This window comes from Marinobacterium nitratireducens (assembly GCF_014645375.1).
Taxonomy (GTDB): Bacteria; Pseudomonadota; Gammaproteobacteria; order Pseudomonadales; family Balneatricaceae; genus Marinobacterium_A; species Marinobacterium_A nitratireducens.
In genome coordinates, this window is the sequence record NZ_BMLT01000003.1 from 400,669 (window position 1) to 457,789 (window position 57,121).

The following is a 57,121-nucleotide window of genomic DNA, read 5'->3' on the forward strand; positions in this document are numbered from 1 at the left end:
GGCCGCAGCTCCGTTTTCCCTGATCTGATCGCCAACGCACTCCAGGATGCCGGCCAGCTTTTCGTTCAGTGCCAAAGTTTTCATTGGGTTAGCCTCACAATATTGTTGTTATCAACTTGCAGAAATCGGCGCTTGGGCGGCGCCCCCGACAACAGCCGTCGACACCAGTGCACCGCGGGAAAAAACCAGAGGAGAGCAGCCGCCTGCTGCAAAGTCCTGCACCTCACCGACCAGCATCAGGTGATCACCAAGGGGAATGCACCGGTACAGCCGACAGCGGATCCAGGCGATGGCACCGGGGATTCTTGGAACCGACCCGGCGGCACCCTTCTCCTCGATCTCCTCGATGTCCGCGAACTTGTCGGCACCGCGAGTCGCGAAGCGGCGGGCCAGATCGGCCTGGTCGTGACCGAGAACCGAAATTAAAAAGTCGCTGCAGCGGGAAAAGACATCGAAGCTTGCCGAGCGGCGATCGATGCACCAGCCGAGCAACGGTGGGTCCAGCGAAATCGACACTAGGCTGTTAATGGTCATGCCAACCGGACTGCCATCTGCCCCCCGGGTGGAGGCAACGGCGACGCCGGTCGTCCACACGCCGAGCGTTTTACGCAATTCGGCGATATCGATGGTTGTTTTGATTGACTGACACATTCCGAACCTCCCGAAAAAATCACCCTGACCACGAGATTCAGGTTACGCCTGGAGGCCGTTGCCTTTTACTTCACAAACTGGAGAAACCCACTACAGTTTTTGTAGTAACGCACTACTGGAAAAGTAGTTTCCTACCCCCGAAGGCGGAGCCCTGTCATGAGCTACCAACAGTTCTGCCCGATCGCCAAGGCCATGGAGGTGCTGGGCGAACGCTGGACCCTATTGCTGGTAAGGGAATTGTTGATGGGCGCTACCCGCTTCAGCGAGTTTCAGCGCGGCCTCGGTCAGATGTCGCCGAGCCTGCTGACCAAGCGCCTGACAAGCCTGGAGCAGGACGGTCTGCTGGTGCGCAAACGGATTCCGGGACAGCGCGGCTACGAGTACTTTCCGACCGATGCCTGCCGCGACCTCATGCCGGTGGTCGAGCAGATGGGGCACTGGGGCATGCGCTGGGCCAGGGATCGTCTGACCGAGGACGACTATGACCTGGAGCTGCTGATGCTCTACCTCGAGCGCAGCATCTGCCCCGACAAGCTCATCGGCCAGGAAACCGTCATCCGCTTCAACTTCAACGATATCGGCGAATACCCGAACTGGTGGATCGTGGTCAGCGGGGGTGATGTCGATGTCTGCGTCCACGACCCCGGAAAGGAGGTCGACGTCTACTTCACCGTCTGCCTCAAGGTCATGTGCCAGCTGTGGATGGGCGATATCAGCTACCGCAAGGCCATCGCCGACGGCACGCTCAAGCTGATCGGACCGCCGGACCTGACCCGGCATGTGGAGCGCTGGCTCAAACCCAGCATCTTCGCCGGCATTCCGCCGGCGCGCGCTATCGTGGAGCCGGCGTGATAGAGGATGGAACCCCCGGCCTGGCAGACTGTTGAAAATCTATCTGCGTTGCCGAATGCTGTGTTAAAAGGCAGGGGATCACGCCCAGGGTAAATCCTAGGATGGGTGAAACGACGCTTGGTACGGGGCATCCGTTGCCGACTCGGCCCAGGCGTCGTGGAACCCATCAGGGTGGCGGACCTGCAGGAGCGCGCACAGGGCGCGAGCCCCAGGGCTGCAGTTTCGCAGGGGATTGGACCTCTGAAATTGATCGAAAATGACAGCGCACCATGGCACGCCGGACACCGTCATAGCCGCGGCGTGGCGCGCTGAACGATAGCCTCGACATCGACGCCGCGAGGCAGATTGCCGTAGACCAGGCCGCTGACCTCGGGGTTGAGGCGCGAAGCGCAGAACGCATCGGCCACGGCGCTGTCACCGAAACGCACCAGCAGCGAACCCTGCATTGCCAACGCCATTTTCTCCACCAGGCTGCGGGCCCGCAGTTCGAAATCGTCCCGGTCGGCGAGCTCGGCCTGAAGCTTTGCCATGAACAGGTCCAGATGGCGATTGCCGCCCGCGGCGTGCCGGATCTCCGCGGCAAAGGCCTCAAGGATGCCGGGGTCGCGCCCCATGGCCCGCAGTACGTCCAGACACTGAACGTTGCCACTGCCCTCCCAGATCGAGTTCACCGGAGACTCGCGCAGCAGCCGCGGCATGATGCAGTCCTCCATCAGCCCCATGCCGCCGATACACTCCATCGCCTCGTAGGCGTGGCCCGGCGTGCGCTTGCAGATCCAGTACTTGCCAACGGCGGTGCCAAGACGGACCAGCTGCTTCTCGTGCTCGTCCGCGGCCTGGCCGTCGAGCGCGCGGGCGATGCGCATGGTCATCATCAGCGCCGCCTCGTGCTCGATCGCCAGATCCGCCAGCACGTTGCGCATCAGCGGCTGATCCGCAAGGCGCTTGCCGAAAGCCGACCGGTGGGCCGCATGGTGCGTCGCCTGAGCAACCGCCTGACGCATGCCGGCGGAGGATCCGATCATGCAGTCGAAACGGGTCATCGCCACCATCTCGATGATGGTCGGTACGCCGCGCCCTTCCTCGCCGATCATCAGCGCCCAGGCGCCGCGCAGTTCGGTTTCGCTGGAGGCGTTGGCAACGTTGCCCATCTTGTTCTTGAGACGCTGGATCTGCAGCGGATTCTTGCTGCCATCGGGCCGCCAGCGCGGCAGCAGGAAGCAGGACAGACCGCCCGGCGCCTGGGCCAGTACCAGGTAGGCATCGCTCATCGGCGCGGATACGAAATACTTGTGCCCCACCAGCTCGTAGGCCTGCCCCGGACCGCCAGTGTCCAGCGGATAGGCCCGGGTGGTATTGGCGCGCACATCCGAACCGCCCTGCTTCTCCGTCATCGCCATGCCGATGGTGAGCCCGGGCTTCTGCGCATCCGGGACGTTGCGGGAATCATACTCCCGCGCCATGATTTTCGGTGCCCACTGCTCGAAAACCTCCGGCTGCCTGCGCAGCGCCGGAATCGCCGCCGAGGTCATGCTGATCGGGCACAGGTGCCCGGCCTCGACCTGGGTCATCAGGTAGAACTTCGCCGCACGCTCGACCTGGGCGCCGGGCCCCGGGTGACGCCAGTGGGAAGCATGCAGGCCGTGCTCGATCGACGCCTTCATCAACTGATGATAGGCCGGGTGAAAGCGCACCTCGTCGCGGCGATTGCCGCGAATATCGTGGGTATGCAGCACCGGCTTGTTTTCATTGGCCTGGAAGCCCCACTCGATCCACTGCGACGAGCCGGCGAGAGCGCCGAAAGCGCTCAGGGCGTCGGACGCCCGGCCCGCGCCCTCACGCGCCACGGCCTCGACCAGCGCCCGGTCCTGCCGGTAGAGGTTATAATCGGTCAGAATCGGCGCCTGATTGAGCACTTCATGGGTTTCGGCGAGGTAGCGGCTATCGGTCATCAGCACTGATCTCCGGACGTGTCCAGGATACCGCACCAAACTGTGGACCGGCACCCCAAAAAAAGTGAATAGCAGTTCACTCCTTTACGAGTGAACCACCATTCACCTTATTAATCAACCTGCCAGAGCTCCGCCGCCAGGGCAATCGCACTATCACGAGTCGATGACAAGATCGGCAGGGTCGATGTGGTCGGGCCTGTCTGACACGCCGTGAACTCGTCCCTGAGGGCTCGGCTGCCGCCGTCCTGGCGGCAGACGGTCAGCCAGACCCGACCACATCAGCCTCGGAGAGCCCGGTGCCGGTACGAAAACTGCTTAATTTCGGCATTTGTAGAAACTGGACGGCAAAACTATCCGCCGCTCCCACCGTCGTTCAGCAGCTCGTGCACTGCGCCAGCTTCATGCCTGGTACTGTGAGGCTCGCCTGCCGGCTTGCCAGGCCACTGTCGGGTAGCGAACCGGGTTCGGTGCGTCTGTCGGTTGGCACCGCATTGTCGAGGGGTGGGGGTACCGCTTCAGGGCGACCGTCTGCCGCCATGGACGGCGGCAGTCGAGCGGTCAGGGACGACGTAAAGCGTGTCGCCCGGAAACGGTACCGCCGGCCCGGACTGGCACTCACAGTCGTCAGGTAGTGGATTGCCCTGGTTCCGCCGCCAGGCCTCGGTGTCGATCCGGTCCCGGGCATTCAGCCAGGGTGTCGAAGAACGCCACGACCGCAAATCATCAACACGCCATCAAACCCGTCCGGCATAGGCCTTGGCCTTGTCGGCAACCGAGGCCTTCGGGCCCGGCACACTGGCACCGGTCTGCGGCGTGACCGGGAAAATGGCGTTGATCTGACCGGTACCCGAGCTGCCGAAATAGGGAGTGACGATCTCGGCGCCTCGGTCGTACTCGGACCAGCCCAGTGCGCCCAGCAGCATGGCGGTATCGTGCATGAAGCCCTCGCCGTGCCCCTTGACCGCGTACTCGGGCAGCATTTGGCAGAAGGCGTCCCATTCACCGCGCTTCCACATCTCGACGACTTCGTGATCGAGCATCTCGAGGAAGGGGCTCCAGATCCGGTTGAGGTAATCCGGCGCCTGGCCGTTCTGGGCGAAGCGGTGCGACAGCGAGCCGCTGGCGAGGATTGCCACCGTGCCGTCGTAGTGCTGCTCGATTGCCTCGCGCATGGCCCAGCCAAGGCGCGCGCTGTCGTCCAGGTAGTGCGCCATGCACATGGCCGAAACCGAGATCACCTTGAAGTGCCGGTCTTGGTTCATGTAGCGCATCGGTACCAGGGTGCCGTATTCCGGGTCCAGCGAGGTGGCATCGTGTGCCAGCGTCTCGACGCCGTGCCCGTTGCAGGCCTTGGCCAGAATGCGTCCGAGTTCGGGGTTGCCGTCGAAGCCGAACTCCATATTGGAGATGAAGTGCGGCAGCTCGTTGCTGGTATAGGTGCCCGCAAAATGCGGTGCGCAGTTGATGTGGTAGGCGGCATTGACCAGCCAGTGGGTATCGAACACCACTATGGTATCCACGCCCAGCTCCCGGCAGCGACGACCGATTTCAAGATGGCCGTCGATGGCGGACTGGCGGCAGCCCTTCTGCGGCCCGTCCAGTTCCGACAGATACATCGACGGCACATGCGTGATCTTGGCGGCTAACGCGAGTTTGCCCATGCTATTACCCTTTTGTTGTTGGCTACGGGTGCTGCCCTGCAGCGACCCGGCAATTTCAGTTTGGCGTAAAAGTCGTGACGGTGACTGCGATCTGGTATCAGTTCGGGTCGCGCACCACCAGCAACCGCAGTTCGGTCATATCCTCGATGGCGTAGCGCACGCCTTCGCGGCCCAGACCACTGTCCTTCACGCCACCGTAGGGCATGTGGTCGACGCGCCAGGACGGCACATCGCCGATCACCACCCCGCCGACTTCCAGCTCATCCCAGGCTTTCTGAATCTTGTAGATATCGCGGGTGAAGATGCCGGCCTGCAGGCCAAAATCGGAGTTGTTCACCTCGGCCAGCGCCGCGTCGAAATCGCTGAAACGCGACAGGATAGCTACCGGGCCGAACGCCTCCTGGGTGTTGACGTCGAGCTCCGCAGAGACGTTCTCCAGCAGCGTCGCCTGCAGCATGGCGCCGTCGCGCTCGCCGCCGGCCAGCAGGGTGGCGCCCTGCTCCAGCGCATCGGTAACCCAGCCGTGCAGACGCGCGGCTTCCTTCTCGGAAATCATCGGCCCGATGAAAGTGGACTCGTCGTGCGGGTCGCCGGATTTCAGTGACCTGACCGCGTCGGTCAGACGCTCGCGCACGGCGTCATAGAGCGACTCGTGCACCAGTATCCGCTGCACGCTGATGCAGCTCTGGCCCGACTGATAGTAAGCGCCGAAGACGATTCGCTCGACGGCGTCTTCGATATCTGTGCCCTCGTCCACAACGCAGGCGGCGTTGCCGCCAAGCTCCAGCACCACCGGCTTTTTCCCGGCCCTGGCCTTGAGCTGCCAGCCCACTTCCGGGGAACCCGTGAAGCTCAGCAGCTTGAGGCGCTCATCGGTGGTGAAGAGATCGGCACCGTCACGGTGACAGGGCAGAATCGAGAAAGCGCCTTTGGGCAGATCGGTCTCCGCCAGTATCTCACCGATGATCAGCGCACCGATCGGCGTGAGGCTCGCGGGTTTGAGCACGAAGGGACAGCCCGCGGCCAGTGCCGGCGCGACCTTGTGCGCCGCCAGGTTGAGCGGAAAGTTGAACGGCGAAATAAAGGAGCAGGGTCCGATCGGTACCCGTTTCCACATCCCAGTGTAACCTTCCGCGCGGGGGCTGATGTCCATCGGCACCACCTCACCGCCGATGCGCACCGACTCTTCGGCAGCGATACGGAAGGTATCGATCAGCCGGGTCACCTCGCCGCGGGCGTCCTTGATCGGCTTGCCCGCCTCGACACAGAGCGCTTCGGCCAGCTCGTCGAAGCGCTCCTCGAAACGCTTCACGCAATGGTTCAGAATCGCCTGGCGCCTGTAAGCCGGAAGCTTGCGCATCGGTTCCGTCGCCTCGACCGCTGCCGCGATGGCGCGATCGATCGCCTCGACGTTGGCCAGGGCGACGCGGGTCGCGACCTCACCGCTGTACTTGTCGACAACCGCCAGGTCCTGGTTGGGCGCCTCGGCAACGTTGGCTAGGAAGTAGGGATAGCTGGATTTCAGCATTGAAGTCGGTCTCCGTCTGTGGGTCCGGGATGCACCAGGCGTCCGCTGCACCCGATACCGATCACGAATTAATTAATATATTAATTATATACCTGTAACGACACCGCCGGGATGACCTGTCCCCCGCCGGAGCGCTTCAGCGCCTCAATTTCAGGGCTTGATCTTGCAGAGCTTGCTCAGCAACCCTTTGAGCAGCTCCATCTCCTGCGGCGAGAACTGCCTGGCAAGCTCGCGGTAGCGGGCTTCCATGCCGGGACTGACGCGCTCGAACATCTCGCGGGCCTGATCGGTCAGACTGAGCAGCGTACGGCGCTGATCCTCCTCGGACTTGCGTCGCCGTATGTAGCCCTGCTGCTCGAGCCGGTTGATGATCCCGGTCAGGCTGGGGCTCAGAATACAGCACAGATCGGCGAGCTGCTTCGACTCCAGCTCCTGGTGCTCGTTGAGCGCCCGGATGACCCGCCATTGCTGCTCGGTCATCGGGATCTCCTGCAGCAACGGCCGGAAGAACCCCATGGTCGCTTCGCGGGCTTTCAGCAGCTGCAGCGGTATGGAGTCGTCAAATTTTCGCATGGGTACGGAAGTTCCTGTCTCACTACAAGCGGGTGTCGCCTGAATTATCGGACAACTGCCGCCGTCGACAAAGCCATTCCTGTCATTCATCGCTCACCGCCGGCAAAGAGCGGATGAATGTTGTTCTTGTTGAACTTGAGTACCGGATCGAGCTCCGTCATCTCGAAGGAAATCTGGCAGTAGCCGTTATCGGTAACCGGCTTCATCCAGTCGCAGAGAATCTCGAATACCCTGCCGGCGACCCGTTGCTTGAGTTCCATATCGCGCCCGTGACCGATTTTCAGGTTGAGATTCAGGAACGCGAATCCCTCGCGCCCGTCCGCAACCCGGAAGTCGTCACAGCGGATAGCGCGGCTGCGCACCCCCCCAATCGGGAAGGCGCCGGTAGACACCACGTACTCGTGCAGCGCCTTGAACAGTGACTGGAACTCCAGCTTCTGGTGCAGGTTACCCGAGTACTCAACAATAAAGTGCGGCATACCACTGCCCTCTCTTTCGTACAGGAACGCTGCTCGTCGCGATGCCTGCGTTAAATTTCACTAACAGCCAATTTAGTTAATATATTAAGTTGTGTCAAGCGGCAGCGTCGCTCGGCCTGGTCTCATCTACCTGATGCCCCCCAGTCAGCGATCGCTTCAGTATGCAGCTGTGATAGGGACAGAGCCCGCACGCAGGGGCCTTCAGGCCAGAAACCACCGCCAGTCCATCGTACGGACGCCGATATCGAAGCGGCCTTGACGCTCTACGTCGACAGAAAAGCTTTGACAAACTTAACATATTAACTATTATGATTGTTATCACGATCAAGCAGACAGCGCTTCGCAGAATTTTAGTTAATATATTAACATTAAAGGCGGCGCCGGAACTGCAGGATCCTGCCCCAAGGCTCCTGCGAACAGGCTACCGAGCCCCGGGCAGCCGGTCGCAACTCAACAACGACGGACAAGATCATGCTAAATAAAGAACAAATCGCCATCGCGGCCGACCGTCTGTACGCGGCCGAAACCGGCCGCCAGCAGATCCCGGCCCTTACGCTCGACTACCCGCAGATGGACATGGCCGACGCCTACGCCATCCAGAAACAGTGGGTCGACCGCAAGGTCGACGAGGGCCGTGTCGTCAAAGGCTACAAGATCGGTCTCACCTCCCGTGCAATGCAGATGGCCGTGAATATCGACGAGCCCGATTACGGTGTACTGCTCGACGACATGTTCTTCGAGGACGGCGCCACCCTGAACGCCGCAGACTTTCTCGATCCGCGAATCGAGGTCGAACTGGCCTTCGTGCTGAAAAAGCCGCTGTTCGGCGAAAACGTCTCGGTCATCGACGTCCTCAACGCCACCGACTATGTGATGCCCGCACTCGAGCTGATCGCCGCGCGCTGCCAGCGCACCCATCCGGAAACCGGCTACACCCGCAAGGTGTTCGACACCATCGCCGATAACGCCGCCAACGCCGGCGTCATCCTGGGCGGACGCCCAATACGGCCGACCGATATCGACCTGCGCTGGGCCGGCGCCCTGCTATACCTAAACGGCCAGATCGAGGAGACGGGCATCGCCGCCGGCGTGCTCGGCCATCCGGCCAAGGGTATCAGCTGGGTCTGCAAGCGCTTTGCACCGCACGGCATTGGTCTGGAGCCGGGCCAGGTCATCCTGGCGGGATCCTTCACCCGTCCCGTTCCGGTCAAGGCCGGCGATACCGTGCACGCCGATTACGGTCCGCTCGGCGGCATCGCGATCAACTTCGCCTGAGTCAGACAGCGAATACAGGAGAAACCTTGATGGAACTGCCCAAGAACCGCTTCAAGCAGGGCCAGGCCAGCGGCCGTCCCCAGTACGGTCTCTGGCTCGGTCTGCCCGACAACAGCGCCGCCGAGATCGCTGCCGTCGCCGGCTTCGACTGGCTGCTGATCGATTCCGAGCACGCGCCTTTCGATCTGCGCAGCATCATGGCTCATCTGCAGGCAATGGCGCCGTACGACGTGGCGCCCATCGTTCGGCCGGTCGAGGGCGACACCGCGCTGATCAAGCAGCTGCTCGATATTGGCGCCCAGACGCTGCTGGTACCGATGGTCGATACCGCCGAACAGGCCCGCCAGCTGGTGCAGGCGGTGCGCTATCCGCCGCAGGGCATCCGCGGCCTCGGCACCTCGCTGGCCCGTGCCGCACGCTGGAACCAGGTGCCGGGATACCTGCACAAAGCCAACGATGAAATCTGCCTGCTGGTACAGGTCGAGACCGCCACCGCACTGGAGAACCTCGACGAGATTCTCGCGGTCGAGGGGGTCGATGGCGTCTTTATCGGCCCGTCCGATCTGTCCGCCTCCATGGGCTACGTCGGCGATGCCGGCAACCCCACGGTGGTCGCGGCGATCGAAGCAGGAATCGGCAAGATCCGCGCCGCCGGCAAGTATGCCGGGCTCCTGTGCCTCGATCCGGCGCTGGTTACGCAATACGTGCAGCAGGGCGCAAGCTTCGTCGGCGTCGGCGTCGACACCCTGATCCTGGCCCAGGGCACCCGCAAACTGGCGCAGCAGTTCAAGAGCGACGTGCCGGTTGCGGACGACAAGCCCCAGGCCGGCTACTGAATCGAGGAGCCCGTAAGGCCCCAATGACTTACTTCAAGAGTGAATGACATGACTGCAGAAACTCTGGTCAACAGCAAACTGGTCTGCGTCGCACTGAACGACAAGGAGCAACTGGCCACGCTGGAGGCGACCTTCAACGAAGCGCCGTACAAGAAGCCGCCGACCCAGCCGGTGCTCTACTACAAGCCGCGCAACACCTGGAACCGCAACGGCGCCGAGATCGAGTGGGCGAAGGACTTCGACGGTAGCGACGTGCCGGCCATGGCGGTCGGTACCAGCCTCGGCGTGGTAATCGGCAAGGAAACCTGCCGTGTCAGTGCTGAAGAAGCACTCGACTATGTCGGCGGCTACACCATCGTCAGCGACTTCTCGCTGCCGGAGCAGAACTACTACCGCCCCGACATCAAGGGCAAGTGCCTCGACACCACAGCACCTGTAGGTCCTGAGATCGTTACGGCGGACAAGATCACCAACCCGGAAACCCTGAGCGTCAGTATTAGCGTCAATGGCGAACAGAAAAGCGTCGTTGAACTGGCCAACATGGAGCGCAGCGTTGCCGAGCTGATCAGCATCATCTCGCGCATCATGACGCTGCAGGCGGGCGAGATCATCGCCGTCGGCTTCGCCGGCAACCGTGTGCCGGTCGCCAAGGGCGACAAGGTCGAATCAAGCATCGAGGGTATCGGTACCCTGAGCAACACTCTGGGAGGCGCCTGAGCCATGAGACACGCACGCATCATCCTCGACGGCCGCGAACTCGATATCCAGATCGACGCCAACGACCGCCTCACCACCACTGACGGCGAGGCACTCATCGTAGATCTGGATTCCGACCAGATTACCTGGCTGCCGCCGGTCAAAGAGCCGGGCACCATTTTCGCGCTGGGCATCAACTATGCCGATCACGCCTCTGAGCTGGCGTTCGAGCCACCGAAAGAGCCGCTGGTCTTTATCAAGCACGCGAACACGCTGACCGGTCACAAGCAGGTGAGCTACCGTCCTGACAACATCGACTATCAGCACTACGAGTGCGAACTGGTTGCTGTGATCGGCAAAACCGGTAAGAACATCAAGCGTGAAGATGCTCTGGATTACGTAGCCGGCTACACCGTCTGCAATGACTTCGCGATCCGCGACTACCTGGAAAACTACTACCGCCCCAACCTGCGGGTCAAAAGCCGCGATTCGCTGCTGCCAATGGGCCCCTGGATCGTCGATACGGCGGACATCCCCGATGCCAACGCGCTGAAACTGACCACTACGGTGAACGGCAAGGTGACTCAGGACGGTACCACCAGGGACATGATCTTTGACGTACCTTTCGTGATCGAATACCTCAGCAAGATCATGACCCTGAACCCGGGCGACATGATCTGCACCGGCACCCCCCACGGTATCGTTGACTGCCAGCCCGGCGACACCGTCGTCTGCACCATTGAAGATATCTGCTCACTCGAGACACGCATGGTCAGCGAGCAGGAATACTACGGCGACAAATACTGAGAACAAGACCCGTCCCGGGCGCCAGGCCAAGGCCTTGCCGGGATCAGACAGAACGGGAGACACACAATGAGCGATACACTGGATACCAACCTGACACGCGCCCAGCAGTACCTGGAGCGCTTCAAGAGCAACACCACCGGTCACTACATCAACGGTGAATTCACCTTAGGTGCCGGCGGCAGCGAATACGACAACGTCACCCCGACCGATAACAGCTCCATCGGCAAGGTGATGGCGGGCTCCGTTGCCGACATGGATGCCGCCTGCCAGGCTGCCGAAGATGCCTTCGTCGAGTGGTCTGCGATGCCGGGTGCCGAGCGCAAGCGTCTGCTGAACAAGTTCGCCGACCGCCTGGTCGAGCGTGCCGACGAAATCGCCCTGGTCGAGTCCATGGACTGCGGTCAGGCGATCCGCTTCATGAAACAGGCCGCGGTGCGCGGCGCCGCCAACTTCCGCTTCTTCGCCGACAAGGCGCCGGAAGCGCAGAACGGTCTTGCACTGCACCAGGACGAGCACACCAACTACACCGTACGCAAGGCGATCGGTCCGGTGGGCATCATCACGCCCTGGAACACGCCGTTCATGCTGTCCACCTGGAAAATCGCACCGGCACTGGCTGCCGGCTGCACCGTGGTGCACAAACCGGCCGAACTGACCCCGCTGAGCGCCTACATCCTCGCTGAAATCGCCGATGAAGTGCTGCCCAAGGGCGTCTGGAACATGGTGAACGGTTTCGGCGAAACCGCTGGCAAGCGCATGACCGAGCACCCGGCGATCAAAGCCGTTGCCCTGGTCGGTGAATCCGCCACCGGTTCCCACATCATGCGCCAGGGCGCCGATACCCTCAAGCGCATGCACTTCGAGCTGGGCGGCAAGAACCCGGTTATCGTCTTCGACGACGCCGACTTCGAACGCGCGCTGGATGCCGTCGTGTTCATGATCTACAGCCTCAACGGCCAGCGCTGCACCTCGTCGAGCCGTCTGCTGATCCAGAGCGGTATCCGCGACCGCTTTCTGGCCGCTCTGGAGCAGCGTGTACGTAACCTGAAGGTCGGTCACTCTCTGGATCCGAACACCGAAGTGGGCCCACTGGTTGCGACCGAGCACTACAACAAGGTACTCAGCTACTTCGATATCGCCAAGGAGGACGGCGCCACTATTGCAGTGGGTGGCAAGCGTATCGAAGAAGCCCGTGGCAACATCGACCCGGCCGGCAACTACCTGGAGCCGACCCTGTTCACCGGCGCCAACAACCGCATGCGCATCGCCCAGGAAGAGATCTTCGGCCCGGTGCTGACCGCTATCTCCTTCGACACCGAAGAAGAGGCAGTCGCCATCGCCAACGATACCCAGTACGGCCTCTCCGGTTACATCTGGACCGAAAACACCGGCCGCGCCATGCGCATGGCCAAGCACGTCGAGGCCGGCATGCTGTGGGTGAACTCCGAGAACAACCGCAACCTGCCGTCGCCGTTCGGCGGTATCAAGATGTCCGGCATCGGCCGCGACGGCGGCGACTGGAGCTTCGACTTCTACATGGAAACCAAGAACGTCTGCATCGCTCACGGCACCCACAAGGTGCCGCAGCTCGGCAAAGGCTGAGGCGCAAGGACGCTCCGAAGAACCGATAACGCCTCCCGATCAAGGCCATTCGCTTGCGAATGGCCTACGCTTTTTCTGGCGACAACAACAAAAAGGTAACAGCATGCGCAAACTCGCCTCCCTGCCCGCCTTCGCGCTCTCGGCCACACTGCTGGCCGGCGGCGCCCAGGCAGCCGAATACAACCTGCGTTTCGCCCACTTCTGGCCCGCGACCTCCGGCATGCACCAGGCCTTCGAGAGCTGGGCGCAGGCGCTGGAAGAAGACTCCGACGGCCGAATCGAAGTGGAGTTTTACCCGTCCCAGACGCTGGCCAAGGCGCCGCAGAGCTACGATGCGGTGAAAAACCGCATTGCCGACCTCACCGCCACCGTCCTGGGTTACAGCGCCAACCGTTTCCCGCTGACCCAGGTGGTCGAGCTGCCGGGCCTGGTCAAGACCGCCACCCAGGGCTCCTGCATGGTGCAGTCGCTGTATGACGAGGGACTGATCAGCGCCGAGTTCGAGGACACCCATCCCATTTACCTGTTCACCCACGGCCCCGGTCACCTGCATACCAAGGAAAAGGCTATCCACGAACCCGAAGACCTGGCCGGTCTGAAGATCCGTCGCCCCACCACCGTGGTGGCCGAGCTGCTGGAGGGTCTCGCTGCCCAGCCGGTCGGCATGCCCGCGCCGGAAGCCTATCCGTCGCTGCAGCGCGGCGTGATCGACGGCGTTTCGTTTCCCTGGGAGGGCATGAAGAGCTTCCGGCTCAACGAGGAGGCCAGTCACCATACCGAAATCGGCCTCTACACCGTCTCCTTTATCATCACGATGAACAAGGGCATCTACGACGGCATGCCGGATGACCTCAAGCAGATCGTCGACGCGCACTCCGGCCAGGCATGGGCGGCCAAGGCCGGCGCGGCCTTCGATGAGCTCGACAACCTCGGGCGCCAGGAGGCCGTCGACGCAGGGCACGAAATCATCACGCTGGAAGGCGGCGCCGAGAACCCGGCCTGGAAACCGGTGCTCGATGCGGCCACCGAGAAGTACCTCGGCGGACTCGAGGACAAGGGACTCCCGGCTCGAAAGGTTTACGCCAGGGCGAAAGAGCTGAGCGAGAGCTGCGGCTGATCAAATACCACGAGGTCAGGGACGTCGCGAAACCGCCAACCGAATGCAGTCGAGCTGCAAGACGATTGATTTGACGGGTTTCGCGATGCCCGAAAAGAGGTGTAAAACCTGCAGGCTAAAAGGGATGCATCACTCTACCCATCCTACCCGGCCGGCGCTCCGGTCGTGGCCCCAACCTATAAAAAACGGGTCGCCCGAGGTATCAGCGCTGAATTGATGTATAGAAAGGAGATAATTGGAGCGGTAAGAAAATTCGAGTGCAACGGCGCTATCACTGAGCCCCGCCACCATCACTGTGCCAACCGACACCAATCGATCTGCAATACGATCGATTCGACGGGTTTCGTGATGCCCGAATGGCGTGGAAAACCTGCAGGCTCAAAGGATGCATCACTCAAGCCGTCCTACCCGGCCGGCGCTCCGGTCGTGACACCGACATGTAAAAAGAGGGGTCGCCCTGAAGATAGGTACTGAGTGGAGGTATCTTGAGGGGATGTATTGGAGCGGGAAACGAGACGCAACCGGCCGGCGTCCCGGTCGTGGCCCCGACGTATAAATAGCGGGGTCGCCTTTCAGACGGGCAGGGATTTTAAGTAACAAAATAAGGAAAATTTGGAGCGGGAAACGAGACGCAACCGGCCGGCGTCCCGGTCGTGACACCGACATGTAAAAAGCGGGGTCGCCCTAGAGATTGGCGCGGACGTTATTACTTGGAACCAAGAATGATTGGAGCGGGAAACGAGACTCGAACTCGCGACCCCGACCTTGGCAAGGTCGTGCTCTACCAACTGAGCTATTCCCGCAATGGCATCCCGTAGGGGGTTCGAACCCCTGTTACCGCCGTGAAAGGGCGGTGTCCTAGACCACTAGACGAACGGGACACTGTGACCTCCTCATCAGAGGAGGCGCGTATTTTATGTACCTTTCCGAACGCTGTAAAGAGCCCGGACCCACTTTTTCAGTGATCGATTGCGGGCCGGTTCCGTCAGGGTTGCCTGACCGCCGGTTTTGCCACCCTACCCCCGCCATTCAGCACCCGATAGCAACCAAACCCGATCACAACACCCCAGAATGCGGATGACAGCCCGAACAGCGAGAGCCCGGATGCCGTTGCGATAAAGGTGATCAGCGAGGCTTCGCGATGGCTGGCATCCTCCAGCGCCGCGGACAGGTTGCCGGCGATGGCACCGAGCAGGGCAAGGCCCGCCAGTACTGCGACGAAAGCCGCCGGAAGCGATGTGAAAAGACCGACGATCGTACCGGCAAAGAGCCCGCCAACCAGATAGAAAACACCGTTGAAGACACCGGCCACGTAACGGCGGGACGGATCTTCATGGGCATCCCTGCCGGTACAGATGGCGGCGGTGATCGCGGCCACGACCGTGGTGATGCCGCCACAGAACGCCATGGGCAGCGACACCAGGCTGGTCACGGCTATGATCGGTTTCGCTTTCACCCTGTAGCCCGCACTGTGCAGTATCGCCATGCCTGGCAGGAACTGTCCGGTCAGACTGACGAGCACCAGCGGTATGGCAAGGCTGAGGGTGGAGCCGAACGTCCACTGCGGCGCGATAAAGTCAGGGATTGCGACCTCCCAGGTCACGCCCGAGAGGGAGGCGCCCTCCAGCAACACGGCAAGTGCGACACCCGCAACCAGCAGCAGCACCAGCGTGTATTTGGGAACGAAGCGTCTGAAGATCAGGTAGGAGACCAGCATTCCGATCGCCAGCGCAGGTGTATCTTCTATCGCGCCGAAGGCGCCAACACCGAACTGGAACAGTATGCCGGCCATCATGCCGGCAGCAATGCCCTTCGGAATCAGCCTGACAATGGCATCGAAAGTGCCGGTGACACCGATAACGAAGATGATCAGGGCCGCGGTGATATAGGCCCCCACCGCCTCGTGCAGCGAAAGCTGTGGAAACAGCGATACCAGCAGGGCGGTACCCGGCGCCGACCAGGCCGTGACAATCGGCGCCCTGAGCCAGAGCGACAGCAGGATGCCGGATACCGCGGCGCCGATGGAGATGGCCCAGACCCAGGAGGTCATCATCTCTTCGGAGATACCGGCTTTGGCACCGGCCTGAAAGAAAATGGCCAGAGGACCCGAGTAGGAAATCAGCACCGCGAGGAAGCCCGCCACCATGGCAGGGACGGACAGATCTTGCAGCAATCGCCTCATGGGTTGTTCCTTGTCGTTTTCGGTTATCGAGCGCCGGGGCGCTTCGTTTCACTCAGCGGCACCCTACATGATCTTCCCACCAAAGCGCGGTCAAGCATAAGAAAGGTTCATCGCGCCTAAGCTGGAAAAACGTAAATCGTAGGATGGGTGGAGCGACGCATCGGTACGGCGTTTCCGTCACTGATGCGGCCCGGGCGTCGTGCAACCCATCTTGGGCGTCGGTTCGGCACCATGCATGTAGCCGACTACTTGATGGGTTCCCTGATATTTGCTCCTGCAATATCAGGATTCCCACAGTCCCTAGTAGTTGCGCCGCGTCAACCTCGCTTTAAGCGTCAAGCAGGGAGCCATTGCGGCTCCATCCATCCTACTTTTGGCCCCTGGTTTCACGCTAATCAACCATAACTAAGCCCCGCACAATGAAGTGCGGGGCGGGCAGAGGGACCGAAGGACGGTCCCTCGAAACGGTTTCGACGCGCCGCAGCCTATCCGTTGTTCGCTTCCAGCCCGACAGCGCTTTCCACCGGCACCGCTTTCATGCCGAGGCGGCGCCCCACCAGCGCGACCGCGACGGTTGCGATGGCGCCGGGAATGGCCAGTGCCAGGAAGTTCAGATGATGAGGCAGTGCCAGCGCCAGCAGAGTACCGCCGAGCATGGGGCCGACGATAGCGCCGTTACGGCCGATTCCGGAGGCCCAGCCCAGCCCCGTCGAGCGGATGTTGGTGGGGTAATACTGCGCCACGTAGGCATATAGCAGGATCTGGGAGCCAATAGTCGTGGCGCCGGCGATGCCCATCAGGGTGTACAGCAGCCACATCGGATTCTCGTAACCCAGCATGGTCAGCGATGCCGATCCCAGGATAAAGAAGACCACCAATACCGAGCGCAGAGAGAACCGGTCGGCCAGCCAGCCGCCGCCGACCGCGCCGATGATCGCGCCGATATTCAGCACCATCAGGAACATCAGGCTGGAGCTCAGGGCGTATCCGGCCATCGACATCAGCTTCGGCAGCCAGGAGCCCAGCGCGTATACCATCAGCAGGCAGCAGAAGAAGGCGACCCAGAACATCGCGGTGCTGAAGGCGCGCCCGCCACGGAAAAGCTCCAGTACCGAAGCCTTGCTCTCGGTCGTTACCGGCACCACCAGGCGATCCTGCGCATCGATTCCGCGATCCGGGGCAACCTTCTGCAGGATGCTACGGGCTTCCTGTTCGCGCTTCTGGGCCATCAGGAAGGCTACGGACTCGGGCAGGAACTTCAGCATCAGCGGCAGCAGCAGCATCGGCACGATCGCCAGATAGAACATGATCTCCCAGCCGTAGTTCGGCACGATCCAGATACCAAGACCCGCGGACATCATGCCGCCCACCGCATAACCGGAAAACATCAGCGCGACCAGGGTGCTGCGGCTTCTCTTCGGCGAGTACTCGCTCATCAGCGAGACGACGTTGGGCATGACCCCGCCGATCCCGAGCCCGGCGATAAAGCGCAGTATTCCGAACTGCCAGGGCGTGGTGGCGAAGCCATTGATCACGGTGGTGACGCTGAACAGCACCACGCACATCAGAATGGTTTTCTTGCGCCCGAGCTTGTCGGAGAGCATGCCAAACCCCATGGCGCCGAACATCATGCCAAAGAGGGCGCTGCTGCCCAGCAAGCCGGCCACATAGGGATTCAGCTCCCACTGATCCATCAGCAGCGGCAGCACCACGCCGTAAATCACCAGGTCATAGCCATCGAAGACAATGATCAGGGTGCACCAGAAGAGCACCTTCCAGTGGAAGGCAGTGAACCTCGAATTATCGATTACGTCGTTAACGTCAATGTTACGCATGTTGTGTTACCCCTGTTGTTGTATTTCTCGGAGGTTTCGCTGGCAGAGAGGTTTTCGGCCTCTGTTTACCCCGTATCGCCGCCGGCGACGGGCAGAACGGTTCCGGTCAGGTAGCTGGCGGCATCCGAGGCCAGGAACAGAATCGGTTCGGCCTGCTCGTCCAGCGTGCCGTAGCGATGCATGAAGGAGGTGGCGCGGGTCTGGTCGATCAGGGACTGGTACCAGGCCTTCTCGCGTTCGCCCTGTTCTTCGGTGTTGCGCGGGGTCAGCCGCGCGGGCGCTTCGGTGCCACCCGGTGCGGTGGCATTGACGCGGATGCCGTGCTCGGCGTACTCGAACGCCAGATTCACGGTCAGGGCGTTGACCCCGCCTTTGGCCGCGCCGTAGGGCACCCGCATCAGCCCCCGGGTCGCGACGGAGGAAACGTTGACGATAACCCCGCCCTTCTGCTCGATCATGTAAGGCAGCACCGCACGGCAACACCAGAGCGTCGGGAACAGCGAACGCTGGATTTCCTTCTGGATCTGCTCAGGTCCGTAGTGCTCGAAGGGCTGCGCCCAGATGGTGCCGCCGACGTTGTTGATCAGGATATCGATGCGACCGTACCGCTCCTGCGCCCTGGCCATCACCGTTTCCGCGCCTTCCCAGGTCTCCAGGTCCGCCTGCACCGCCAGGGCTTCCACGCCCCGGTCGCGCAGCTCGGCCGCCAGCCCCAGCACGTAGTCGGCGATATCCACCAGCACCAGGCGGGCGCCTTCGCCAGCGGCGAGTTCGGCGACCCGCTTGCCGATGCCCTGGGCGGCTCCGGTCACGACCATCACCCTGTCGGTGAAGCGGGCCTTCATGCCACCTTCTCCACTTTGACGCTGGGCGTGAACTTCTCGTAGTGGAAGGACTTCGGTTCGATGCCCTGCTCGCGGAAGTAACCCAGCACCGCGTCCACCATCGGCGGCGGCCCGCACAGGTAGACGTCGACGTCGCCATCGTTGATCGGCGCGTCTTCCATGTGGTTGGTCACGTAGCCCTTGTGCGGATGCTGGCTGGCGTCGCTGGCGACGACGGTCTTGAAGCTGAAGTTCTCGATCTGCTGCGCGAAAGCCTCCAGCGCCGCCACGCACACCAGGTCATCGTCGTTGGTGACGCCGTAGATCAGGTGCGTCGGCTGATCGCAGCCCTTCTCTTTCAGGGCTTCCAGCATGGCCAGGAACGGCGCCAGCCCGGTGCCGCCGGCCAGCATCAGAACCGGACGCTCGACTGCACGCTGATAAAACACCCCCATGGGACCGGTCATCGAGACCTTGTCGCCGCTGCGGGCCTTGCCCACCAGCCAGGAGCTCATCAGGCCACCCGGCACGTTGCGGATCAGGAAGCTCAGCTGGCGGCTGCCGGGGCGGGAGCTGAACGAGTAGGCGCGGGTTTCGTCGGTGCCCGGCACCTGGATGTTGACGTACTGACCGGGCAGAAAGCCGATGTCGGCATCCGCGATGATCTTCAGCTCGATGGCGGTCGGCGACACCAGGTTGACCTCGTCCACGGTGCCGTCCACGGCCGCGTTCCCGGCCTTGCTGCAGACCGAAAATGCCGCCGGAATCTCTACCACACAGTCGCTGGAGGGCACCATCTGACAGGTCAGGACCATGCCCTGCTCGGCTTCCTCGTCGGACAGCGCCTCATCGATGTATTCCTCTCCGAGGTCGAACCGGCCCTGGCTGCAGGTTCCCTTGCAGGTGCCGCAGACACCGTCGGAACAGTCCATCGGCAGGTTGAGCTGCGAGCGGTAGGCGGCGTCGAGTACGGTTTCACCCTCGTTGCAGGTGATCATCCGGGTGACGCCATCTTCAAAATTCAGCGCGATGTTATAAGTCATGATGCTGCTCTCCCCATCAATTACAGGTGATAGATGTCGATCACCTGGTTGATGTAATCGTTTTTCAGAATCACTTTCTTGTTGGTGATCAGCGGCTGCTCGCCACTGCAATCCAGGGTGTAGAACGACGTACCGAAGAAGCTCTGCGTCTTGTGATAGCGGTAGCTGTTGGTCTGCCAGTTGAAGCGCAGTTTCAGGCTGTCACCGTCCCGCTCCAGGATTTCCACGTTGCTGGTCAGGTGCACGGTACGCGGCTCCGGCAGGGAGCTGGCACCGGAGCGCTCCGTCTTGAGCCGGTGGACGCGGTCCTCGAGACCGTCCCGGTTCGGGTAGTAGATCAGCGAGATCTCGGTCTGCGGATCCTCGGTCAGCTCATCGTCGTCGGCCCAGGCCGGCATCCAGTAGGTGACCTCCGGGTGGTAGCACTTGAGCCACTCGTCCCATTCGCGGTCGTCCAAAAGCCTTGCCTCACGGAAAACGAAGGCCTGAACCTGTTCGAAGCTGATGCTCATTTGGACGTCTCCTCTGACAGGGAAATCAGGCGTGCGCGCTCGGTCTCGACCGCTTTGGTCATTTCGGATACCCAGTGCTGGTGGTGCGTCACGTAAAGCCCCTCATCCTCCGGGCGGGCGCCGCTGAGGATCGGCTTCATGTCGATGCGTTTGGCCCAGTCGTCGGCGCCTTCGATCCAGTGCTGGGCGCCCCGGCTCATGTCGTTCCACTTCAGGCCGCTGGCGAGGTAACCCTCCTGACAGCTGCGGAACTCCTCGAGGTCGTCCGGTGTACCCATGCCCGAGACATTGAAGAAATCCTCGTACTGACGCAGGCGTTTGGCCCGGTTTTCGGCCGATTCGCCCTTGGGCGCCCAGCAGTAGATGGTGATTTCGGTCTTGTCGACGTCGATCGGGCGCAACACGCGGATCTGGGTGGAGAACTGGTCCATCAGATAGACGTTCGGGTACAGGCACAGATTTTTGGTGGTGCGCACGATGAAGTCGGCACGGGGCTCCCCGAGTTCCTTTTCCAGACGCTCGAGGTGGCTGTATACCGGACGCACTTCCGGGTTGGTCAGGCGGGTCCAGAGCATCATGTGGCCGTTTTCGAAGGAGTAGAAACCGCCTTCGTTGGACCAGCTCTTGGCGTCGACCGCCTCGGTGCCGCCCTTCTCGTAGTTGCGCTGTCCCATGGTGGACAGGTAGTTCCAGTGCACGGTGCTGACGTGGTAACCGTCGGCGCCGTTCTCGGCGGTCAGCTTCCAGTTGCCCTCGTAGGTGTAAGTGGAAGCGCCACGCAGGATCTCGATCCCGTCCTCGGCCTGGTCGACGATGGCGTCGATCACCTTGGTGGTCTCGCCCAGGTACTCCTCCAGCGGCAGCACATCGCTGTTCAGGCTGCCGAACAGGAAACCGCGGTAGTTGCCGAAGCGCGGCAGCTGCTTGAGATCGTGGGAGCCGTCGGTATTGAAGCTGTCCGGGTAGGCCCCCTTCTTCTGGTCCTTGGCCTTCAGCAGCCGGCCATCGTTCTTGAAGGTCCAGCCGTGGAACGGGCAGGTGAAGGAGCTTTTGTTGCCGCGCTTCTTGCGGCACAGGGTCGCGCCACGGTGCGAGCAGGTGTTCAGCACCGCCTTGAGTTCACCCTCTTGGGTACGGGTGATCATCACCGGCTGGCGACCGGCATAGGTGGTGTAGTAGTCGCCCGGGTTTTCGACCTGGCTCTCGTGCGCCAGGAACACCCAGTTGCCTTCGAAGATATGCTTCATCTCCAGCTCGAACAGTTCCCTGTCGGTGAAGATGCCGCGGTCACAGCGGTAGTGGCCGCTCTGCTCGTCGGCTTCGACGGCGTTGCGGATTTTCTTTTCAAGTTGGTCGAGTTGGCGACTCATGATCGTCACTCCAGTTTGTTGTTGTGCGTCGTCGCGATCGAAAACCGGGCGCAGAGGCGCCCGACCGGCCTGCCCTTCCAGGCCGGTTGGATCACACGAATGACGGGATTAAGCGTTTGGCCCGGGCGGGTTCTAGGCCGGTTCGCCTTCCAGCGCCCGCTTGCGCTCGTGGCGGGACTGCAGCTCGGACTTGTCGGTACGCACCAGCTGGATGTTGAACTCGACCTTGGTGAACGGCTTGTTCAGACCGTAGGCTTCGGCCTCGGCGTGATCCTCGATGCGGTTGGCGTCGACCACCAGCTCATCGCGGGTGGCGAAGGCGAAGTCGTCGTAGGTGTAGGCATCACCCGCCAGGTTGATCTGGGTGGTCAGGTGCTTGAAGCCCGGCTTGGAAATGAAGAAGTGGATATGCGCAGGACGATTGCCGTGACGTCCGAGCAGGTTCAGCAGCTGCTGGGTGGAGCCTTCCGGCGGACAGCCGTAGCCGGACGGGATGATCGAACGGGCGGTGTAGCGACCGTTTTCGTCGGTGACGATGCGGCGGCGCAGGTTGTACTCGCTCTGGGACTGATCGAAGTAGGAGTAGGCGCCCTTGCGGTCGGCGTGCCACACATCCACCACGGCATTGGCCAGCGGCTGACCGTTTTCGTCGGTGACCTGACCGGTGAGAATCATGATCTCGGCGGTTTCATCGCTGCCGTCGTCCATGCGGGCAAAGGCTTCGCTCTGCGGCGCGCCGGCTACATACAGCGGGCCTTCGATGGTACGCGGCGTACCGCCACTAAGGCCGGCCTGCTCGTCTTCCGCGTCGAGACGGATGTCCAGGTACTTGTCCATTCCCAGCCCCGGTGCCAGCAGCGCGGCTTCACCGTTCTGACCCAGCTCGTTGACGTAGTAGACGGCCTGCCAGAACTCGTCGGGCGTGACGTCGAGGTCTTCGATGATCTGGAAAACATCGTGCATCAGGCGGTGAACGATGGTCTTCACACGCTCGTTGCCGCCTTCCTTGTTGAAGCCGGCCACTTTCTCCAGCAGATCCTGTACTTCCGCGGTTTGCATCGTCTTGACTGTCATGTCGGTCTCCTTGGTGCTCTTGTTGTTATCGCCCTGAACCAGTTGTCAGTTGGCAATGGTGTTGTTATCGACTAACGGTCGTCCTCGTGAATCGAGGACGGGTGCCGGCACAGCGGCGCGACACTGATATCCATGTAGGGGAACAGCGGCAGGTTGCTGATCAGCTCCTGCAGTTCGGCGTTGTCTTCCACGTCGAAGATGCTGACGTTTGCGTAGCTGCCGGCCACCCGCCAAAGATGGCGCCACTTGCCCTGCTCCTGCAGTGCCTGGGCGTAGGCTTTCTCCCGCGCCTTGATGTCCGCGGCAACCTCTGCCGGCATGTCGTGCGGAATATTGACCTTCATCTCGACCTTGAACAGCATCTGCTTTCCTCCGTTTGAAATGGTTGGGTGCCTCAGCCTTTGCGGCGGTAAACGGCAAGCTTGTCTTCGTCGATCTCGATACCCAGACCCGGGCCCTGCGGCAGGTCCACGCCGTTGTCATGGAAGTTGAGCGGTTTGACGACGATGTCGTCCTTCATCAGCAGCGGGCCGAACATCTCCGTTCCCCAGTGCAGCGTTTCCCGGGTTGACCAGGCGTGCAGGGAGGCTGCGGTGCCGATGGTGCCTTCCAGCATGGTGCCGCCATACAGGCCGATACCGGCGGCGGAGGCCACCGCCGCCTGTTCCAGCACCTGCGCCGGGCCGCCCGCCTTGGCGATCTTCATGGCGACGGCGCCGGAGAAGCCCGCGGCCGCGAGGTTGTACAGATCCTTGGCATCGGCCACGGCTTCGTCGGCGAGAATCGGCAGGTGAAATTTCTCGGACAGTCGCACCAGGCTGGCGAAGTCCTTCATCGGCGTGGGCTGCTCGACCAGGTCGATACCGGCGGCCTGCAGCTCGGCCATACCTTTGGCGGCGGTGGACTCATCCCAGGCCTGGTTCACGTCGACGCGAACACTGGCGCTTTCACCCACCGCTTCCTTGATCGCCGCCACGTGGCGCACGTCGTCCATCAGGGCGCGGGAGCCGATCTTGAGCTTGAAGTCGCAGTGGCGGCGGGTTTCGATCAGCCCCAGCGCCTCGTGAATATCCTTTTCGGTATCGCCGCTGGCCAGGGTCCAGAGCACCGGCAGGTGCCGATGGACGGCGCCGCCGAGCAGCTCGCTGACCGGACGGCCCAGGCGCTTGCCCTGCAGGTCCAGCAGTGCGGTTTCGATGGCGGACTTGGCCAGGTTGTTGCCGCGGGTCGAGCGGCCTAGCATTACCTTAAGGGTATTGATATTGTCCGCTGCCTGGCCGATCAGCTGCGGGCTGAAGTAGGTATCGACGGTAAGCTTGATGCTTTCCGGGCTTTCCGGACCGTAAGACAGACCGCCGATGGTGGTGGCCTCGCCCAGCCCTTCGAGCCCGTCAGAGTCCTTGATCCGCACGATCACCATGCTCTGGACGCCCATGGTTGTCATGGAAAGCTTGTGAGGGCGAATGGTCGGGATGTCGACCAGAATCGCTTCGATGGAGTGAATGGTTGCGGACATGGGCTCTCCGAATCGCAATGTGTAAAACCTGTGATTCGAAAAGTACGGGGTTTCGCTGGCCGGAACCAATATTGATTAAGTAGCAACCAATACCCAGGAGGTATGGATGGAGCTGAGGCACCTGCGATACTTCATCGCGGCGGCGGAAGAGCGCAACCTGACCCGGGCCGCGGAAAAGCTGTTCATCGCCCAGCCGCCTCTGACAAGGCAGATCAAGCAGCTGGAGGAGGAACTGGGCGTGGAGCTGTTTGTGCGCAAGCCGCGGGGACTCGAGCTCACGCCCGGCGGAGAGTATTTCCTCGGTCAGGCCCGCCAGCTTCTGGACAAGCTTTCGGCAACGATCGATGAAACCCGGCGCATTGCCCAGCACCGCAAAACGGTTTTTTCCATCGGCTTCGTGCCGTCGGTCTTCTACGGCCAGCTACCGAAAATGATTCGACGCCTGCGCCAGAACAAGAACCTGGAGATCCTGCTGTACGAGCTGAAAACACAGGAACAGGTGGAAGCGCTGAAAACCGGCAAGATCGATATCGGCTTTGGACGGGTCAACATCGAGGATCCGGACGTGGAACAGGAGCTACTGTTCGCCGAGCCCATCATTGCCGCGGTGCCGGCCGGTCATGAGCTCGGCCGGCACCCTCCGACGATGCAGGAATTGTCGGAATGGCCACTGGTGGCCTTCCCGTCGGGCCCGGGGCCGAACTTTGCCGATATCACCCAGGCGCTGTTTCACAGCCGGGGTCTGAAGATACGTGTCAGCCAGCAGGTCAACGACCTTCAGACCGCGCTGTCTCTGGTGGCGTCCGATATGGGTTTCACCCTGGTGCCGGAGCAGGTCTGCAAGCTCAATCGCGAAGGCGTCGAGTTCGTCTCCCTGGGCGAGCCCGGTATCACCATCCCGGTGATCGCCTCGCGCAGACGGGGCGAGAATCCGAACGCCGTGATGCGACTGGTCAACAGCATTCTCCACGAGCTGGTCGAAAACCGGCTAAGCGGACGATACCCCTAACACGCGCTCCGCCTCACCAGCTTCGACGTGATGTATTCGAGGTACTGTGAATCACGGCCCGGTACTGTTCCGACTAGTGAGCATCCGCCAATTGAAGCGCTCGCGGTATGAGTTCGAAACTCCTCTCCTTCCATCTCCTCGCCGCGCTTCATTGAAATTCCAACATGCGGAACAGCCCAGAGCAAAAATTGACTGACAAGCAGAATAAATTCAAATGTATCCGTACAAACTAATGCAAAAAGCACATCAGTAAGAATACGTCCTATTCTCCCTGAAAGAGGCTGGAATCTAGCATGATAATAAAAAAACATATTTTGCAGTATGGAAAGACGACCTTATTTCTACGCCAAGGACTTTTTATATTTGTCGCCTCACTGCTGGTCGCGGGAACCCTCTATACTGCCCGCTTCGGTATATATGACGACACCTTGGTACGTGTCGGTGGACTTGCGCTGGGCGTCCTGCTCCTGCTGATTCGCCCCTCCTCCACCGCCAGCTCGTCGCGACTGCTCCTGGACCTCGGACTCTGTGGCCTGTTAATCGCCGCCCTGGTGCGTTACGCCATAATCGCCGACCAACTGGAAACCGGTTTGTACTTTCTTGAACCCATCGACGTCGTCCTTGGTGTAGGGGCTCTGATCGTACTGCTGGAAATGGCACGGCGCATGGTCGGACTGCCCTTGGTGCTGGTATGCCTCGCCGGCATAATCTACGGACTTCTCGGCGACCGGCTCGGCGGCATGCTAAGCCATGCCGGAATGACCCTTCCCGATATGATTTTTACCCTGTGGTACAGCTTCGATGGTGTGTTTGGCCGCCCGCTCGCCGTCGTGGTGAGCACCATCGTCATTTTCATCATCTTCGGCGCCCTGTTGGAGGTACTGGGAGCCGGCGAAGTATTGTTAAAACTGGCAATGCGCAGCCTTGGCTGGCTGCGTGGCGGCGCGGCCCATGCCGCGGTACTGGCAAGCGCTCTCTTCGGTTCAGTGTCGGGCAGCGCCGTCGCAAACGTCGTCGGAACCGGAGTCGTCACCATTCCCATGATAAAGCGAAGCGGCTTCTCTGCACGCTTCGCCGGCGCCGTCGAAACCGCAGCCTCAAGCGGTGGTCAGATCATGCCGCCGATCATGGGTGCCGTAGCCTTCATCATGGCAGACCTAACGGGCATTCCCTACCTCTACATCTGTCTCGCAGCGCTCGTTCCGGCTCTGCTTTACTATGGCAGCCTGCTTGCCTGCATTTCCGCCGAGGCACGCCGTATCGGCATAGAACGCCCAGATCCGGCCACCCTTCCCCGCCTCAATGGCCGTGACTGGCTGATGCTGTCGGTATTTGCCGTTCCGCTGGGACTAATCATACTGCTATTGGTAGGAGGCAAGTCGCCCGCACTGGCCGGTTTCTGGGCCACAGTTACCGCTTTGATACTGGGCCTGTTGTTCAACCCCGAGACCCGCTCACTTACCAAACTGAAAGAGCTGGTAACAACCGCCGCTTCCGCCAGCGCGACAATACTGGTAGCCGTCGGCGCCGTCGGCATTATCGTTGGCATCATGAACCTTACCGGCCTTGGATTGCGCTTCGCTACAGCGGCTCAGATGCTCTCCGACGGCTCACTTCTGATGTCACTGGTATTGATGGCGCTTGCTTGCCTGGTGCTCGGCATGGGGATGCCGACGGTACCCGCCTACCTGATCATCATCCTGATAATGGGCCCTGCAGTGGAAGCGCTCGGCCTACCCACCGTCGCCGCACATCTGTTCGTGGTCTATTTTGCAGTGATGTCGGCAGTTACGCCCCCAGTCGCACTTGCGGCGTTCGCGGCGGCATCCATCGCCCAGGCCAACCCCATTGGCATAAGTGTGACGGCGGTACGCCTCGCCCTGATAGGCTTCCTGGTACCTTTCGCTTTCGCCTTTAACCCATCCTTGTTGCTGATCACCGACTTCTCAATCACCGAATTCTGCTGGGTTTTGTTGCGGCTAGCAGTGGCTATCTGGTGTCTCGCGGTATTCCCCGCGCGCGGAATGGTCTGGACACTGGCATCCGTCGCCGCGGCCGTCTGTCTGGTTCTACCATCAATCCCCCTGCAATTGGCAGCGATGGTGCTGACATCTGCTGCCGAGCTGACCTCCCGAAGATTCGGCACTGTCACCTACCGAAGCGACTCACCGAAAAGCAGTTGCTGACTAAAAATTCATTGAACAGAGCCAGGCCCAAGTACTGCTCTAACGTTGCCAAATATCGTCCTAAAACAAAAAATGGAGAGTATCATGATCCGCCAACTTCATAGGAAAGCCCTCGGCCTGATAGCGGCAGCCGCTCTATCGGCAATGACAGTGGTACCGGCTTCCGCGACAGAAAACTTTCGCCTGTCTACATTGGGGCCCGGTACTTCTCCTTATGTCGTAATGAACACTTTCGCCAATATCGTCAACGAAAAGCTTCCCGAATACAGCATCGAGGTGAATGCAACGGGAGCGGCGACCCGGCACGCAATCGAAACAGCCATGGGGCGTTCACAGTTTTTTATGTCCTCACCGAACCTGTATCACTTGATGGAGACAGAGTCCGGTCCTTTCGCCAAGTCAAAAGGGGCTGCAAAACAGGCAGAAAAGTTAAGAGCACTGTTCAATTTTCCATTGGGGTACTATCACATTGCCACCTTCGCCGACTCTGGCATTGAGACTTTCGAAGACTTCAGGGGCAAACGGCTGTTTCTGGGCCCTCCGGGGGGAGCGGCCAATGAAGCGATGCGAATACTGATTGAGGCAGTTACCGGCTATAAGGCGAAAGAAGACTACGATGTTGTCAGCCTGGGCTGGGATGCCGCTGCGCAGGGCTTTCAGGACGGCCATATCGATGTGTACTTTAACCCGACCTTACCGCCAAGCCCTATCATGACCCAGGTTGCTATGACCAACAAAATCAGATTGCTTGGCATACCAAATGAGAAGCTGCAACGCCCGGAAGTTCAAAAACTACTGGAGCGACCGGGTTTCTTCCTGGGTTCTATTCCGGCCGGAATATATGGTGACAATCAAGTCACTAAAGGTGACGTTCTGACAATCGGTGCTACCGTTGGAATCATTACCAACCAGTCAGTGCCTGAAGAAACTATTTACAAAATAACCAAAATATTCTGGGAAAACATCGACGGCCGCGCGAGGCAAACAGAACTTCTTAAGAATGTTCAGTTTCAAAGAGCATTTGATCAACTCAACATTGTACTTCACCCTGGCGCCGCTAGATATTATCGAGAGAAGGGCCTTGAGATTCCAGAAAATCTAACCGGACTGTAACGCTAAGCAGCAGTAGAGATTGGGAGAATGCGGTTTGAATAAGCCTCTAATAGTGGAATACCTTTCTGCATCTTCCATCTTTAACCCCACTTGTGATTAGGATTAAAATCTGTTTAGAAAAACGGGCTTCAGATCATATAAAAATATCGACTTCAGACTCTCGCCTCCCTGTTACTCCGCCTCCATCCCAGGCTCGGCTATGACCCGGGCCAATCAGCCGTAATGAAACTTCAAACGTGACTAGCCTTCACGACAGCCATTCCAGTCCGTGTTGCGAAACGGCGTATCTATGATCCTAAAAAGCAGATGTTAACTTATTGTTTTTATTGTATTTTTTATTTAAACAGCTATAGATAAATAAATAGCCTGACCAGACATCAATACACGACGACCAAGACCGTTTCGCATCGCGGAACGCCATGATGACGCTTTTGACACTTCCACTGCCTCCGTAAAAAATGGGCACATATCAATAAATATAACCGGAGCCCATTATGCGCATTACGATAAAAAAACTGCTTTCTGCAACCGCTCTTAGCCTTTGTTTCTCCGCAGCGGCCTCAGCAGATGAAAGCACGACCATCATTTTCAACTCCTTTTTCCCACCGCAGAACTTTATCAATACTAAAGTTCTCCCCAAGTGGATTCGTGAAATAGATAAAGCCACCGACGGACGTGTGAAAATTATCGTACCGCCAAAAACGGTTTCACCGCCGCAACAACTGTGGGAAGCCATTTCAACAGGCCTTGCCGACGCCGGCTATCTCTATAATGGTTTTCTACCGTCCAACGTCAGCCTACCACTAATCGCTCATCTACCGGGCCTGACTTCTGAATCGTCAGAAGCCATGTCCGTATCCTTATGGAAAACGTATCAGCAGTATTTTAAGGATGCGAACGAATTCAGCAGCGATTTCGAACTACTTTCTCTATTCGTCGCTTCGCCTGCTGAATTTTACTCGATATCGGATACTAATTTCTCTAGTTCAGAGCAGTTGAAGAAGGCAAAAATTTGGGCATTACCAGGCACAACTGCAAGCATCATGAAAAATACCGATATTTCGGTAGTAAGCGGACCCGCCGCACAAATCCATGAGTTCGTATCCCATGGCGTCGTGGATGCTTTTGTCGGGATTCCATACATTGATGCAGAGGCATTTAAAGCCTCAAACTACATCAAGTCAGTCACAAACTTTAAGCGAAATATATTTGCACCAAGCTTTTCTGTCTTAATTTCCAATAAAAAATGGCTGGAAATTTCAGAAACAGACAGAGAAGCAATCAAAAACATTTCCGGTGAATACTTTTCTCATCTTATCGGAAAAGAATTTGACAAGAACAATATAAAAGCCAAGAAAAAGATCGAAAAGAAAGGCATATCCTATGTCGATGCCGGCGATGATCTTGAAGCCGTTATAAAAGCCGCATCTGATCCTTTGTATTTTCAGTGGAAAGAAACCGCCAAAGCAAAAGGTGTAGATGGAGAAGCTGCAATTAATTACTACAACTCAAACTTTAGTAATTAGGATCACAACTTACACATAACAATAGGTCTTTTTATGAACAGGGCAGAAAGAGCAGCATGTACGTTCAGTGAGTATAGTGCCGCATTATTACTAGCGACAATTTCTATATTTACATTTTCAGACGTATTGCTTAGATATTTATTTTCATCATCGATTATTGGCTCGAATGAAATCGTTCAATTATTAATGACGGGCTTCATAGCGTCTGGAATTGTCATTACAACAAACAGCAACAAACATATCTGCGTGTCCATCTTTGAAGACGCATTCAGTAAAAGCATCAAGACTCTGTTCAATACTTTTTCGAAAATAACATGCGGAGTGGTTTTCACGTTTATGACTTTCGCCGTAATCAGGACGTTCACAAGTGAATTTAAACTGGGGCGAAGCAGCGAACTAGTCAATATCCCTTACTGGGCCTACTCTGCAGTCGTTGCGGCATTTTTATTGATCATCACACTGCTAACCATAATCAAAATAGTCCAGCCAGGTAAAACAAAATGACTATTGCACTTGTGGGGTTCGCACTACTACTTTTATTAGCGTTTACAGGAATACCTCTCGGAGTCGTTTCAATTGTCGTAGGTGTTTTGGGTTTTGCCTATTACCGCGGTTGGGATGCTGCGATGACTATGGCGTCACAACAATTTCTGGAAACAGCTGGTAATCAAAGTCTGGTTGTCATACCTCTGTTTATTTTAATGGGGATTTTTATCTGGCGAGCCAATATATCTGACGACATCTATGCAGCAGGCTACAGCTGGTTTGGGCGCCGCAAAGGTGGTGTAGCGATGTCCACCGTTGCAGCATCGGGCCTTTTCTCCGCGGTCTGCGGAAGTTCTCTCGCCACAGCGGCAACGATGTCCAAGGTCGCGATGCCCGCACTCAGAAAGTATCGATACAGCGATAGCATTTCTTCTGGAACCATAGCCGCTGGTGGAACGTTAGGGATTATGATCCCCCCCAGCGTACCGATGGTTATTTATGCCATAGTCGCGCAGGAAGATGTTGGCCTTCTTTTTATATCGGGCATAGTGCCTGGAATATTGTTGATTCTCTCCTTTATACTCGCGATCTACATCGTTGCAACGGTTTATCCGACCCTCGCTCCACGTGGAGAGAAAACAGGCTGGGTGGAAAAATTCAAAAGCTTAAACAAAGTTTCACCTATCATTGGTATATTCGCCACCATTCTTGGAGGAATTTATACAGGAGTATTCACACCAACGGAAGCGGCTACCATAGGCGTCATCTTATCCTTACTCTATTCAGTTATTAGCGGAAGGATCAGATCGAAAAGAGTGATCTTCGATTGCCTCTCAGAAGCGACGATCGCAAGCGCCAGTATATTTATGATCATAATTGGATCAATGATCTTTGCCAGCTTCATCAATATGACAGGATTACCCTACGATATACTCGATTTTGTAGAGTCTCTTGAGCTAGGACCCACTGCTTTTGTAATTGCTGTCTGTCTCGTCTTTACGGTCCTGGGAATGTTTTTTGAAACTATCGGCATTTTGGTACTAGCACTTCCTGTATTTTTGCCGACCTTGTACGCCATGGATATAAATCTAATTTGGTTTGGAATACTTACAATTATCGTCATTGAACTAGGGCTAATAACCCCACCTATTGGGATGAATGTATTTGTTGTCAAGTCATCCATACCAGACATAAATATAAACAAAATTTTTGCCGGCGTTATTCCTTTCCTAATTGCCGACCTTATGGTGTTGGTGGCGGTGTTTTATTTTCCATCGATCGCCACATTATTTACATCATAATCGATAACTTAAGGTACTATCATGAAAAAGCAAAAGAACATACTTTTCGTTATGTGCGATCAATTGCGGCAGGACTACCTGTCCTGCTATGGTCATGAAACTCTGAAAACACCGAATATAGACGCTCTTGCAAACATGGGCGTAACTTTCGACAATGCCTTTATCCAGTCACCATTATGTGGTCCGTCCCGAGCATCGTTCTATACCGGACGCTATATGTTCAGCCACGGCTCAAACTGGAATAATTTTCCGCTACGCGTCGATGAAAAAACCATTGGCGACTACCTGTCTAATTTCAATGTACGCACGGCATTGGTTGGCAAGACGCATATGCTAGTGGACCCCAAAGAGATCCAACGGCTTAAAATATTTTCTGATGCTGAATTGGGCATTCATTTAAGAGAATGCGGTTTTGAGCCCTATACCAGGGATGATGGCCTGCATCCAGACCCGATTGTCGACCCTGACCTTGAATATAACAAGTACCTCAGCTCCAAGGGTTATAATGACAGCCATAATCCGTGGAATTATGCAGCGAATGCCATAGAAGTCGAAGGAAAGATAAGTAGCGGTTGGCTTATGCGTCATTGCAGCAAGCCCGCTCGGGTTGCAGATGAGCACTCTGAAACAGCCTATATGACAGACAAAGCCATAGAATTCATCAACGACGCAGGTAAAAATTCTTGGTGCCTGCATCTAAGTTATATAAAACCGCACTGGCCTTATATCGTATCCTCACCCTATCACGATATGTACTCAAAGGAGGACATCAAGCCAGTCGTTCGGTCAAGCGCTGAGCTGACGGATGCACACCCTGTCCACAAAGGGTTCATGGACGTTTCCTATTCCAAGGTATTCTCCGATGATAAAGTCAGAGATACGGTCATACCGGCCTACATGGGCCTCATAAAACAAGTCGACGACCACTTTGGGCGCCTGATGCGCTTTCTGAGTGAAAACGAATATTTGGAAAATACTCTGATCGTATTTACTAGTGACCATGGTGACTACCTTGGGGACCACTGGCTCGGCGAGAAGGACCTTTATCACAACCCAAGTATAAAGATTCCATTGATTATATATGATCCGTGCCGAGAAGCAGATGGAACAAGAGGATCAAGAAACGCCTCACTCGTGGAGTCAATAGACCTTCTTCCAACATTCATTAGATTCCATTCACAGGAGTCAATGCCCTATCGGCTGGAAGGTACCTCACTCCTGGATACACTCAGGACTGGCAAAGAGCTCTCACGAAAAGGGGCAATAACCGAGTTAGATTACTCTTGCAGAGAAGAAGCACGTCGAGCCCTGGAGATAGAACCCGAGCAATGCCGGGGCTTTGTGTACACAACGAAATGCTGGAAGTACGTGATGCTTGAAGGCTATGATGCGGTTTTGTTCAACCTGATCGACGATCCGGATGAACTCATCAACGTTGTCGATGATCCAAACAATCGTGACATCGTGCAGGAGTGTCGTGAAGGTATTTTTGAATGGCTTAGAAAGCGGCGAACACGCAACCAAAGCGAAGAAGAAATCAAGTCCTTACCTAGGGACTTCGAAAAACGCGCCGGTATTATGATAGGTGTATGGTAACCCATGTTGATAAACGCATAAATGCATGTTAAAAGTAATCATAATGCTTGTATTTTAAGATACCGCCAGGCATCCTAAAATTACGAAACCAGCATAAGTCAAAAGGCATCTACAAGATGCCTTTTTATATGCTCAAACATTTAAAACAAAGCAGAACCAAAACCATTATCAGCCACCTTAAATAATAATATTACCGCAGGTGCATCATGCAGAACAAAGATATTATCAAGTCACTTGTGAAGTCTATTCGGGTTCTTGAAATTATCAACAGTAACGATGGTTGTACATTAAGTAAGATTCATAATCTGACGTCTATTCCAAAACCGACACTGATAAGGATTCTCAACACCCTTGAGTATTGTCATGTCATTAGAAAAAATCTTATTGATAATCAGTACAGATCAAACTTTATATTTAGTGGAGACCGCTTTAGAGAGCGCATCATTGGCGTTCTTACAGCAGTGTCCGGGAAGGTGCTAGATCGCCTATGTAGCGATATTATTTGGCCCTCCGACCTGCTTATCCGCAATGGAATTTATATGGAAGTTGTTGAAACCACACGAAAGCACACTCCCCTTAGTGTCAACCGAAATAAAATCGGTGACAAGGTAGATATGCTTTCTTCCGCTGTTGGAAGCGCTTATATCTCCTTCTGTTCTGAGAGCGAACGGAACGATCTAGTCAATGACTTAAAGAAATCCAGTGACTACAATCTTTTGTGGACTAAAAGCGATACCTGGCTGAGATCGATAATCGAAAGTACCCTAGCGGCGGGTTACGGCAGCAGAGATATTGATTTTCACGGCGCCCACAAGGGCGAAAAGCCAAAAAATGATGGTCTTTCCGCCATTGCTGTCCCCGTGTACGTAAAGGGCGATATCGTGGGCTGTATTAATTTACTCTGGCCATCTAGGCTCTTTACGCCACAGGAATTTGCAAAAGGCCATCTTCAACAACTTAAGCAAGCCTCAATGGAAATCACGAGGCAAGTCGATAAAATTCTTGTCGAGCCACAGTATAACGAAAGCTAAATGGCGAACAAAAGTCGGCTGATAACTCGACTTCGAAGTGCAATACTGGCATACGCCGACATTTTATAAAACGGCCTTCTAGCAATATAAGCGAATAAGCTTCAGCAGGAAGACTTGGGTCTTATGGAGTTAAAACGTAAGCGTCCGGCGATCACACCTTTTCGGCGGCCGCCGGTTTCCAGTTGTGCGGTAGCAACTCATCGATGGCGCTGGCCTTTTGCGTCGGTAGCCGTGCCAGCACATCTTTTAGATAGGCATAGGGCTCATGCTTGTTCAACTTGGCGGACTGGATCAGGCTCATGATCGCGGTGGCACGCCGGCCACTGCGCAGGAAGCCGGCGAACAGCCAGTTTTTCCGGCCGAGCGCCCAATCTCCACCCGGTTGTTGTCGATCGGGGTTGCGCCGTCATCCAGATAACGCGTTAACGCCGCCTAGCGTTTGAGGCTGTAGTCCAGGGCGTTGGCGATGGCCGTGCCGTCCGGCACTTTTAGCCGCTGCGCTTGCATCCACGCATGTAGCGCCTCCGTGATCGGCTTAGAGTGATCTTGCCGAAGCCGTTGTCGCTCATCGGGTGCTAGGTCTCGGGCGTCATGTTCAACCTTGTAGAGCTGTTTGATGTACTCGACCGCCTGGCCGGCGATCTGGCTCTTGCCCGTCACATGCAGTTCGACGAACTTCCGTCGAGCATGCGCCATGCAACCGATCTCGGTGATCCCGTTTGCGAAGCTGGCCCGGTAACCGGCGTAATCATCGCAGACCAGTTGTCCCTGCCAGTCGCCGAGGAAGTCGCTGTCATGCCGGCCGCCGCGACGGGTGTGAAGTCATAGACGACAGCCTTCAGGCCGGAGAACGGCGTGCTGGCATAGGCCCAGATATAGGCCTTTTGAGTTTTCTTCTTGCCTGGCGCCAGCATCGGCACTGGCGTCTCGTCCGAGTGCAGCACCGCTTCGCTCAGCAGCCGGTCACGCAGCGCGTGGACTAGGGGCTGCACCTGTACACCGCAGACGCCGATCCACTCGGCCAGCGTCGAACGCGAGATCGCGGCGCCGGCGCGGGCAAAGATCTGTTCCTGCCGGTACAGCGGCAGGTGGTCGGCGTACTTGGTAATCAGCAGATGGGCCAGCAAGCCGGTGGTCGGGATACCCTTGTCGAGGATATGGGGTGGCATCGGTGCCTGTGTCAGCGACTCGCATGTGTCGCAGACCCACTTGCCACGGATATGTCGCTCGACGGTGAACACACCGGGCGTATAGTCGAGTTTCTCGCTGATGTCCTCGCCGATGCGCTTCAACCGGCAGCCGCAGGTACAGTGCTCGGACGCCGGCTCATGATGGATCTCGGTCCGAGGCAGCTGCGGCGGCAGCGGTGCGCGCTTGGGCTGGCGCTTATCCGATGCCGCAGGTGTGGTTTTCAGCTGCTCGAGCTCCACCTCGATGGCGGCGATATCGGTATCGATCACTTCCTCGAGCAAGCTGATCTGAAGCACGTTGAGCTGCTCGCTGCGCTGGCCGTACTTGTGGCGCTTGAGCAGCGCCAGCTCATGGGTCAGCTGTTGGTTGCGTTGCTCACTATGCCGGAGGGCCTGATCGCGCTGCTGTATCACCTGATCTTGCTGCTCGACACGCGTCATCAGCTCGGCCGCCAACTGTCGCAGCTGTTCGGGTGAGAGTTGGGAGAGATCAGGCAACGTGGTCATGTTCGGCAGTGTGCCAGAGCCGACAGGATCTGGCGATGCCCATAACCGCTTATAGTCTTGCGCCGGCGGTTGTGTTGCGGAGCTAAAGCACGCTGATCACGCCGGCGGGGCCGAAGCGCTGCCAGGGGAGTCCCTGTACCAGGGCCTGGAGCTGTTCCGGGTGCAGCTCCACCCGGTCACCACGCCAAGCCTCGGGCCATTTGAACTTGCCCTGATGCAGGCGACGCGCCGCCAGCCAGACGCCCAGGCCGTCATGCACCAGCACCTTCATGCGAGTGGCGCGGCGGTTGGCGAACAGATAAGCGCAGTGCGGCTTCGCCGCACCGAACACCGCCACCACCCGCGCCAGCGCCGTATCGGGCCCGGCGCGCATATCCAGCGGTTCGGTCGCCAGCCAGATCTCGTCGATGCGGATCATCGCAGCAGATCCTGCAACCAGCGCAGACAACGGTCGCCGTCAGCCAGGGGCCAGTTCACGACCAGACTGCCGTCGGCACGTGGGATCTCGATCCGGATACTCTCGCCAGAACCCGCCGCCTGCGGTTGGGCTGATGGGGTTGGCAATGAGATAGTCAGAAAAGGTGGTGACGTCGACATGACATCCTGCTGCCGGGCGGCACGGATCCATTTATGGACCAGGTTGGCGTTGAGCCCATGATCCAGGGCAATCCGGGCGACCGACGCCCCTGGTTGCTGGCAGTCGGCCACGATCCTGACCTTGAACTCGGCAGTGAAGCGGCGACGCTTAATGGGGGCTTCCGATACGCTTAGCAGGGTCATAACAGGTGTCCACTTATAAATAGGTGGACACTATCGCCAGTATACAGCCGAGCGCTCAAGACGGTTTCGCCGGACGCTTACGTTAAAACCGAATGGAAACCCGGCTGGTTAATACATGAAGAAGGGATGCTTCATCATTGGCCGCAGGCCAATACGCGCACCACAGAAACCAGCATATCCACGCATCTGAGCCCGTTTCTGTGATAGGACTTACAAATACAATTTATAAGCCAGGTTAATAAAATATTCTGGATAGGCCCGCCTATATATAAACGTAATTCATTCCATCCTTGCAATGTAAACCTGACCATCATGAGTCTCGACAGGAATCGCTTCCAGCCTGAGCCCTTCACAAGGGCCTTCCGTACAGGCTCCGTCCGCAAACTCGAACTTCGCATAGTGAATCGTACACATGAATTGCCGTTTGTCCGTCGTGAACAGGTTCGAAGCCTCCAGGCCCAAGGGTACCTGGAAATGAGGACAGACATTCCGATAGGCCCTATAGACTCCCTGATCATTATAAAGAATCATACGAAATTTAAATTTCGCTTCTTCGCCAAAGGAGAATAGCCTGGCCTTGCCCACACTAACGTCGTTGGTATCGCACAATACAGCCCCTGCCTCAGGTGCATAACGCTCGTCATACCACTTTTTCATCTTGTTGCACCTCTATTCTGCCCAGGCTCCAGTCCCAGGGACAGATCTCTAGACAACCGAACAGGCCGGCCTTATGATAGGGATCGTCTGCCACAAAGCGTTGTACCTCCAGCAAGGTCTCGGCTTCGATCACAAGCAGCGTCCCGTTCATACTCTCCGCCGTTGCATCCAGCGTTGGCCCCCCAAGCACGACGTTTAGATCATAAATGTGTTCTCGCAGGTATTTTCGGTGTTCGGGACGCACTTGAGCCCGGATGGCCCCCATACCGGGCTTGTCTCTGGCAAAAACTGCAAAATACATAATCAACCCGCATCGTTCAGAACGAAATCGTATTCGAGAAACCAGGCACCTAGACTGACACCAAAGTCCCTGGCCAGGCCAGCATCCTCTATACGGTGGAAATCCTTTACCAACGACTCCTTGACTCCGAATACAGCATCCGAGTCGATGTAAGGATCCTGACGGTCATAAATCTGGGTCACGACCGGCTCGAATCCTTCGGCACTGACGATGAAGTGAATATGCGCCGGGCGATAATTGTGCCGTCCAACCGCGCTTAGCATTTCGCCGACAGGACCGTCGCCCGGAATCGGGTAGTATTTGGGTTTCACGGTCCTGAAGCTGTAGAAACCGTCTTCGTCGCTGAGAAAACAACCACGCAGGTTCATTTCTGGCTGAGATTCGTCCTGCTGCTCATACAACCCGTTGTCGGCAGCCTGCCAGACGTCGATCAGGGCGCCGGCAACCGGTTTCCCAGCAGCAGTCATGACCCGGCCCCGAACGAGACACTCCTCGCCATCGGCCGTTCCCCGGGAAATATTGCTCCCCAGAGGCAACAACTGCGCACCGTCTCGATAAAAGGGCCCCAGCACCGCAACTTCGGTCACACCCTCTGGTTTGCGGTTGGCGATACAGTCTTTCAATGCGGTTACACCGAGCGTATCGGATAGCAGGATATACTCTTGTCGCACGGTATCGCACTTCTGTCCCACGCGGGTCAGAAACTCTATGCCACTGATCCACTCTTCATCTGTAGGCTCGACTTCCCGGATAAAGGCGTGCAAGTGCCTGACCAGGCATGACATAACGTCGTTGAGTCTGGCATTTTCCGAATTAAGTGTACCGATAACGACATCGGTAATGTTTTCTTCGCTGATCCCCATGCTCTTTTCCTTTATTATTTCGATGGATTCAGGCACTCCGTTCGGACTTGATACCGGTCGCACCCATGGCGGAGCCGCACACAGATGTACTGGTCGTTACCAAGCCCGACATCATGAGCGGTCGTCAAATTGCGGCTGCGCTCGGCCGAATGCCGTCGTAAGCTTGGTGCAGCAGCGCCAGAACATCATCGCGGATTACCGGCCGGGGATTGTAATAGGGGTTGGTTGTGGCGATACCGGCGGCCTTTTCCAAATCCGATTCCTTCATGCCAATGTCTTTCAATGCCACCGGAGCGCCCAGCGAGAGCGCCAAGTCGAAGAGGGCCGGGGCGGCATCTTCGGCTTTGACACCCAGTGCGCGCCCTATTGCAGCCATGGCCTTGGGGGCATGGGCCTGGTTGAACGCGGTCGCCTGCGGTATGACAACCGTATGCACCTCGGCATGAGGCAGGTTAAAACTGCCGCCCAGCGTATGGCAGAGCTTGTGATGAATGGCCATACCAACAGTGCCAAGCACCGTGCCAGCCAGCCAGGCTCCATACAATGCCTGCGCCCGCGCCTCGATGTCACCCGGCGTTCTGACAACCACCGGCAGACTTTGCGCCAGCGCCCGGATACCCTCTTCTGCCATCAGCGATGTAACAGGGTTCTGGCTTTGCGAGTAAAGCCCCTCCACGCAGTGGGCGATTGCGTTCATACCGCTTGGGCCGGAAATGAAGTCGGGCAGCTCCAGCGTCAGTTCCGGATCATAGATAACAGTCTTTGGCAGCACCCGCGTGTCGCGCCCCGTTGTCTTGAGACCATCACGCGTCAACCCCCAGACTGGAGTCATCTCGGAACCGGCATAGGTGGTCGGTATCGCGAGAATCGGCAAGTCTGTTTCGAGAGCGATCGCCTTGGCGAGACCGATGGTGGAACCACCGCCAATGGCCGCGCAACCATCAACCTCGAACTTTCGAGCCACCCCCATCACATCGGCGACGGTTTCGACCGGCACGTGCATGACGGCTTGATCGTAGATACCAACCGCAATATCGCCGAGCCGGGCGGCCAGATCCTCTGCTAAAGGTCGCTGCTGCGGCGTGCTCAACACCAACACGCGACGCATGCCCAGCGCTTCGGCCTCGGCTTTTGCCTGGGCCAGCTTGCCCGCACCGAATATGATGCGACCGGGGTTTATCTGGTAGTGGAAGTCGATCATCTTTCTGCTCCTGTGTGCGCACGTCCGGCGTTGAGGTCGCACAGGACATCAAGCTTCTCGGCCGAAGGTACCCGGATGGTTGACCGCATCGCTGCTACTCTCCTCTTACCGTTTGTAGAAGGGCGGAATCTGCGCGTCGACGTTAACCCAGACGGATTTCACCTGGGTGTATTCACGCATTACCTCGAATCCCATCTCACGGCCGTAGCCCGATTTGCCGACGCCGCCGAACGGGCTAGCCGGATTGACTCGCTTGTAGCTGTTGATCCAGACCATTCCGGCATGCAACTCGCGGGCGAACAGGTGCGCTCGCTCTAGATCCCGGGTCCAGAGACCAGCGCCCAAGCCGTAGTCCGTGCCGTTGGCTATGGCCAAGGCTTCGGCATCATCTTTAAAGGTCATGACGGTAACAAAGGGCCCGAAAACTTCCTCCTGCGCTATTCGATCGCCCGGCTTGGCGCGAACAATGGTTGGCTGTACGTAGCAACCACCGGCCAGTTCCGGCGATTCGGGCGCTGTGCCGCCGAGCAGGATTTCCCCGCCCTCCTGCTTTGCGATCTGGCAATAGCTGAGGACGCGGTCCTGATGGAGTTTCGACGTCAAAGGCCCCATCTCGGTGTCCGGATCCCGAGGCTCCCCCAATCGGATCGAACGGGCCAACCCGACAAACCGGTCCAGAAACTCATCGGCGATGCGCTCGTGCAGCAGGATGCGTGAACCGGCGATACAGGCTTGCCCCTGGTTATGGAAGATAGCAAAAGCAGCTCCGCCAACGGCCTTCTTCAAATCGGCGTCCTCGAAGACGATGTTCGCACCCTTGCCGCCCAACTCAAGCTGAACCTTCTTCAGGTTACCGGCAGAGGCCTTTACGATGCGCTGCCCAGTCTCTGTCGAGCCGGTAAAAGCGATCTTGCCGACATCTTCGTGCTCCGCCAGGCGCGCACCAGCGCTGTGGCCATAACCTACGACGACATTGACCACCCCCGGGGGAAAGCCGACTTCCTGCATCAGCTCCGCAATACGCAGGGTTGTCAGCGGCGTCAGTTCTGCCGGTTTCAACACAACCGTATTGCCCGCAGCCAGTGCCGGTGCCATCTTCCAGCTGGTGAACATTAGCGGAAAGTTCCAGGGCACGATCTGGCCGACAACGCCGATCGGCTCCCGCTGGGTATAGTTGAGAAAACCGCTTTCTACCGGGATGACACTGCCTTCGACCTTATCCGCCATGCCGCCGAAGTAACGGAAGGTATAGGCGGTACGCGGCACGTCCAGGTTGCGCGTATCACGAATCGGGTGACCGGTGTCGAGGGACTCCAGCTGAGCCAACTCCTCGGCGCAGTCTTCAATCCTGTCGGCCAGCTTCAGCAGCAGGCGCCCGCGTTCCGATGCCTGCATTGCCGACCAGGCCGGGAAGGCGGCCTTGGCTGCCGCCACCGCACGATCGACATCCTCCGCTTTTGCCTCGGCAACCCGGGTAATCACGGAGCCGTCGTGAGGATTGAGCACGTCGATGGTGCCGCCGTCCCTGGCCTCGCACCATTCCCCTCCGATCAGCATATTGTTCTGGATATTCATCGGCCTTTGTCCCCCTCGACTAAAAGGTCACCGGTACCATCGGTACGGTACCGTTCTTGATCATTTCCTGGATTTCCGGCGAGCCGTTTTCCCACACCAGCAGCAACGAGCGTTTCGGGGACAGACCCTTGTGGCGGATATCACCCGGCATCGCGGCCACATCGCCGGCCCGCATGGTCACGGTCGCTGTCGGCGCACTGGTATGCTTGTCCTCGATATTCCAGATAATATGGTCCGAGAGCTGCACGAACCATTCGACCCGATCGTTGCCGTGGGCAATCGGCAGTACAAACTCTTCGGTCGTGGGGCAGAACAAGCTCTGTCGAACGACAGAAGCGACGGACGGGTTCCAGGTAACGTCGGAGCGGGACAGGTATCCAAACAGATTGAACGCATACAGCTGGTCTTCGAAGCCGGGTTCAGCTTCGATCACAGGCTGCTCCTGATCAACGTCAAGGAAGGCCCGGTTGACCGGATAGCCATTTTCATCAGTTCGCAGCGGAGCATCCCCCGGAATGCCAACCATACGCTTGGCGACTTCGCGCTTACGTTCAATCAAAGCATCTTCGTTACCCTGCTTGCGCCCCCAGGCATTGCCCGTTTCCTGCGGCGCGGCGAACGGATCGAAACCTTCATTGGTCCAGTCAGAGATCATCGCCTTGAATACAGCCATCAATTCATCGGAGCGAAAATTCTCCGAGTAGGTCCTTTCGGCTTTCACCCACTCTTCGTTGAAAGTCCCCAGAAACATATCAACGTTACCGTAATGGTTGGTGGTGCCAAAGACATCATCGAATGCCACTGTGCCGTAGAAAAAGCCCCAGGCAATATCACGCATGAGAGCCTTGAGAAAAGCATCGATCGGCATAACATGTTCGCCGACCGGTGAGTCGATATAGGCAAAGTATTCACAGCGGCTGAACGCGAAGCTCCCAGCACGAAAAGTCTCGTAACCTGTGACGCTGTTATCGGGGATACATTTCAAGCTGACATTCATAGCAGATACCTCAGTGGTTAAGTTTTTTCTTATGAAGATTGAATCCAACAGGAGGGCGTATTTACTTGATGCAGATATCACCCCACTTTTCGACGGACTCCTGACCAATGAGCGTCTGAAGCATCAGTGTCGCAGGGGCTGAAGCTTGAAAACGGTAAGCGACTTTTTCCGGCAGCAGCGCCTGATGACCTCGCTTCATCAGAATCCGGCCCATTTTTCTCCCATCAGGATGCCCCTGGAGCTTTACCGCTCCATCCTGGTTCTCATCGACGACCTTCTCATCGTCCAGCTTGACGAAATGTACTTCGACGTCGTAATCCATCGCGACGACAAATTCGTCGTGAGAGCAGACATACCAGTCCGAGGTATTCTCTGCACGCGACACCTCGATGGTGTAATCAAGATTCTTGGCTACCACGACACGCTCGTAAGGTGCACTGGTCGCCGCAACTTCATAAAGATTAGAAAATACAAAACGCTTGGGATCTTCATTAAGGATCTGGATCCCGCCCTTGGTATAGTCATCAATAGACGCAAACTTGGTTTTATACTCTGCCATCATGACTGATTCCTCTCAGGATTGACCTATACTATTCAATCAAAAAGGACAAACGTAATTTCGTCGTAAACAGCCACCTCAGCATATTCCGATATTAATACGCAATCGAGGCATCGACGCTGCTTGTCCATACCAGTTATTAGTATCATCCAACCGGGAAACTGGAAAAATCTGAGCGGATGCGTTTCGCAATGCGAAATTATTTATTGGCTTCCTAAAAAACCAGACACTAGCTCCAGTAGAGTCAGTACCGGAAAGAGGGATCAGGGCTTATTGAAACTGTTCAAAGGTCAGCGATTGTTGGTGTGTGCCGCTTACGGCAGGAAGCCTGCAGCAGCGCAACCGCCAGGGTCGGAGAACACCCCTGTAATGCAGGAGCCAATCTCGGGGAACACTTCAACTGAGCCTGATACCAGCGTGGTGCCTGAAAGCACGAGGTGGGTTACACGACGCCCAGAGCAAAGTCAGCAGCGAATACCTCGCACCAAGCGTCGTTTCAGCCATCCAGTTACTCTGCTTTGCAGGCTCCTCAGCGCGTGGTCTGCCGCACCTGCTCCGCCACGGCCTGCAGGCGCGGCAAATACCGCCCCTTCAGGGTCTCCATATCGACCCGGGCGGCATTGGTGCTGATGTTGATCGCCCCCAGCAGCTCGCCGCTTCCTGCGAATACCGGCACCGCCACCGAGCGCAGCGCCGAATCCAGCTCCTGATCGACAATCGAATAACCCTGCTCCCTGACCTTGCGAATCTCGGCCTCCAGCGCATCCCGCGTGGTCAGCGACGAAGCCGTAAAGGCGGACAGCTCCACCCGCTCCAGAAATCCCTGCAGCTCCGGCTCGGCCAGCTGCGCGAGCAGCACCCGCCCCATGGAGGTATAGGCAGCCGGCAGTCGGGTACCGACGGACAGCGTAATGGCCATCAGGCGGTGCCGGGCGGCGGACCGCACCACGTAGACCACATCGTCGCCATCCAGTACCGCCAGCGATGACGACTCGCCAAGCTCGGCGGTGATGTCTTCGAGGTACTGCTGGATCACGGCGCGGTACTGGTTCGACGCCTGATACGCATACCCCAGCTGCAGCACCCGCGGCGTGAGCTCGAACTGACGACCGCTGCGCTTTACAAAACCCAGCGCATGCAGGGTCAGCAGGAAACGGCGCGCCTTGGCACGGTCCATCTCCGTTCGCGCCGCCACCTCGCTCAGCGTCATGCGCGGATGCTCGGCATCGAAGCACTGCAGCACATCCAGGCCTGCAGCGAGCGCCCCCACGTAATCCCGGTCCCCGGGCTCCAGCGTCTTGTCGTCCATTTTGGCTCCTTCAAACCCAATCGAAAGTCAGTATCAACGCATCCTAGCAGCAAGTTCGCATTACGAACATAAGTGCAAATTTGATGACTGGTGAAAATTTGTACTTGACGCCATCCATCCGATCACGCCATGATGTTCGCATTACAAATTAGTGTTCGCATTGCGAACTTATTAAGAAACACACAGGAGGTACTGCGATGGCTGAATTTCTCTCCCTCCAGGATGCGGTGAGCCGACACGTCAACAACGGCGATATCGTCGCGATGGAAGGCTTCACTCACCTGATCCCGTTTGCCGCGGGCCACGAAATCATTCGCCAGGAAAAGCGCGATCTGACCCTGATCCGCATGACGCCTGACCTGATCTATGACCAGCTGATCGGCGCCGGTTGCGCCAGCAAGCTGATCTTCTCCTGGGGCGGCAACCCGGGCGTAGGCTCCCTGCATCGCCTGCGGGACGCGGTGGAAAAAGGCTGGCCCAAGCCCCTCGAGATCCTGGAGCACAGCCACGCGGCGATGGCCTGCGCCTATGAGGCCGGCGCCGCCGGCCTGCCGCTGGCGGTGCTGCGCGGCTATGTCGGCAGTGATCTGCCGAAGGTGAACGATCAGATCAGGTTCATCGAATGCCCCTTCAGCGGTGAAAAGCTGGCGGCGGTGCCGTCCATCCGTCCCGATGTGGCGATCATTCATGCCCAGCGCGCCGACCGCCAGGGCAACGTGCTGATCGAAGGCATTGTGGGCATTCAGAAAGAAGTCGTGCTGGCCGCCAAACGCAGCATCGTCACCGTCGAGGAAATCGTCGATGACCTCGGCGCGTCCGTGAATGCCTGCGTGCTGCCCGCCTGGGCGGTCAGCGCCATTGCCGAAGTCCCCAAAGGCGCGAAACCCTCCTACGCCCTCGGCTATTACGAGCGCGACAACGCCTTTTACAAGCAATGGGACGGAATCGCCCGGGATCGCGAAAGCTTCCAGGCCTGGCTGCAAGAGAACGTTTTCGAGAAAGGAGCTGCGTGAGATGAGCCTTGAATTTACCGCATCGGAAATGATGAGCGTCACTGCCGCGCGGGCGCTGACCAACGACATGACCTGCTTCGTGGGCATCGGCCTTCCGAGCGAGGCTGCGAACCTGGCTCGCCTGACCCACGCGCCGGATGTCACCCTGATCTACGAATCCGGCACCCTGCAGACCCGACCCGATATTCTGCCGCTGTCCATCGGCGACGGGGAGCTTTGCGAATCGGCCCTGACCACCGTATCGGTACCGGAAATGTTCCGTTACTGGCTGCAGGGCGGCCACATCAGCGTCGGTTTCCTGGGCACCGCCCAGATCGACCGCTACGCCAACCTGAACACCACCCTGATCGGTGACTACCGCAACCCCAAGGTCCGCCTGCCGGGCGGCGGCGGCGCGCCGGAAATCGCCGCCAACGCCAAGGAAGTGTTCATTACCGTCAAACACTCGAAGCGCACCTTCGTCAGGGACGTCGACTTCGTGACCACGGTGGGCTTCGGTCGCGACGGCAAGGCACGGGATAACGTACCCAATATCGGCCGCGGTCCCAGCGTGGTGATCACCGACCTGTGCATCCTAAAGCCGGATCCCGAAACCCGGGAGCTTGTGGTCACGTCGCTGCATCCGAACGTCACCCGCGAGGATGTTATCGACGCCACCGGCTGGGAGATCCGCTTCGCCGACCGGCTGGAAACCACCCCGGCCCCCACCGCCGGCGAGCTGGAAGTCCTGCGCAGCCTGAAAGCACGCACCCACGCCCACCATTCCGGCCAGCACTGAGGTAACCCAGATGACCGACGTATTTCTCTGCCACCCCCGCCGCTCGGCCATCGGCCGCATCGGCGGCAGTCTCGCCAGCGTGCGCCCGGACGACCTGGCGGCGCATATTTTCAAAGCCGTGCTGGAACAGGCCCCCAACCTGGATCCGGCCGCCATCGACGAAGTCATGATGGGCTCGGCCAACCAGGCCGGCGAAGACAACCGCAACGTCGCCCGCATGTCCGCACTGCTGGCGGGCCTGCCGACGTCAGTGCCGGGCACCACGCTCAACCGCCTGTGCGGCTCCGGCATGGATGCCGTCGGCACCGCCTTTCGCGCCATCCGCGCCGGTGAGATGGACCTGGTTCTGGCCGGCGGCGTGGAGTCCATGTCCCGCGCACCCTATGTCATGGGCAAGGCCGACAGCGCCTTTTCACGCGGCCAGAAAATCGAGGACACCACCATCGGCTGGCGCTTCGTGAACCCGCTGATGAAGCAGCAGTACGGTGTCGACTCGATGCCGGAAACCGCGGAAAATGTCGCCGAGCAGTTCCGGGTGTCGCGCGAGGATCAGGATCTGTTCGCGTTTCGTTCGCAGCAGAAAGCCGCTCGGGCGCAAGAGGACGGAATTTTTGCCGAGGAAATCGTGCCGGTCTCCATTGCGCGCCGCAAGCAGGAGCCGCTGCTGTTCGACCGCGACGAGCACCCGCGCAGCACCACCCTGGAAAAGCTCGCGTCACTGCCGGCGCCGTTTCGTGAAGGCGGCAGCGTCACCGCCGGCAATGCCTCCGGAGTGAACGACGGCGCGGCCGCCATGCTGGTTGCCAGCGAAGCCGCGGTAAAGCAGCACCGCCTGCAGCCGATGGCAAAAATCCTCGGCATGGCCACCGCCGGCGTGGAACCCCGCATCATGGGCATCGGCCCCGCGCCCGCGGTGCGCAAACTGCTGGAAAAGCAGGGCCTCAGCATCGCCGACATCGACGTCATCGAGCTCAACGAGGCCTTTGCCGCCCAGGGCCTGGCCGTGATGCGGGAGCTCGGCATCGCCGATGACGATCACCGGGTCAACCCGAACGGCGGCGCCATCGCCCTCGGCCACCCGCTGGGCATGTCCGGCGCGCGCCTGCTGATGACCGCGGCCCACCAGCTGCAGCGCAGCGGTGGCCGCTATGCCCTCTGCACCATGTGTGTCGGCGTCGGCCAGGGCATTGCTACACTGATCGAACGCGCTTGAGTGAAGGAGCTTTCATGGCATTCTTGAACCACCGGGGCCGCACCCTCTGCTACCGCCTGCTGGGCGATGCAAGCAGGCCCCTGCTGATACTTGCGCATCCACTGGGGATGAGCCAGGGCGTATGGGACGATATGCTGCCGGCGCTGCTCGCCAGGTTCCGGGTGCTGACCTGGGACCTGGCGGGCCACGGCGCCAGCAGCGCCTGGCCTGAGGACAGCGCGACCATCACACCGGACGATCTGGCCCGGGAAGCACTGGCCCTGGCCGACACCGCAGGCGCCGACGCCTTCCATTTTGCCGGCACCTCCATCGGCGGCGTGATCGGTCAGCAGCTGATCGCCGAACAGGGCGACCGGCTGCTCTCGGCCACCCTCACCAACACCGGCGCCGTGATCGGCACGCCCGACGCCTGGCACCTGCGCGCTGCCAACGTGCGCGAAAAGGGCCTTGCCGTTATGGCAGAGGACATAGTGCCGCGCTGGTTCGGCGCCAGGGCTTGCGAGGAGCAGCCGGCCCTGCTTGACGGCTGGAGGGTCATCATGGGCCGCGGTGACGACAACAGCTATGCCCTGCTGTGCGAGATGCTGGCCAATACCGATTTTCGGGAAAAACTCGACAATCGGAAGGTACCGCTGCAACTGATCGGCGGCGCCAACGATGTCGCCACGCCGCCGGAATCCCTGGCAGCGCTGGCGCAATGCTGCAACGCAGCCGATCCCGTCATACTGGAGCAGGTCGGCCACGTCCCGTCTGTGGAATGTCCGGACCGCTTTGCCGGTCTGCTAATCGAAAACCTGCTTTAATCCGCTTGATCGGGGCAGCGCCTGAAGGCGCTGCCCCTTTCCACTGCCTGACCTTACAGCCCGTAGAAGAGCTATGTAACTTGCGAATAGGTTGCAGATACCGCAGCTATAGCTGACCTTTTGAAAACTTGGCCGCAGCTTCCCTAAGCTACTCCTTTCAGGAAGTACTTCTATTTCGCGATACTGAGGGTAAGCTCGCCCACACCCTCGACAAAGCCGGTGATCCGGTCGCCCGCCACCACGGCGCCGACGCCTTCGGGTGTGCCGGTATAGATCAGGTCGCCAGGCTGCAGGTGGTAGAACTTCGACAGGTGGGCAATGATCTCGCGCACGTTCCAGATCAACTTGGTCAGCTCGGATTTCTGGCGGGTCTCGCCATTGACGGCCAACTCGATCGCGCCCGAATCGACAATGCCGGTCTGGGTTTTCGGCACGATCGGGGAGATCACCGCCGACTCCTCGAAATCCTTGCCCAAATCCCAGGGGCGGCCGGTTTCACGCGCCTTGAGCTGCAGATCGCGACGGGTCATGTCCAGGCCGGCGGCGTAGCCAAAGATCAGGTCCTCCGCATCGGCTTCGGCGACCTCGAAGCCTTCCTTGCCGATGGCGACCACAAACTCCATCTCGTAGTGGTAGTTGCCGGTTTGCGGCGGATAACTAATCTCGGCGCCGGCCGGAATCAACGCGCTCGGATGCTTGGTGAAGTAGAACGGCTCCTGCGTCGTCTTGTCGACGCTGGTGCCCATTTCGGCAGCGTGGGCGTGGTAGTTGCGGCCGACGCAGAAAATGCGGTGAACCGGAAACAGTGCATCGGTACCGGCGATGGCAGTCAGGGTCTGGGGTTTGGCAGGGAAAATCAGTTTGTCGCTCATAATCGGGGGCTCTCTGTCGTTGACTAATCAATGGTAATCGGCGGCATCCGACTAACGTAGGGTGCACTGAGCGCAGCGAACTGCACCGCTCATTGGCTCCTGGGGTGACTCGAAGCACGACGCGGCACGTTTCGCTACGCTCAAGGTGCCCTACGGGTTGCGAACGGAACCGCCAATCACTAATAAATGCCGAGGTAGCGGTGCAGTGGCGCTTCGTCGGCGGTGATCAGGAATGCAGGCGCGTCTTCGGAGTCGTTGCTGAAAACGATATCGGTGTAGCCCGGCGCGGACAGGGTGTCCTTCGCGTTCCAGGCAAGCGGTTCGCCGCCGTCGACGCCCATGCGTCCACTGCCCTCCACTGCATGGAAGACGCAGGCGGTGGTACGTTTCGGCAGCACGACGGTTTCACCGGGGCGCAGCATGATGGCGCCGAAGCCTATGCTCGGGAACAGGCTAGCGCCGGTCTCGGGATTGACGTAATCAATCCGCAGCAGCTCTTCGCGGTAGTGTTCCGCCATCTCGATCAGGCATTTGCGCGTCCGGGTCCAAGGATAACGCAGCATCGGCGCGGCTTCCTGGGCGCGCTTGAAATTGACGTTCGGCACGACGCCCGCGGCACTGTACTCGGCGAAGGATTTGTCCCGCGCCCGCCTGGTCGGCTGCGGTTCGCCCTCCATCGCCCAGGAGCCTTCGAGCTGATACATCAGCGGCAGGTCGAGCACGTCGAGCCAGACGATCGGCCCATCGCCTTCGTGATGGTGCTCATGCCATTTGCCGGCCGGCGTCAGGATCAGGTCGCCCCGCTCCATGCGGCAGGGTTCGCCGTCGACGGTGGTGTAGGCGCCCTCACCTTCGACAATGATGCGTACGGCATTCGGTGTATGCCTGTGGTTCGGCGCCGTCTCGCCCGGCAGGATCAGCTGCAGGCCCATGTAGATACTTGGCGTTGCCTGCATGTTGTTGAGACCATGCCCCGGATTGGCCAACACCAGCACGCGGCGCTCGGCCTTTTCCATCGGCGTCAGTTCGCCGGCCTGTAACAGCAGCGGGCGCACCGCCTCGTATTTCCAGTTCAGGGTTTGTGTCCTGCGGCTGGGGACGTTCGGCGGCAATACCGCGCGCATATTGGGCCACAGCGGTACCAGATTCTCGCCGGTCAGCTGATCGCGATAAGACTGGGGCAGCTCTTCGAGTGTGCCAAGTGCGTGCATATACCACTCCTCTTATTGTTTATCCCGGAGCCAGGCCCCTGCGTTTGTCTGGATTCTGTACACTGGCAGTTGTGCCAGCCGGCAATACTCAGGCGGCAAAATCAGGTTGCCGCGAAGGCTCGGCCTGCTGGAATGCGGCTTGGCGGCAGCAGTGCTCGTATACCGCCATGATTCGCGGGTAGGCCGATAGATCGCAGCCGAAGCGCTGGGCGTTGGCGACCTGGGGGACCAGGCAGACGTCGGCCAGCGTCGGGGTCTCGCCAAAGCAGAAGTCGCCGTAACCGTGACGGGCCAGCCTCTCTTCAAGCGCCGTGAAGCCTTCCGCGACCCAGTGGCGGTACCAGTCGCGTTTCTGTTCGTCACTGACGTCCAGTTCCTTGGTCAGGTAACCGAGTACGCGCAGGTTGTTGATCGGGTGCATATCGGCGGCTATTGCACTGGCCACTTCCAGCACGCGGGCTTTCAGCTTCGGCTCTGCCGGCACCAGACGCGGTTCCGGACAGATATCGTCGAGGTAGCTGATAATGGCCAGCGACTGGCTCAGCGAAAAGCCGTCGTCGCCCTCGAGCACCGGCACCCCCTTGGACGGGTTCAGTTCGCTGTAGTGATGGCTGCGCTGTTCACCGACCCGGATATTGATACCCTGGTAGTCGTATTCCAGTCCCTTCAGCGCCAGAGCAATGCGGACGCGGTAGGACGTGGAGCTGTTGAAAAAGCTGTAAAGTTTCATCGGGTCTCCCTCGTATCGCCGGCGCCAGCAGCCTGTCGGCTCGCAGTGAGAGCGCCGCCCGGTGTGAAACTGATTATTCACGGGACACCCCATAGCGAATAATGATATTTTTGGATACACCCATACTTTATTTCGTATACCTATGGACTGGACACGCCGCCTTCGCTTCCGTCATCTGCAACTGCTGATCAGCCTCGCCGAAACCGGCAGCCTCAGCGATACAGCCCGCCAGGCGCATACCACCCAGCCGGGACTGTCAAAGTGGCTTAAGGAGCTGGAGGAGGACGCGGGGGCCTCGCTGTTCGAGCGCCATGCCCGGGGTCTCACGCCGACCCCGACGGGGGAGCTACTGGTCAGCCATGCGCGGCGGATCCAGACCGAAATGGAGCGCGCGCAACTCAATCTTGAAGCACTGCAGGAAGGCAGCAACCGTACCTTCGCGGTCGGCACCTCGCCCGCTGCCGCGCCGAGCTTCGTCCCCGCCGCCATGATGAAATTTCTAAGACAGCACCCAAAGACACGGCTGCAGCTGCAGGAAAACACCATGAACGCCATGCTCGAGCAACTGGAGCATGGCAGCCTCGATGTCGTTGTCGGCCGGCTGGACAACTTCGAGCCGCGTCCGAGCCTGCGCACCGAAGCGCTGTACGACGAGCCGCTCAGGATCATCGCGCGGGTCGAACATCCGCTGTCCTACGAACGCAATATCAGCTGGGATCAGGTGCTGAAATACGACTGGGTTGTCTGGCCACGCGGCACACCGATACGCAGCCGGCTCGAAAATGCACTGACCGCCGCGGGCCTGCATAGGCCTCATTACCGGATAGAATCGACGTCCCAGGTCGGCAATCTCTGGCTGCTGCAGTACAGCGACATGCTCTCGGTCGCATCGGAGCGGATCGCGCGGCACTTTACCGACCGCGGCCTGGTGGTCCCCCTCGATATCGAGCTCGGCAGCGAAGGCGGCTTCGTCGGCATGTGCTGGCGCGACGAGGCGAACCCCGACGCGGCACTGCAGGACCTGCTGGACTGTTTTCGCCAGGCAGTATCCCTGATGTTCGATTGAGTGCCGCGCACAGGGCCCTGGCCGCTGTTTTCATACCGCCTTAAGCGAGCTAGCTTTAACACCGAAGAAACCGACCCAAATGGACATCCCCAGAGTGGAAGCCTGATGTACGACCGTATCACTCAGCGGCAACTGCTGCTGTTCGTTGAAATCATCAAGCAGGGCAGCGTCGCCGGCGCGGCGGACGCCCTGTCGATCACCCAGTCGGCGGCCTCCAAAAGCCTGGGTCAGCTGGAACAGGTGGTCGGGGAGCGGCTGCTGGAGCGCAACCGCGCCGGTATCCTGCTGACCCCGGCCGGCGAGATATTCCACCGCTACGCCAGTGCCAGCCTGACAGCCGTTCGCCAGGGCATGGAGCTGATCGCACAGAGCCGCAAGGATGCCCGCCACGCGGTGCTGCTCGGCTCCCTGCCCAACGTCGCTTCGGAAGTCCTGCCGGCCGCGGTCGCGGCGTTCAAGACCCGGCATCAGGATGTACCGGTGAAAATCATCACCGACACCAACCGTAATCTGCTAACCCTGCTGAGAACCGCCGAGGTGGACTTCGTGGTCGGCCGTTTCGCCGAACCCGCCGACATGATGGGGCTGCACTTCGAGCGCCTCTATTACGAAACCCTGGCACTGGTCGCCCGGCCCGGCCATCCGCTGCTGTCACCAGCGCCGCTGTCGCTGCGCGATATCACCGATTATGCGGTGATCCTGCCACCGCCCGGAACCGTTATACGTCCGGAGATCGACCGCTTTTTTCTGAGTCGCGGCCTGATCGAGCTGCCGAACACCATCGAGACGCTGTCGGTCGAGTTCGGGCGGCATTACGCGCTGCAGAACGATGCACTCTGGATAACCGCCCGCGGCATACTGAGGCCGGACATCGAAGCCGGCGTGCTGCAGGAGCTTGCGGTCGACCTCACCGCCACCGAGAGCGCAGTGGGCATATCGACCCGCGCCGAGGCTGGCCTGACCCGGCTCAGCGCCGAGCTGATCGAACAGTTGCGCATTGCCAGCCGCCTGATCAAACCCTGATACAAGGAAAAAAAGTCATATGAACGGACAAGAATTCGCTTTAGCGCGCATTATATTCCGTTAAAAATGATCTACATCAAGATCAGCGGTACCCTGGGCGACCTGGGGCACCGCCATAACAATAACTTGGAGTAGATCATGACGAAGCGATTTTCCCGACTGGTCCTGAGCACGATTCTCGCCTCTACCCTTGCCGTTCTGCCGTTTACCACCCAGGCCCGCACCCTCAGCATCGGCACCAATCCCCAGGGTTCCGTCGCCTATGCCTCGGGTTCTGCTATCGCCGACGTGGTGGGCGATGCCATCGGTACCCCCTTTACCGTTATCCCGCAGGGCGGCCCCACCGCGATTATCCCCGCGATGACCGCGGGCGAGTTCGACTTCGCCTTCGCCAATGTCGTCGCCGCGGCGACCGCCCTGGACGGCAAGGGCCCGTTCAAGGGTCGCAAATTCGAGTCACTGCGCGTCGCCGCGGTGGTTTATCCGCTGCACCTGGGTGTTTACGTCAAGAAGGATTCGCCGATTAAGTCGTTTGGCGACCTGCGCGGACAGCGCGTCGCGTCGGCATTCAAGTCTCAGTCCAACCTCGCCGGTTTCATGACCTCGGCGCTGGCGATGTCCGGCATGAGCTACGATGACGTCACCGCGGTCCCGGTCCAGAACGGTGTTCAGGCGATGGACGAACTGATCGACGGCGGCCTGGACGCGACGATTTTCAGTACCAAGGCCGGCGTGGTGCAGAAAGCCGACGCCGTGGTCGGCGTTCGCGCACTGTCGGTGGACAGCTCCGACAGTGCCAGCGCAACCCTGGCCGAGCGCTCTCCGGGCGCCTACGTTGCCGAAGTCGCGGCCGGCTCCGTGCCGGGCGTTGCAGCGCCCACCAACGTGATCGAGGCTCCCTTCGTCGTGCTGACCGACAGCCAGGTCGACGAGGAAACCGTCTACCAGGTCGTCAAAGCCCTGGCGGAGAACAAGGACAAGCTTGCCGTCGCCGCCAGCGACTTCGAAGCACTGGACCTCAACACCATGGGACAAAGCAAGCTTCCGGTGCCCTACCACCCCGGCGCCATCCGCTTTTACCAGGAAAAAGGGGTATGGCAGTAATCTGACTGCCCACCCGCCCCCCGGGCGGCGCCCTTCAAACGACCGGTGCCGCCCCCACCCCCCTGATTCAAAGTGACCTCCATGAAAAAAATTGCCATCAACACGCTCGGGGTGATCCTCGTCGTGCTCGCAGTTCTGTGGGCGTTCGATATCCAGCGCCTCGTCGGGCTCAACCTTTACAAGGGACAGTACCTCTACGTACTTGTCGCCCTTGCGGTACTGGTTGTCTTTATCTCGCACCCGCTGGTCCGTACCCGTCCGGGGCTGTCGCTGCTGCTTGATATGCCCGTCGCTTTGCTGGGGTGTCTGGCATCGCTGTATATCGCCTTCGATTTCGAGACCCTGCTCGACCAGGCCAACCTCTACGATTTCCAGGTTTCCGGGCAGGTTCTCTCGGCGGTCATGATCCTGGTGCTGATCGAGGGCATACGGCGCGCCGCCGGTCTGTCGCTCGCAATCATCATCGCCGGCTCGCTGATGCTTGCGTACTTCTCGGCCGATTTGCCAGAAGTCCTGTCGGGACGCCCGTTCCGGATGGATTCCTTCCTTTACAAAATGGCCTACCTCGACGGCAACATCCTGGGGGCGCCCCTGGCCACCGTCGGCAGCGTCGTCATCACCTTCGTGTTGATGGGGTCGGTGCTGCTCTGCACCGGTGGTGGCCGGTTCTTCTCGAACATTTCCGCTGCCCTGTTCGGCGGCGCCCGCGGCGGCTCGGCCAAGATCGCGGTAACCGCGTCCGGCCTGTTCGGCTCAATCTCGGGCTCCGCCGTGGCCAACGTCATTTCGACCGGCATGATCACCATCCCGATGATGCGCAAGGCAGGCTACAAGGCGGAAACAGCTGCCGGCCTCGAAGCCGTCGCCTCCACCGGCGGCCAGCTGGTACCGCCGGTGATGGGCGCCGCCGCCTTTCTGATGGCGGTCACCATTCAAACCGATTACTCTGCCGTGGTCCTTGCGGCGCTAGTTCCCGCCTTTCTGTATTACCTAGCGCTTTTCCTGCAGATCGACCTGATCGCGGCCCGCGACGGCATTCGCGGGCTGCCCCGCGAGGAGCGCCCCAGAGCGCGGGATGAGCTTCGCTACGGCTGGCTGTTCATCATGCCGTTCGTCGTGCTGATCACCGGTCTGTTCGTTTTCGCCTGGCGTCCCGAGTACGCGGCGCTGATCTCCACCGGCGCCCTGATCGTCGCGCTCTATGTCTTCGGTGTGAACGGCAAGCGTCCGTCGCTGACGACCTGGTTCGAGGCGATCCGCGATACCGCCTCAGCCGCGGTCGGCATCGTCCTGATCGCCGCCGGTGCCGGCATCGTCATCGGCGCGCTCAACAACTCCGGCATCCTGTTCAAAATCACCGAAACCATCATCGACCTGGGCAACGGCAACCTGGTCGGTCTGCTGCTGCTGGCAGCGATGATCTGCATCGTGCTGGGCATGGGCATGCCGACCGTCGGCGTCTACGCGCTGCTGTCGACGCTGGTCGCGGCACCCCTGGTCGAGCTCGGGATCGACAAGATGGCGGCTCACCTCTTCGTGCTCTACTTCGGCATGATGTCGCTGATTACACCACCGGTGGCGATCGCCTCCTTTGCCGCGGCGAGTCTCGCCAAAACCCCGGCGATGCGTACCGGTTTCGAGGCCACGCGCCTGGCATGGTCAGCCTACGTCATCCCGTTCGTGTTCGTGGTCAACCCGGCACTGATCTTCAGTGGTGACGCCATCGACATCGCGCTTGCCATCGTTCGCGCCACCGCCGGCGTCTGGCTGGTGACCGCCTGCATCGTAGGCTACCTCGGCGGTCCGCTCAGCCCGATGCGGCGCCTGACCTATCTGACGCTTGGCTGCCTGTTGCTGCTGCCCAAGGCAGCCTACCCCGAAAACATCGAACTGACCGCTGCGCTCGTCACCCTGCTACTGGGCGCGCTGGTTCTGGCTTCCGAACACTTCGTACAGAAAAAGAGACAGGTAGCGCTGTGATGACCCAGAAACGCACCAACTTTATCCTCTTCATGACCGATCAGCACCGTGCCGACCATCTCGGCTGCTATGGCCACAGGGTGCTGCGTACGCCACACATCGACAGTCTGGCCGCGGCCGGAACCCTGTTCGAGGAGTTCTATGTCGCCAGCCCCGTCTGCATGCCGAACCGCTCCAGCCTGATGACGGGCCGGATGCCGTCGGTTCACGGCGTGCGGGCCAACGGCATTCCGCTGTCCACCGACAATGTCACCTTCGTCGAACTGTTGCGCGAAGCCGGTTACGCCACCGCCCTGGTCGGCAAGAGTCACCTGCAGAACTTCGTCGGTACGCCGTCGGTGCTGGAACAGGACGAGCCGCCGGCCGATTACCGTCAGCCTTCCGAGGCGCTGAGTCAGGCCACGCGGGATCACCGCAAGGATGACCGCTACCGCAACGAGGAACCGGATTTCTGGTCCCGCGAGGGCGCCCGCGTCTCGACGCCCTTCTACGGCTTCGACCATGTCGAGCTGGTGACAGGCCACGGCGACGCTGTCGGCGGCGACTTCAAGCAGTGGCTGCTGCAGCGCGAACCGGACGCTGCCAGCCTGCTCGGGCCGGATAACCAGTTGCCACACGACTACAGTTGCCCCCAGGCGGTGCGTACCGCCGTGCCGGAGGAACTCTACTCGACCACGTTCATTGCCGAGCGTGCAGAAGCCTGGCTGCAGGAAAACGCCAATGGCGAGGACCCCTTCTTCATGATGGTCTCCTTCC

At 59.0% G+C, this 57,121-nt stretch carries 53 protein-coding genes, 2 tRNA genes and 1 pseudogene (2 of these 56 running past the window's edge); 24 read left to right on the forward strand and 32 right to left on the reverse strand.

The annotated features are described in order from the left end of the window. Positions 1-84 carry the 5' end (the start) of an acyl-CoA dehydrogenase family protein gene (locus IEX85_RS07485; RefSeq protein WP_188859963.1) on the reverse strand. 1,053 nt of this gene lie to the left of the window's left edge, so 84 of the gene's 1,137 nt are visible here — the first part of the coding sequence; its start codon is at positions 82-84; its stop codon lies beyond the left edge, outside the window. 27 nt (positions 85-111) lie between these two features. Further along, positions 112-651 carry a flavin reductase family protein gene (locus tag IEX85_RS07490; protein ID WP_188859964.1) on the reverse strand — a complete coding sequence of 180 codons (540 nt, stop codon included), beginning with the start codon at positions 649-651 and terminating at the stop codon, positions 112-114. Positions 652-807: 156 nt separating this feature from the next. On the opposite strand from IEX85_RS07490, the gene IEX85_RS07495 reads away from it, so the two are divergent. Beyond that, positions 808-1,503 carry a winged helix-turn-helix transcriptional regulator gene (locus IEX85_RS07495; RefSeq protein WP_188859965.1) on the forward strand — a complete coding sequence of 232 codons (696 nt, stop codon included), beginning with the start codon at positions 808-810 and terminating at the stop codon, positions 1,501-1,503. Positions 1,504-1,790: 287 nt separating this feature from the next. Here the strand turns inward: IEX85_RS07495 and IEX85_RS07500 are convergent, their stop codons facing one another. From IEX85_RS07500 to IEX85_RS07525, 5 genes are all read right to left on the reverse strand, one after another. Next, a complete protein-coding gene (locus IEX85_RS07500; RefSeq protein WP_188859966.1) occupies positions 1,791-3,455 on the reverse strand; it encodes an isovaleryl-CoA dehydrogenase in 1,665 nt (554 codons plus the stop codon). Between the two features lie 734 nt (positions 3,456-4,189). Beyond that, positions 4,190-5,116, reverse strand: a complete 927-nt coding sequence (hpaD, locus tag IEX85_RS07510) for a 3,4-dihydroxyphenylacetate 2,3-dioxygenase (protein WP_188859967.1) — start codon at positions 5,114-5,116, stop codon at positions 4,190-4,192. A gap of 97 nt (positions 5,117-5,213) precedes the next feature. Further along, complete coding sequence (locus tag IEX85_RS07515) at positions 5,214-6,644, reverse strand: aldehyde dehydrogenase family protein (protein ID WP_188859968.1); 1,431 nt, start codon at positions 6,642-6,644, stop codon at positions 5,214-5,216. Positions 6,645-6,794: 150 nt separating this feature from the next. Next, positions 6,795-7,217 (reverse strand): homoprotocatechuate degradation operon regulator HpaR, encoded by a 423-nt coding sequence (gene hpaR / locus IEX85_RS07520; RefSeq protein WP_188859969.1) that lies wholly within the window; start codon positions 7,215-7,217, stop codon positions 6,795-6,797. Between the two features lie 86 nt (positions 7,218-7,303). Next, positions 7,304-7,696 carry a 5-carboxymethyl-2-hydroxymuconate Delta-isomerase gene (locus tag IEX85_RS07525; protein WP_188859970.1) on the reverse strand — a complete coding sequence of 131 codons (393 nt, stop codon included), beginning with the start codon at positions 7,694-7,696 and terminating at the stop codon, positions 7,304-7,306. Positions 7,697-8,167: 471 nt separating this feature from the next. On the opposite strand from IEX85_RS07525, the gene hpaH reads away from it, so the two are divergent. From hpaH to IEX85_RS07555, 6 genes are all read left to right on the forward strand, one after another. Beyond that, positions 8,168-8,971, forward strand: coding sequence for a 2-oxo-hept-4-ene-1,7-dioate hydratase (hpaH, locus tag IEX85_RS07530; RefSeq protein ID WP_188859971.1), 804 nt, complete (start codon positions 8,168-8,170; stop codon positions 8,969-8,971). A gap of 29 nt (positions 8,972-9,000) precedes the next feature. Continuing rightward, entirely contained in the window at positions 9,001-9,807 is an 807-nt protein-coding gene (gene hpaI / locus IEX85_RS07535; RefSeq protein WP_188859972.1) for a 4-hydroxy-2-oxoheptanedioate aldolase, read from the forward strand. Positions 9,808-9,855: 48 nt separating this feature from the next. After that, a complete protein-coding gene (locus IEX85_RS07540; protein ID WP_188859973.1) occupies positions 9,856-10,524 on the forward strand; it encodes a fumarylacetoacetate hydrolase family protein in 669 nt (222 codons plus the stop codon). A 3-nt stretch (positions 10,525-10,527) separates the two neighbouring features. Then, complete coding sequence (locus IEX85_RS07545) at positions 10,528-11,310, forward strand: fumarylacetoacetate hydrolase family protein (RefSeq protein ID WP_188859974.1); 783 nt, start codon at positions 10,528-10,530, stop codon at positions 11,308-11,310. Between the two features lie 66 nt (positions 11,311-11,376). Next, positions 11,377-12,912 (forward strand): 5-carboxymethyl-2-hydroxymuconate semialdehyde dehydrogenase, encoded by a 1,536-nt coding sequence (gene hpaE, locus IEX85_RS07550; protein WP_188859975.1) that lies wholly within the window; start codon positions 11,377-11,379, stop codon positions 12,910-12,912. A 103-nt stretch (positions 12,913-13,015) separates the two neighbouring features. After that, a complete protein-coding gene (locus IEX85_RS07555) occupies positions 13,016-14,029 on the forward strand; it encodes a TRAP transporter substrate-binding protein (protein WP_188859976.1) in 1,014 nt (337 codons plus the stop codon). A gap of 727 nt (positions 14,030-14,756) precedes the next feature. Here the strand turns inward: IEX85_RS07555 and IEX85_RS07560 are convergent. The 11 genes from IEX85_RS07560 to IEX85_RS07610 all read right to left on the reverse strand — a co-directional run bounded on the left by IEX85_RS07560 (position 14,757) and on the right by IEX85_RS07610 (position 24,385). Next, positions 14,757-14,832, reverse strand: a tRNA-Gly gene (locus tag IEX85_RS07560). A 2-nt stretch (positions 14,833-14,834) separates the two neighbouring features. Continuing rightward, positions 14,835-14,910: transfer RNA gene (locus IEX85_RS07565), tRNA-Glu, on the reverse strand. Positions 14,911-15,014: 104 nt separating this feature from the next. Then, on the reverse strand, positions 15,015-16,211 hold the full coding sequence (locus tag IEX85_RS07570; protein ID WP_188859977.1) for a benzoate/H(+) symporter BenE family transporter: 1,197 nt from the start codon (positions 16,209-16,211) through the stop codon (positions 15,015-15,017). A 485-nt stretch (positions 16,212-16,696) separates the two neighbouring features. After that, the gene (locus IEX85_RS07575) at positions 16,697-18,046 is read right to left on the reverse strand and encodes an MFS transporter (RefSeq protein ID WP_188859978.1); all 1,350 of its coding nucleotides are present in this window, start codon (positions 18,044-18,046) and stop codon (positions 16,697-16,699) included. A gap of 65 nt (positions 18,047-18,111) precedes the next feature. Then, entirely contained in the window at positions 18,112-18,891 is a 780-nt protein-coding gene (gene benD / locus IEX85_RS07580) for a benzoate diol dehydrogenase BenD (protein WP_188859979.1), read from the reverse strand. Further along, the gene (gene benC / locus IEX85_RS07585) at positions 18,888-19,913 is read right to left on the reverse strand and encodes a benzoate 1,2-dioxygenase electron transfer component BenC (RefSeq protein ID WP_188859980.1); all 1,026 of its coding nucleotides are present in this window, start codon (positions 19,911-19,913) and stop codon (positions 18,888-18,890) included. The genes benD and benC overlap by 4 nt, the downstream gene beginning before the upstream one ends. A gap of 20 nt (positions 19,914-19,933) precedes the next feature. After that, on the reverse strand, positions 19,934-20,425 hold the full coding sequence (benB, locus tag IEX85_RS07590) for a benzoate 1,2-dioxygenase small subunit (RefSeq protein WP_188859981.1): 492 nt from the start codon (positions 20,423-20,425) through the stop codon (positions 19,934-19,936). Continuing rightward, positions 20,422-21,795, reverse strand: a complete 1,374-nt coding sequence (locus IEX85_RS07595) for a Rieske 2Fe-2S domain-containing protein (RefSeq protein WP_188859982.1) — start codon at positions 21,793-21,795, stop codon at positions 20,422-20,424. Before IEX85_RS07595 ends, benB begins: the two co-directional genes overlap by 4 nt. A gap of 132 nt (positions 21,796-21,927) precedes the next feature. Next, positions 21,928-22,869 carry a catechol 1,2-dioxygenase gene (gene catA / locus IEX85_RS07600; RefSeq protein WP_188859983.1) on the reverse strand — a complete coding sequence of 314 codons (942 nt, stop codon included), beginning with the start codon at positions 22,867-22,869 and terminating at the stop codon, positions 21,928-21,930. A gap of 71 nt (positions 22,870-22,940) precedes the next feature. Next, positions 22,941-23,231, reverse strand: a complete 291-nt coding sequence (gene catC, locus IEX85_RS07605) for a muconolactone Delta-isomerase (protein WP_188859984.1) — start codon at positions 23,229-23,231, stop codon at positions 22,941-22,943. A 32-nt stretch (positions 23,232-23,263) separates the two neighbouring features. Further along, positions 23,264-24,385 carry a muconate/chloromuconate family cycloisomerase gene (locus tag IEX85_RS07610; protein WP_188859985.1) on the reverse strand — a complete coding sequence of 374 codons (1,122 nt, stop codon included), beginning with the start codon at positions 24,383-24,385 and terminating at the stop codon, positions 23,264-23,266. Positions 24,386-24,491: 106 nt separating this feature from the next. Between IEX85_RS07610 and IEX85_RS07615 the strand changes: the two genes are divergently transcribed. From IEX85_RS07615 to IEX85_RS07650, 8 genes are all read left to right on the forward strand, one after another. Then, entirely contained in the window at positions 24,492-25,394 is a 903-nt protein-coding gene (locus tag IEX85_RS07615; RefSeq protein WP_188859986.1) for a LysR family transcriptional regulator, read from the forward strand. 293 nt (positions 25,395-25,687) lie between these two features. Further along, positions 25,688-27,580: a TRAP transporter permease gene (locus IEX85_RS07620; protein ID WP_188859987.1), complete on the forward strand. Its 1,893-nt coding sequence runs from the start codon at positions 25,688-25,690 to the stop codon at positions 27,578-27,580. Between the two features lie 84 nt (positions 27,581-27,664). Further along, entirely contained in the window at positions 27,665-28,693 is a 1,029-nt protein-coding gene (locus IEX85_RS07625) for a TAXI family TRAP transporter solute-binding subunit (protein WP_229721828.1), read from the forward strand. A gap of 494 nt (positions 28,694-29,187) precedes the next feature. After that, positions 29,188-30,219 (forward strand): type 2 periplasmic-binding domain-containing protein, encoded by a 1,032-nt coding sequence (locus tag IEX85_RS07630; protein WP_188859988.1) that lies wholly within the window; start codon positions 29,188-29,190, stop codon positions 30,217-30,219. 33 nt (positions 30,220-30,252) lie between these two features. Continuing rightward, complete coding sequence (locus IEX85_RS24215) at positions 30,253-30,723, forward strand: TRAP transporter small permease (RefSeq protein WP_188859989.1); 471 nt, start codon at positions 30,253-30,255, stop codon at positions 30,721-30,723. Beyond that, complete coding sequence (locus tag IEX85_RS07640; protein ID WP_188859990.1) at positions 30,720-32,006, forward strand: TRAP transporter large permease; 1,287 nt, start codon at positions 30,720-30,722, stop codon at positions 32,004-32,006. The genes IEX85_RS24215 and IEX85_RS07640 overlap by 4 nt, the downstream gene beginning before the upstream one ends. Positions 32,007-32,027: 21 nt before the next feature. Then, positions 32,028-33,602, forward strand: coding sequence for a sulfatase-like hydrolase/transferase (locus IEX85_RS07645; protein ID WP_188859991.1), 1,575 nt, complete (start codon positions 32,028-32,030; stop codon positions 33,600-33,602). Between the two features lie 206 nt (positions 33,603-33,808). Further along, on the forward strand, positions 33,809-34,633 hold the full coding sequence (locus tag IEX85_RS07650) for a helix-turn-helix domain-containing protein (protein ID WP_188859992.1): 825 nt from the start codon (positions 33,809-33,811) through the stop codon (positions 34,631-34,633). A 151-nt stretch (positions 34,634-34,784) separates the two neighbouring features. Here IEX85_RS07650 and tnpC read toward each other — a convergent pair. From tnpC to IEX85_RS07705, 11 genes and pseudogenes are all read right to left on the reverse strand, one after another. Beyond that, positions 34,785-36,330: pseudogene (gene tnpC, locus IEX85_RS07655) on the reverse strand (IS66 family transposase). An 82-nt stretch (positions 36,331-36,412) separates the two neighbouring features. Continuing rightward, a complete protein-coding gene (gene tnpB, locus IEX85_RS07660) occupies positions 36,413-36,748 on the reverse strand; it encodes an IS66 family insertion sequence element accessory protein TnpB (protein WP_188859993.1) in 336 nt (111 codons plus the stop codon). Then, on the reverse strand, positions 36,745-37,110 hold the full coding sequence (tnpA, locus tag IEX85_RS07665; RefSeq protein ID WP_188859994.1) for an IS66-like element accessory protein TnpA: 366 nt from the start codon (positions 37,108-37,110) through the stop codon (positions 36,745-36,747). The genes tnpB and tnpA overlap by 4 nt, the downstream gene beginning before the upstream one ends. A 279-nt stretch (positions 37,111-37,389) precedes the next feature. Continuing rightward, the gene (locus IEX85_RS07670; RefSeq protein WP_188859995.1) at positions 37,390-37,767 is read right to left on the reverse strand and encodes a Rieske (2Fe-2S) protein; all 378 of its coding nucleotides are present in this window, start codon (positions 37,765-37,767) and stop codon (positions 37,390-37,392) included. After that, complete coding sequence (locus tag IEX85_RS07675; RefSeq protein ID WP_229721829.1) at positions 37,751-38,068, reverse strand: YciI family protein; 318 nt, start codon at positions 38,066-38,068, stop codon at positions 37,751-37,753. Before IEX85_RS07675 ends, IEX85_RS07670 begins: the two co-directional genes overlap by 17 nt. A 2-nt stretch (positions 38,069-38,070) precedes the next feature. After that, the gene (locus IEX85_RS07680; protein WP_188859997.1) at positions 38,071-38,931 is read right to left on the reverse strand and encodes an intradiol ring-cleavage dioxygenase; all 861 of its coding nucleotides are present in this window, start codon (positions 38,929-38,931) and stop codon (positions 38,071-38,073) included. 124 nt (positions 38,932-39,055) lie between these two features. Then, on the reverse strand, positions 39,056-40,132 hold the full coding sequence (locus IEX85_RS07685; RefSeq protein WP_188859998.1) for a maleylacetate reductase: 1,077 nt from the start codon (positions 40,130-40,132) through the stop codon (positions 39,056-39,058). 105 nt (positions 40,133-40,237) lie between these two features. Next, positions 40,238-41,707 carry an aldehyde dehydrogenase family protein gene (locus IEX85_RS07690; RefSeq protein ID WP_229721830.1) on the reverse strand — a complete coding sequence of 490 codons (1,470 nt, stop codon included), beginning with the start codon at positions 41,705-41,707 and terminating at the stop codon, positions 40,238-40,240. 19 nt (positions 41,708-41,726) lie between these two features. Next, a complete protein-coding gene (locus IEX85_RS07695; RefSeq protein ID WP_188859999.1) occupies positions 41,727-42,704 on the reverse strand; it encodes a hydroxyquinol 1,2-dioxygenase in 978 nt (325 codons plus the stop codon). A 61-nt stretch (positions 42,705-42,765) separates the two neighbouring features. Further along, complete coding sequence (locus IEX85_RS07700) at positions 42,766-43,266, reverse strand: cupin domain-containing protein (RefSeq protein WP_188860000.1); 501 nt, start codon at positions 43,264-43,266, stop codon at positions 42,766-42,768. Positions 43,267-43,792: 526 nt separating this feature from the next. Further along, complete coding sequence (locus IEX85_RS07705; RefSeq protein WP_188860001.1) at positions 43,793-44,572, reverse strand: IclR family transcriptional regulator domain-containing protein; 780 nt, start codon at positions 44,570-44,572, stop codon at positions 43,793-43,795. Between the two features lie 197 nt (positions 44,573-44,769). On the opposite strand from IEX85_RS07705, the gene IEX85_RS07710 reads away from it, so the two are divergent. The 4 genes from IEX85_RS07710 to IEX85_RS07725 are packed head-to-tail and all read left to right on the forward strand — an operon-like array spanning position 44,770 to position 48,379. Further along, positions 44,770-45,585 carry a CoA transferase subunit A gene (locus IEX85_RS07710; protein ID WP_188860002.1) on the forward strand — a complete coding sequence of 272 codons (816 nt, stop codon included), beginning with the start codon at positions 44,770-44,772 and terminating at the stop codon, positions 45,583-45,585. 1 nt (position 45,586) lies between these two features. Further along, positions 45,587-46,363, forward strand: coding sequence for a CoA-transferase subunit beta (locus IEX85_RS07715; protein ID WP_188860003.1), 777 nt, complete (start codon positions 45,587-45,589; stop codon positions 46,361-46,363). Between the two features lie 10 nt (positions 46,364-46,373). Further along, complete coding sequence (gene pcaF / locus IEX85_RS07720; protein ID WP_188860004.1) at positions 46,374-47,576, forward strand: 3-oxoadipyl-CoA thiolase; 1,203 nt, start codon at positions 46,374-46,376, stop codon at positions 47,574-47,576. Between the two features lie 14 nt (positions 47,577-47,590). Continuing rightward, a complete protein-coding gene (locus tag IEX85_RS07725) occupies positions 47,591-48,379 on the forward strand; it encodes an alpha/beta fold hydrolase (RefSeq protein WP_188860005.1) in 789 nt (262 codons plus the stop codon). A gap of 170 nt (positions 48,380-48,549) precedes the next feature. On the opposite strand, the gene IEX85_RS07730 is transcribed toward IEX85_RS07725, so the two are convergent. The 3 genes from IEX85_RS07730 to maiA form a co-directional block, all read right to left on the reverse strand. Next, a complete protein-coding gene (locus IEX85_RS07730; RefSeq protein WP_188860006.1) occupies positions 48,550-49,251 on the reverse strand; it encodes a fumarylacetoacetate hydrolase family protein in 702 nt (233 codons plus the stop codon). A 179-nt stretch (positions 49,252-49,430) separates the two neighbouring features. Further along, a complete protein-coding gene (locus IEX85_RS07735) occupies positions 49,431-50,462 on the reverse strand; it encodes a cupin domain-containing protein (protein ID WP_188860007.1) in 1,032 nt (343 codons plus the stop codon). 88 nt (positions 50,463-50,550) lie between these two features. Continuing rightward, on the reverse strand, positions 50,551-51,192 hold the full coding sequence (gene maiA, locus IEX85_RS07740; RefSeq protein ID WP_188860008.1) for a maleylacetoacetate isomerase: 642 nt from the start codon (positions 51,190-51,192) through the stop codon (positions 50,551-50,553). A 142-nt stretch (positions 51,193-51,334) separates the two neighbouring features. Between maiA and IEX85_RS07745 the strand changes: the two genes are divergently transcribed. The 5 genes from IEX85_RS07745 to IEX85_RS07765 form a co-directional block, all read left to right on the forward strand. After that, positions 51,335-52,258, forward strand: coding sequence for a LysR substrate-binding domain-containing protein (locus tag IEX85_RS07745; RefSeq protein ID WP_188860009.1), 924 nt, complete (start codon positions 51,335-51,337; stop codon positions 52,256-52,258). A 105-nt stretch (positions 52,259-52,363) separates the two neighbouring features. Then, positions 52,364-53,281, forward strand: coding sequence for a pca operon transcription factor PcaQ (gene pcaQ / locus IEX85_RS07750; protein WP_188860010.1), 918 nt, complete (start codon positions 52,364-52,366; stop codon positions 53,279-53,281). A 138-nt stretch (positions 53,282-53,419) separates the two neighbouring features. Further along, entirely contained in the window at positions 53,420-54,385 is a 966-nt protein-coding gene (locus IEX85_RS07755) for a TAXI family TRAP transporter solute-binding subunit (protein WP_188860011.1), read from the forward strand. Between the two features lie 81 nt (positions 54,386-54,466). Beyond that, entirely contained in the window at positions 54,467-56,365 is a 1,899-nt protein-coding gene (locus IEX85_RS07760) for a TRAP transporter permease (protein WP_188860012.1), read from the forward strand. Continuing rightward, positions 56,365-57,121, forward strand: the 5' end (the start) of a protein-coding gene (locus tag IEX85_RS07765; protein WP_188860013.1) for a sulfatase family protein. 842 nt of this gene lie beyond the right edge of the window; 757 of the gene's 1,599 nt are visible here — the first part of the coding sequence; its start codon is at positions 56,365-56,367; the stop codon falls past the right edge of the window. The genes IEX85_RS07760 and IEX85_RS07765 overlap by 1 nt, the downstream gene beginning before the upstream one ends.

Excerpts from the sequence above, each read along its gene's own strand:
- IEX85_RS07490 (WP_188859964.1), bottom strand. The coding sequence starts at position 651 with ATGTGTCAGTCAATCAAAACAACCATCGATATCGCCGAATTGCGTAAA.
- IEX85_RS07495 (WP_188859965.1), top strand. The coding sequence starts at position 808 with ATGAGCTACCAACAGTTCTGCCCGATCGCCAAGGCCATGGAGGTGCTG.
- IEX85_RS07500 (WP_188859966.1), bottom strand. The coding sequence starts at position 3,455 with ATGACCGATAGCCGCTACCTCGCCGAAACCCATGAAGTGCTCAATCAG.
- hpaD (WP_188859967.1), bottom strand. The coding sequence starts at position 5,116 with ATGGGCAAACTCGCGTTAGCCGCCAAGATCACGCATGTGCCGTCGATG.
- IEX85_RS07515 (WP_188859968.1), bottom strand. The coding sequence starts at position 6,644 with ATGCTGAAATCCAGCTATCCCTACTTCCTAGCCAACGTTGCCGAGGCG.
- hpaR (WP_188859969.1), bottom strand. The coding sequence starts at position 7,217 with ATGCGAAAATTTGACGACTCCATACCGCTGCAGCTGCTGAAAGCCCGC.
- IEX85_RS07525 (WP_188859970.1), bottom strand. The coding sequence starts at position 7,696 with ATGCCGCACTTTATTGTTGAGTACTCGGGTAACCTGCACCAGAAGCTG.
- hpaH (WP_188859971.1), top strand. The coding sequence starts at position 8,168 with ATGCTAAATAAAGAACAAATCGCCATCGCGGCCGACCGTCTGTACGCG.
- hpaI (WP_188859972.1), top strand. The coding sequence starts at position 9,001 with ATGGAACTGCCCAAGAACCGCTTCAAGCAGGGCCAGGCCAGCGGCCGT.
- IEX85_RS07540 (WP_188859973.1), top strand. The coding sequence starts at position 9,856 with ATGACTGCAGAAACTCTGGTCAACAGCAAACTGGTCTGCGTCGCACTG.
- IEX85_RS07545 (WP_188859974.1), top strand. The coding sequence starts at position 10,528 with ATGAGACACGCACGCATCATCCTCGACGGCCGCGAACTCGATATCCAG.
- hpaE (WP_188859975.1), top strand. The coding sequence starts at position 11,377 with ATGAGCGATACACTGGATACCAACCTGACACGCGCCCAGCAGTACCTG.
- IEX85_RS07555 (WP_188859976.1), top strand. The coding sequence starts at position 13,016 with ATGCGCAAACTCGCCTCCCTGCCCGCCTTCGCGCTCTCGGCCACACTG.
- IEX85_RS07570 (WP_188859977.1), bottom strand. The coding sequence starts at position 16,211 with ATGAGGCGATTGCTGCAAGATCTGTCCGTCCCTGCCATGGTGGCGGGC.
- IEX85_RS07575 (WP_188859978.1), bottom strand. The coding sequence starts at position 18,046 with ATGCGTAACATTGACGTTAACGACGTAATCGATAATTCGAGGTTCACT.
- benD (WP_188859979.1), bottom strand. The coding sequence starts at position 18,891 with ATGAAGGCCCGCTTCACCGACAGGGTGATGGTCGTGACCGGAGCCGCC.
- benC (WP_188859980.1), bottom strand. The coding sequence starts at position 19,913 with ATGACTTATAACATCGCGCTGAATTTTGAAGATGGCGTCACCCGGATG.
- benB (WP_188859981.1), bottom strand. The coding sequence starts at position 20,425 with ATGAGCATCAGCTTCGAACAGGTTCAGGCCTTCGTTTTCCGTGAGGCA.
- IEX85_RS07595 (WP_188859982.1), bottom strand. The coding sequence starts at position 21,795 with ATGAGTCGCCAACTCGACCAACTTGAAAAGAAAATCCGCAACGCCGTC.
- catA (WP_188859983.1), bottom strand. The coding sequence starts at position 22,869 with ATGACAGTCAAGACGATGCAAACCGCGGAAGTACAGGATCTGCTGGAG.
- catC (WP_188859984.1), bottom strand. The coding sequence starts at position 23,231 with ATGCTGTTCAAGGTCGAGATGAAGGTCAATATTCCGCACGACATGCCG.
- IEX85_RS07610 (WP_188859985.1), bottom strand. The coding sequence starts at position 24,385 with ATGTCCGCAACCATTCACTCCATCGAAGCGATTCTGGTCGACATCCCG.
- IEX85_RS07615 (WP_188859986.1), top strand. The coding sequence starts at position 24,492 with ATGGAGCTGAGGCACCTGCGATACTTCATCGCGGCGGCGGAAGAGCGC.
- IEX85_RS07620 (WP_188859987.1), top strand. The coding sequence starts at position 25,688 with ATGATAATAAAAAAACATATTTTGCAGTATGGAAAGACGACCTTATTT.
- IEX85_RS07625 (WP_229721828.1), top strand. The coding sequence starts at position 27,665 with ATGATCCGCCAACTTCATAGGAAAGCCCTCGGCCTGATAGCGGCAGCC.
- IEX85_RS07630 (WP_188859988.1), top strand. The coding sequence starts at position 29,188 with ATGCGCATTACGATAAAAAAACTGCTTTCTGCAACCGCTCTTAGCCTT.
- IEX85_RS24215 (WP_188859989.1), top strand. The coding sequence starts at position 30,253 with ATGAACAGGGCAGAAAGAGCAGCATGTACGTTCAGTGAGTATAGTGCC.
- IEX85_RS07640 (WP_188859990.1), top strand. The coding sequence starts at position 30,720 with ATGACTATTGCACTTGTGGGGTTCGCACTACTACTTTTATTAGCGTTT.
- IEX85_RS07645 (WP_188859991.1), top strand. The coding sequence starts at position 32,028 with ATGAAAAAGCAAAAGAACATACTTTTCGTTATGTGCGATCAATTGCGG.
- IEX85_RS07650 (WP_188859992.1), top strand. The coding sequence starts at position 33,809 with ATGCAGAACAAAGATATTATCAAGTCACTTGTGAAGTCTATTCGGGTT.
- tnpB (WP_188859993.1), bottom strand. The coding sequence starts at position 36,748 with ATGATCCGCATCGACGAGATCTGGCTGGCGACCGAACCGCTGGATATG.
- tnpA (WP_188859994.1), bottom strand. The coding sequence starts at position 37,110 with ATGACCCTGCTAAGCGTATCGGAAGCCCCCATTAAGCGTCGCCGCTTC.
- IEX85_RS07670 (WP_188859995.1), bottom strand. The coding sequence starts at position 37,767 with ATGAAAAAGTGGTATGACGAGCGTTATGCACCTGAGGCAGGGGCTGTA.
- IEX85_RS07675 (WP_229721829.1), bottom strand. The coding sequence starts at position 38,068 with ATGTATTTTGCAGTTTTTGCCAGAGACAAGCCCGGTATGGGGGCCATC.
- IEX85_RS07680 (WP_188859997.1), bottom strand. The coding sequence starts at position 38,931 with ATGGGGATCAGCGAAGAAAACATTACCGATGTCGTTATCGGTACACTT.
- IEX85_RS07685 (WP_188859998.1), bottom strand. The coding sequence starts at position 40,132 with ATGATCGACTTCCACTACCAGATAAACCCCGGTCGCATCATATTCGGT.
- IEX85_RS07690 (WP_229721830.1), bottom strand. The coding sequence starts at position 41,707 with ATGAATATCCAGAACAATATGCTGATCGGAGGGGAATGGTGCGAGGCC.
- IEX85_RS07695 (WP_188859999.1), bottom strand. The coding sequence starts at position 42,704 with ATGAATGTCAGCTTGAAATGTATCCCCGATAACAGCGTCACAGGTTAC.
- IEX85_RS07700 (WP_188860000.1), bottom strand. The coding sequence starts at position 43,266 with ATGATGGCAGAGTATAAAACCAAGTTTGCGTCTATTGATGACTATACC.
- IEX85_RS07705 (WP_188860001.1), bottom strand. The coding sequence starts at position 44,572 with ATGGACGACAAGACGCTGGAGCCCGGGGACCGGGATTACGTGGGGGCG.
- IEX85_RS07710 (WP_188860002.1), top strand. The coding sequence starts at position 44,770 with ATGGCTGAATTTCTCTCCCTCCAGGATGCGGTGAGCCGACACGTCAAC.
- IEX85_RS07715 (WP_188860003.1), top strand. The coding sequence starts at position 45,587 with ATGAGCCTTGAATTTACCGCATCGGAAATGATGAGCGTCACTGCCGCG.
- pcaF (WP_188860004.1), top strand. The coding sequence starts at position 46,374 with ATGACCGACGTATTTCTCTGCCACCCCCGCCGCTCGGCCATCGGCCGC.
- IEX85_RS07725 (WP_188860005.1), top strand. The coding sequence starts at position 47,591 with ATGGCATTCTTGAACCACCGGGGCCGCACCCTCTGCTACCGCCTGCTG.
- IEX85_RS07730 (WP_188860006.1), bottom strand. The coding sequence starts at position 49,251 with ATGAGCGACAAACTGATTTTCCCTGCCAAACCCCAGACCCTGACTGCC.
- IEX85_RS07735 (WP_188860007.1), bottom strand. The coding sequence starts at position 50,462 with ATGCACGCACTTGGCACACTCGAAGAGCTGCCCCAGTCTTATCGCGAT.
- maiA (WP_188860008.1), bottom strand. The coding sequence starts at position 51,192 with ATGAAACTTTACAGCTTTTTCAACAGCTCCACGTCCTACCGCGTCCGC.
- IEX85_RS07745 (WP_188860009.1), top strand. The coding sequence starts at position 51,335 with ATGGACTGGACACGCCGCCTTCGCTTCCGTCATCTGCAACTGCTGATC.
- pcaQ (WP_188860010.1), top strand. The coding sequence starts at position 52,364 with ATGTACGACCGTATCACTCAGCGGCAACTGCTGCTGTTCGTTGAAATC.
- IEX85_RS07755 (WP_188860011.1), top strand. The coding sequence starts at position 53,420 with ATGACGAAGCGATTTTCCCGACTGGTCCTGAGCACGATTCTCGCCTCT.
- IEX85_RS07760 (WP_188860012.1), top strand. The coding sequence starts at position 54,467 with ATGAAAAAAATTGCCATCAACACGCTCGGGGTGATCCTCGTCGTGCTC.